The sequence below is a fragment of the Streptomyces sp. CBMA123 genome, assembly GCF_014596465.1.
GTDB lineage: Bacteria > Actinomycetota > Actinomycetes > Streptomycetales > Streptomycetaceae > Kitasatospora.
In genome coordinates, this window is record NZ_MECK01000357.1 from 1 (window position 1) to 48,656 (window position 48,656).

Below are 48,656 nucleotides of genomic sequence, written 5' to 3' on the forward strand. Positions count from 1 at the left end.
CCACGCCGTCGCGGCGGTGGGCCCCGGCCCGGAGCCGGTGGTCGAGCTCGGGCGCCGGCTGCGCGCCTGGGACGCGCTGACCGACGAGCCGGACACACCGCCGACCTTCGAGGACCTGGCCGCGCTCGCCGCCGTGGGGCCCGAGCCCCTCGCCGCCCTGGCCGGCCTCCCGTTCGTGTCGACCACATCGATCAGAACGCTGCTCGCCGAAGCCGCCGACGGCACCGGGAGCCCCGACGGCACCGGGAGCCCCGACGGCGACGCCTCCGGAACGCGGGCGTGGCCGGGCGACAGCGACAAGGAAAGGAGCCTGAACCGTGAGGAACTTCCATAGCGTGCTGGTGCTCTCGCCGCACGCGGACGACGAGGTGCTCGGCTGCGGAGGGCTGCTGTCCTCGGTGTCCGCGGCAGGCGGCGAGGTGCACGTGGTGTACCTGTCGGTGGACGGGATGGCGCACTACGGGCTGGACGAGCCGGTCACCTACCAGGCGCGGCTGGACGAGATCGAACAGGTCAGTGCGCTGCTCGGCTTCGGCTACACCGTCGTCCACGGCGACCGGCAGCTCAACGAGCGGCTCGACACGCTTCCCCGCAGGGAACTGGTCGACCTGTTCCAGGAGCAGATGGACCGGCTGCGCCCGGACCTGCTGCTGCTGCCCAGCGGCCGGGACTACGACCAGGACCATGCGGCCACCTTCGCCGCCGGCTTCGCCGCGGCCCGGCCGATCGGCTCCCAGTTCGGCAAGTGGCTCGTCCCGCATGTGATGAGCTACGAGTCGTCCAAGATCCAGTGGGCGTCCGAACCGCTGCCGCTGTCCACCGCGTACGCCGACATCACCGGCCGTCTGGACACCAAGCTGGCGGCGATCCGGGCCTACCGGTCCCAGCACCGGCCCGCTCCGCACATCCGCAGCGAGGAGTCGATCGCGGCGCTCGCCACCCTGCGGGGTGCCGCGATCGGCGTGCGGCACGCGGAGGCGTTCGAAGTCCACCGGACCGTCCTGTAGCCATCGGACGGGATCGACCTGATCCGCGCCCGGGCCGGTGCCGTGTCCGACATGCACGGCCCGGCCTACGCCGCCGGTGCCGTGTCCGACACGCACGGCCCGGCCCACGCCGCCGACGCCGACCGGCTCCGAGAGGAGCCGACGGCCCCGACCGGAAGGAACCCCAGGCATGGCAGAACCCGAAATCACCGTCGTCATCCCCGCCCACAACCGGACGCGAGCCCTGCAGCACTGCCTGGCCAGCCTGCGGCGCCAGACCCTGGACCCGGGTGCGTTCGAGATCGTCGTGGTGGACGACGGGTCCGACGAGCCGGTCGGTGAGACCGTCGCGCAGTTCGCCGACGGTGACCGGATCAGGCTGCTGCGGCACGAGCGCGCCCGGGGCGCGGGCGTGGCCCGCAACACGGGCGCGGCGGCGGCGCGCGGCGGGCTGCTGGTCCTGCTCGACGCCGACTGCCTGTGCCACCCGGACCTGCTGCGCGCCCACCTCGACGCCCAGGCCGGTGGCCCGGTCGCCGTCTGCGGATACGGCGCCGGGCGCGAACTGACGCCGGAGGCATGGCGACTGAAGCTCGGAGCGGACTGGGACTTCTCCGATCCGGACGCCGTCTTCGCACGGCTGGCCCGGACCCCCTCGCTGCACGATCCCCTCACCGAGCTGCTGGCCCGGCCCCGTCCGGCCGACTGGGCGTTCTTCTGGACGCTCAACGCCGCCGTGCCCAAGTCGTTCTTCGACCTCGTCGGCGGATTCGACACGCGGTTCGAGGTCAAGGGCATCGAGGACATCGAACTCGGCTACCGGCTCGCCCGGGCCGGCCTGCCCACGGTCTTCGCCCCCGCGGCGATCACCCTGCACCAGCCGCACGAGCGCGACCGGAACCGCGAGGTGGTGCGCGACCGGCGCAACGAACACATCCTTGTGCGCGACTACCCGAGCCTGGACGTCGAGGCGGTGTGCAGCTACGACATCGCCCACTCCCGCGACCTGATCCCCGCGCTGGAACGGTTCTCCGACGGCCTGGACGCCGCGACCGCGGACTGCGGCCGCCTGGCCGCCCTGGACCGGCTGACCCGCCGGATCACGGACGCGGACGGCCCCGTCCTGCTGGTCGGCGCCCCGCAGGGCTGGCCGGCGGGCCTGCCCGCCCCGGACACCGTGTGCTACCCGGCCGACCTGCCCGACGGCCCGGGACACCACCTGCCGCTGCTCGGGACCCGGCTCCCGGGTGCCGGGAAGCACTACGCGCTCGGCGTGATCACCGACTACTGGCGTCACTTCCCGGACGGTACCTTCAGCCGCGTGCTGGCCGAGATGGACCGGGTCTGCCGGGAGGTGTTCGTCCTGTCCGGCGTGAGCACCGCGCCGGTGCCCGTGCCGGACCCCGAACTGAGCGAGGCGCTGGCGGCGTACGACCGCCCGTACTGGGAGTTCACCACACCGCTCCGCCGGGAACTGCACCAGTTCGACCTGACCGAGTTCGACCCGACCGAGTTCGACCCGTCCGAGTTGGACCCGTCCGAGTTCGACCCGACCGAGGACGAGGCCGGCACCTCCGGACCGGCGGCGTTCCGCTGCGCACCGATTTCCTGGCCGATGACCGAACTGACCGATGTGGGCCTGCCCGCGGGTGAGGAACGTGTACCGCGATGAGAAGCCTTGTGACCGGAGGAGCCGGATTCATCGGCTCCCATCTGACCGAACACCTGCTGGCGGCCGGGGACGAGGTCGTCGTCCTCGACAACCTGACCACCGGGAGCATGGCCAATCTGGCGTCGGTGCGCAGCCACCCGCGCCTGCGCACCGTCACCGGCTCCGTCTGCGACGAGGCACTGGTGCGACGCGAGGTCGCCACGGTTGACCGGGTGTTCCACCTCGGCGCCCTGGTCGGGGTGTTCAACGTCCTGGAGGACCCGCTCGGCGGACTGCGGACCAACATCCACGGTGCCGAGAACGTCCTCGCCGCCGCGCACGCACACGACGTGCCGATCCTGATGGCGTCGAGCAGCGAGGTGTACGGCAAGAACAGCAAGCCGCGGCTGACCGAGCAGGACGACCAGATCCTGGGCCCGCCCCAGCTGAGCCGCTGGACGTACGCGGAGGCCAAGGCTGTCGCGGAGTCGCTGACCTACGGCTACGTGGCCAAGCACGCGCTGCGGGCGGTCACGGTGCGGCTGTTCAACACGGTGGGGCCGCGGCAGACCGGACGCTACGGCATGGTCGTCCCGCGGTTCGTCGGCCAGGCGCTGGCGGGCGATCCGCTGACGGTCTACGGCGGCGGGGCGCAGCGGCGCTGCTTCTGCCACGTGCTCGACATCGTCCCGGCGCTCGTCGCGCTGCTCGAGGACGAGACCGCCCACGGCGGGACGTTCAACCTGGGCGGCCTCGAACAGGTGGACATCGCCGAGCTGGCCCGGCGGGTCGTCGCCGTCACGCAGTCATCGAGCGAGATCGTGCACGTCGAGTACCAGCAGGCCTACGAGACCTACGGCCCGGGCTTCGAGGAGGTGCCCAGCCGCGCACCCGACTGCGCCAAGGCCTTCGCGCAGATCGGCTACCGGCCGCGCCACGACCTGGCCACGATCATCGCCGACGTGGCGGCGTATCAGCGCGCGGCGTCGGCGCTCGGGTAGGGGACCGGTGCGACGTGCTTCGTCCGCCCGGCGTTCCGGCGCGGCCCGGGGATCCCTATGCGGCCGCGCCTGGCGCCGACTCGGGCCGGCGCCAGGCGCGGGAGGGGTGGTCGCCGCAGCGCGTCAACCGGTCGACGGAGCCGCCAGCCGGTGGACCGGGCGGCGGGCGGGCGCGGCGCGGTGCCGGGCGCGGCCGCCTGTGCAGTCTGCCTGCGCGACCTGTGCCGCGGGCGATTCGACGCGGTGCTCGGCTTCGAGCGCGTAGTCGGCGACGAACCGGTGCATCTCGAAGCAGCCCGGTGTCGGCTCGGAGATCAGGGACTCGGCGACCATGCCGACCAGCAACTGCCGGCAGCGCGCCACCGGCAACCCGGCGAGCGCGGCTGCGGCCTCCACCCGGACACGGCGGTCCGCGCCCTCGCCCAGGCGCCGGAAGAGCCGGGCCGTCGCGTCGTCGAGCACCCGGTACGAGCAGGTCAGGGCGCGGCGCAGGTCGAGGTCGGGATCCGGGGAGAAGAAGGCGTCGAGGCTGTTCGCCGCGGTCCGCAGCTCTCCCGCGATCGACTTCAGCGGCCGGCCCGGGTTCAACGACGCGCGTGCGGCCGCGACCGCCAGGGCGATCGGCACCCCGCGACAGGACTCGACGATCGCCTCGAGGGCCCGCGCCTGGCCGGCCGTCCGGGACGGCCCGATGTGCCGCTCCAGGACGACACGGCCCTCGCCCACGCTGAACGGCGGCACGGACACCGGACGGGCGTTGTGGGTGACCAGCAGCTGTTCGAGCACGTTGCGGCTCGTGACGAGGGCCATGCAGCCGGGCGCCGACGGCAGCAACGGCTGGACCTGCTGCGCGTCCCTGGCGTTGTCGAGCACGATCAGGACCCTGCGGTCGGCCAGAAGGCTGCGGTATGTGCCGGTCAGCCCCGGAAGGGTCGAGGGCAGGTCCCTGGCCGGCAGGCCGAGGCATTCGAGCAGGCAGCGCAGCGCGTCGGCGGGCGCGAGGGCCGCGGCCGAGTCGTCGAAGCCGTGCAGGTTCACGAAGAGCTGCCCGTCGGGGAAGCGCTCGGCCAGCAGGTGGGCCGCGTGCACGGCCAGCGCGGTCTTCCCGATCCCGGCCATACCGTTCATCGTCGCGATGACCGGGCCGGAGGCGTCGGCCGCGAGGGCCAGGATCCGGGCCAGCTCCTCGTCCCGGCCGACGAACACCGGGAGGCCGGGCGGAAGTTGGGCCGGGGCCGGGCATGGGTGCGGGTGCGGGGCCGGGCGTGGGTGCGGGGCCGGGGCCGGGTGTGGGTGCGGGTGCGGGTGCGGGACCGGGGCTGGCTGTGGGTGCGGGGCCGCGGCGGTCGGTGCGGGCGCGGTGTCCTCCGGATCCGCGGTGGCGTCCGTGCGAACGCTCTGCCGCAACACCGCGGTCTGGGCGGCGCGCAGCGCGTCGCCGGGCTCGATGCCCAGCTCCTCCGAGAGCGTGGTCCGGATCCGCCGGTAGATGTCGAGCGCCTCGACCTGGCGGCCGGCCGCGCCGAGTGCGCGGACCAGGGCGGCTTGGAGCTGTTCGTCCAGCGGATAGCGCTCCGCGGTCAGCCGGAGCGGAGGGAGTATCCAGTGCCCGTGGCCGATCCGGTGGTGGATCTGCGCGGCCTCCACCACCGCCTTGGCGTACTCGCTCTCGGCGGCCTGGAACAAGGCGGTGCCGGCGACGTTCTGCGGGCTGCCGGTGCCCACGGAGCCCCGCCGCAGTGTGAGTGCCTCGCGGTACAGACTCGCCGCCTGCTCCCAGTCGGATCGGGCGGCGCGGTCGCGGCCGCGTTCGACGAGCCCGCGGAACACGTGCAGGTCGACGGAGTCCGGATCGACGTCCAGCCGGTAGCCGACGCTGCTGCGCAGCAGCCAGCGTCCGGCGTCGCGCCGGCCCAGATCCGGTTCGAGCATGCGTCGCAGCGCACTGATGTGGTGGTGTACGACGTTCGCCGCGGTGGCCGGCGGGTCGTCCTGCCAGAGCAGGTCGCTGATCTCGTGGAGCGGGACCGACTCTCCGGCCCGGATCAGCAGCAGCGTGAGGACCGCGCACTGCTGCGGGCCGCCCAGGGGGAGCGGGGCGCCGTTCAGGGCGGCGCGGATCGGTCCCATGATGTCGAACGTGAAGGGGCCCTTGGACATGTCCCGTCCCAGTCGTGCGTCGGAGCCGCGGGATTCCGCGGCGATACCCGGTGCTGTCATCCGACACCCGCGCCGGCCTGCGAGCGGGCGTGCAGCGGATCGGTCAGCACGAGCCGGGCCGCACGCCCGCGGGGGCCGCGCGCCGACCCGACCCGCTCTCAGCCAACGGATGCCCCGGCGTGGGCGCCCGCCGGACTGAGCGCCTCGTCGATCCGGGCGCAGACTGTCTCCGCGGCCACCGCGTCCCGCCAGTGCGGCAGTTCGTCCGGTCCGCCCTCGACGAACGCGAGGAAGGCCGCCATCTCGGCGCGGTACGCCGCGGCGAACCGGGACCGGAAGTCGGGGTGCGGACCCGGGGCGGTGTTCGGCCGGGTGTCCAGCAGCGTGCTGGAGCCGATGAGCTCGGCATAGGCCTGGCAGCCGCCCGGACTGGCCCGCTTGCTCACCACGGAGCACACCGTCCCGGAGGCCAGCGTCAACGTGGTCACCAGGAGGTCGGCCGCCGCGCCGGCGTCGCTCTGGGACGCCGAGACCTCGACGACCTCGGACCCGAAGAGCCACAGGACCAGGTCGATGTCGTGGATCTGGAGGTCGAAGGCGAGGCTGCCGCCGGCGACCTGGTACCCCTGGGGCGGCGGGGCCCCGTCCAAGCTGGTGAACACGGCGAACCCGAACTGGTCGGGCTGGGCGCGGTACTCCCGTCGCAGTGCGGCGTACTCCGGGGAGAACCGACGCTGGAAGCCGATCCGCAGGGGCACCCCGGCCTCGTCGGCGAGCGCGCCGAGGCGTGCGCTGGCCTCCGGCTGTGCCGTGCACGGCTTCTCCAGCAACACCGGGATCCCGAGCGGCAGCAGGCCGGCGACCACGGCCGCATGGGTATCGGTCGGCGTGCACACCACGGCCCCGTCCGCATCGGGCAGCCCGGCCGCATGCGGGACGACGCGGCAGCCGAGTGCGGCCGAGAGCGCCGCGGCGCGTGCCGGGTCGGGTTCGACCACCGTGACGTCGGCTCCGAGCTCGACGAGATGGCGGGCGTGGGTGCTACCGATCCTTCCGCCGCCGCCGACGACGGCGATGCGGGGTCGGCCGATCCGGGTGCTCATCGTGAGGACTCCAAGGTTGCTCGGAACGTTCGGGTTCGATCGGGCGGCGCCGGCCGGCGGTGGTCGGCCGGCGGGGCGGGTCGGCGTACTGCCGTAGCGCCGTAGCGGCTTACCGCCGTACCGCCGTACCGCCGTACTGCCGTACTGCCGTACCGCCGTACCGCCGTGTGCGGCGGCTCCGGCCCCGTCGCCAGCGGGGGAACGGGTGTCGTGAAGGTGGCTTTTCCGTAGCCAATCAGTCGCCGATGGATGGACTCTCAACGTCGGATCTACAACGTGCGTACACGTTGTTGATCCGACGTTGATCCGTGGCTGGTGTACTGGCGCCGTCCGGCCGGAGCCACCCCCTGCGACGCGGGCCGGCGGCACAGTTCAGGCAGAAGATCGCCGGTCGCGATATCGACGTCGACGCGATCGGCAGTTCGCCCATGGCCGGCGCATCGTCATCCTCACGCAGACGTCTTGCGCTGCATTCACCACCCAGATGGATAGGACCTGACGCCGATGAACCATGCACCATCTCCGTCGCCCGGGCGGAAGGTTTCCTGCTGGCCGCGCTGGCCCGAAGCGGACGAGGACACCGAGCGGGCGGTGGTCCGGGCACTGCAGAGCGGGCGGCTGGCCGTCAGCGGCAGCAAGAGCACCTGGCCGTCGCAGAACGTCGCCGCCGCGGCCACCGTGGCGCGAATGTCCGGCCGCCGGCACTGTGTCCTGGTCACCAGCGGATCGAGCGCGATCGTGACCGCGCTGCACGCCCTGGGTATCGGGCCCGGTGACACCGTGGCCATGACCGCGACCACCTGGGTCAGCTGCGCCACCTCGGTGTTGCGCGTGGGAGCCACGCCGATGTTCTTCGACGCCACCCCCGAATCGCCGTGCGGCGACGTCGCGACCCTGGCCGAGACGCCGTCGGCGATCCTCGGCATCCATCTGTACGCGCAGCACTTCGACGTGGATGCGGCCCGGGCGCGGTTCCCCGGGGTGCCGGTGGTCGAGGACGCTTCGCACGCCCAGTTCGGGGCGACCGCCGACGGACGCAGGATCGGCTCGCTCGGCGACGTCTCCATCCTGAGCCTCCAGGCCACGAAGATCATCACCAGCGGCGAGGGCGGCGCGGTCCTCACCGACGATCCGGAGACGGCGGCCCGGCTGGAGTCGCTGGTCATGGACTCGCGCCGGCGCACCGATGCGGTGTCGCGCACCTCCGCCAACGAGCTGGAACCCGCACACCTGCTCCACGGGGCCAACCACTCGCCGCCCGAGTTCGCCGCGGCGCTGCTCGTCGACCAGCTGGCCAGGTTCGACCGGCAGGCGCGGCGCCGTGCGGACGGCGTCGCGATCCTGGCCGGGGCCCTCGACGGGAGCCGGTGGTCGATGACCGCCGACCGGAGTGCCGTCGCCGGCGGAGCGTTCTACGGCGTCGCGGTGCGCGTCCCGGCCGGTGTCGGCAGTCCGGCCGAGGTGATCGCGGCCGTGGAGGAGCAGACCGCCCTGATCCTCGACTCGGTGTACCCGCCGGTCGTCGAAGGGCCGCTGTACCTGCCGGAGACCATCAAGCAGTACGCCGCCCTGCGGGCCCCCGCCGTACCGCTGCCCAACTCCCGGACCTGGCACCGCGAGTACGTGGTGGTGCCGCACCACGCCTTCCTCGCCGACGAGTCCCGCCTGGTCCATCTGGCGGCCACGCTCCGGGAACTCGACCGGGAACCGGCCGCTCTCCGGCCCGCACTGCCGCGGGACCGGCCGACCATCGAGGTCGTCATGGTCACCAGGGGAGATCGGGACACCCTGGAAGCAGCCCTGGCCGGCGTGGCGAAGCAGGATGTCGATGCCGAGGTCAGGCTGACGGTGTGGGTGGACGCGGACCGGGTCCCGGCGGCCGTCGCGGACGCGGGCTGTGCCGTGGTCACCCTGGGCGCCGACGGCATGCTGCCGAACGAACCCTTCGCGCGGATCGCGGCCCTCCGGGAGCTGGCCGTCGCCGGGTGTACCGGGGACTTCATCGCCTTCCTCGACGACGACAACGAGTGGGACCCCGACCACCTGTCCAGCCTGCTGGCCGTCGCCGACGCGGGCTATCCGGCGGCGCACTCGTGGCGGACCTTGATCGATGATTCCGGCTCGCCCGCCACCGTGGACCGTTTCCCGTGGCTGCCGCCCTCCGAGGCCGCCGCCGAGCTGTTCGAGCAGCTGTCCGCGGTCCGGGTGCTGGAACCCGGCAGCCCGATCGTCCGGGACCGCGCCGTGATCCCCGGGGCGGGCCTGAACGGCATGGTCGACATGGGGGCGTGGCTGCTGCGCCGCGATCTGTTGCGCCTGCTGACATTCCGCCGCACCCGGAGCGAAGCGGAGATCCAGGCGCGGGTCGGCGAGGACGACATCCTGCTGGAACAGATCCGCCGACTGGACATCCCCGTCGGATGCACCGAGACGCCGACCCTGAGATACCGGCTGGGCGGCATGTCCACGCCGGAGTACCGAAAGCCGGAATCACCTGTACCGGCCGCGACGTCGGCCGCCCCCTCCACGTCGGCCGCATCGGTCGTGACATCAGAGGTGTCGTCGTGACCCAGCACGCGCTCTCCCCCCGCCAGCTCTCCTTCTACCGGCAGTTCGGCTTCCTCAAACTGGAAGGCTTCTTCGACGCCGGAACCGTCGCCTCCCTCGAAGCCGAGGTGACGGCGCAACTCGCCAGTGCCTACGAGCTGCCCACCGAGATCCCCGACGTGGTCACCGGCTCCATGGGGTACTACCTGCCGATGATGGGGGAGGGCAGCACCACGAGCCGGCGTCTCGTCGCCGGACCCCGTCTGGTCGAGCTCGGCGAGGCCCTGCTCGACGGCCCGGTCATACCCAAGCCGGCCAAGGGGATGCTCTACAACGACGCCTCCCCATGGCATCGGGACGCCGCTGATCCCGCGTTGCACGCGGTGAAGATGGTCACCTATTTCCGTCCGTTGACCGCGGACTCCGGCGCGCTCCAGGTGATCGCGGGCTCACACCGCGGCGAGTTCAGCGACCGGCTCACCGACTACCGGGCGGCCTGGCCGACGGACAGCCCCCTGGACGAAGCCGGTGAGGCCGACTGGTGGCCGGGGACGAGCCTGGACTGCGGCCCCGGCGACCTCATCGTGTTCGACGTGCGCCTCTGGCACGCGTCCCTGTTCGGAAGGCTCCGGGCGCAGTGGAGCGTGTCGTACGTCGCGGTCCCGGAGACCGACGCCGAGCGGCGGGTCGCCCACGACTACATCGACCTCTTCCTGCAGGCCGGCCACGAATACGATGCCGAGCGGTTCCCCTACTACGACCCCGACTGGAGCAGGACGGACGGCCCGGCCTTCGCGGAGGCCATGGCCGATCTCGGCCTGATCCGGCTGGACGGCGCCGCGGCGGCCGACTGACGAGCTCGCGATGGGGTGCGGATCGTCGGTCCGGCGGTGGCTCTGCTCCTTCGAGGAGGGGCCGTCCGTATCCGGACCATCGACGTGCGCGGGCAAGAGATGCGATCATCGGTGGCTCAGGGCGTCAGTCTTCGCCGAGGCTTCCGACGAGTGCAAATGGTGATCATGGAAGAGTCCCGCCGCGAACGTCTGACCTGCCTCGCCGTGTGCGCCGGTGCGGGCGGGCTCGCGCTAGGACTGGAGCAGGCCGGGTTCGATCCCGTGTTGCTCCTCGACAACCGTCCCGTGGCCTGTGAGACGTTGCGGCTGAACCGACCGGGCTGGAACGTCCTGGAGACCGACCTTCTCGACTTCGATCCGGAGGAGCACCGGGAGGTCTACGACGTGGACCTCCTGGCGGCCGGTCTGCCCCGGGTGAAGGCGAGCGCGGCGGTGCGACGCGAGGACAGCGACGAGGAGCTCCGACTGATCGAGGCGACCGTGATGCTCATGCACGGCGTGCAGCCGCGAGCCCTGCTCGTCGAGAACCTCGCCGAGTTGGCGGTCAAACCCGCCTACGAGCCGATTCGTTCGGAGATCGAGGCCGAGCTCGCGCACCTCGGATACCGTCATCGCTGGTTCGTCGTCAATGCGATGGAGCACGGTGTGCCCCAGGATCGCAAGCAGGGGGTCCTGGTGGCGTTGAAGGGGGATGCCGTCCACGACTTCGTCCCCCCGGTGCCCGATGTCGGACCGCCGCTGACGGTGGGTGAGGCCTTGGGTCCCTCGATGGCCGCCAAGGGCTGGCCGCACGCTGCCGCCTGGGCCGCACAGGCCGATCGGGTCGCACCGACCCTGGTCGGGGGCTCCTGGAACCGCGGCGGGCCGGATCTGGGGATGTCCGGGTCCAAGCGTTCCTGGGCCCGGATGCGGGTCAACGGTGGCACCGTCGCCAATGACGTTCCCGGGCCGGAGGACTCGTGGGACCCGGCACCGGACGGCACGGACATGGTGAAGCTGACCGTGGAGCAGACGGCGCGACTGCAGGGTTTCCCCGATGACTGGTCCTTCGCCGGCACCAAGACGTTCCGGTACCGCCAGGTGGGCCATGCGACGCCGCCCCCGGTGGGGCGGGCTCTCGGACTCGCGATTCGTGCGGCTCTGGGCCACCCCGCCCCCGCGCTGCCGAGCGGCTGGTGAGCCGAGCGGCGCGTCGTGTGACGCCGGGGCGGAACGGCACACACGCTGCCGTTCCGCCCCGGCGTCATCGTTCGGCGCTCAGCCGGTGAGCAGGGGCGAGAGGAAGCCGATCGACGGGTCCTCGGGGGTACCGACGAGCAGGGCCCGGTCGAGCAGGCCGTTGTTGTGCTCGCAACTGGTCTCCGGGAGCATCACGCAGGCGTGGCAGGCCGCCAGGTTGGTGCCGCCCGTGCCGGAGATCTCCGTCTCGATGCAGAGAGGGTCGGCGGAGCACCACTCGGCACGATGGACGGCCGAGCGCACGGCCCGGGCGAGCCGGTCGATCTCGCCCTGGGCGACCAGGCCGCCGAGACTCCCGGCCGAGTCGCTGGTGGCCGTGTAGATCAGCGCCCCGGCCATCTCGTCGCCCGAGTAGATCCGTTCGCGCAGCGACGCCGCGGGGTAGCCCGAGTCCAGGCTCCACTCGTTGATCATCACGTGTGCGAAGGTGTGCAACAGGGCCATGCGGGGGGTGGCGGGTGAGATCGGGATCCGGGCCGGATCGGAGGCCCGCTCGGTGAGGACCTGCTGGTGGCGGAGGCGCATCCGGGCCACGCGGGCCGCGACGGCGGGCAGTTCGGCCCAGGCATCCACCTTCTCCTCGTCGAGGCGGAGGAACACGCCCTCGCCGTGCACCTCCATCGCGGGAAGCCAGTCGGTGGGAGCGAGGGAGAGCGGCGCCTCGTGGCCCTCGGCGGAGGTCTCGGGTTCGATGACCCGGGTGAAGGCCTTCAGGGCGCGGACCTCACGGAGCTTCTTCACCAGCATCGGGGTGACGAGGCCCAGGGCGTCCAGCGGCTTCCCGTCGCCGATCGGAGGCTCGCAGACGAACTGCTCGGTGTGGTGACCGGACTCCTCGGGATTGCCGGCGCACAGGCGTTGGTACTCCAGGTCGCGCAGGGCCCGGTAGCGCTGCTCCTGGTCACGGTCGGGGACGTCGGCTCCGGAGGGGTCCTCGGCCTCCATCGCGGCGACCAGGTCCAAAGCCTCCTGGGCGCTCACGGGGGAGGGCATCCCGTCGAAGATGTGCTTCAGGTGGATCTCCATCTCGACGAGGCTGGTGCAGCCGCGGAGCTTGTCCCAGTGCTTGTCCAGCGCGTTCACCCGGGTGTCGCTCCAGGGCGGGATGGACAGGGCCGACCGGAGCACCGGCTGCCAGACGGAGGAGGAACCGCGCTGGAGGGTGCGGGGCGTCAGGGAGCAGGGGTCCTTGGGCGCGTCCTTCAGCCATGGCCGCTCCCCCTTGCACCCGATGTTCAGCTCCTTGAGGGCGCCGGCTCGGAAGCAACCCTCCATGGACACCTCGGGCACTCCGCAGGAACAGGAGAGCACCACGGAGCGGAGCGAGGAGGTGCGGCCCGACGACCGGAGGCTCATCCGGCCGTCGCAGGTGACGGTTGTGCCTTCCCCGCGCCGACGTCGGTGCAGCCAGGCCCGGTACGGGAAGTCGGAGATGTGCCCGTCCTCGCAGGCGACCACGAAACGGGACGGTACCAGCGGCTCGGCGCACTCGCCGCACTCGTTGCGCCCGGGAGGAGGATTGAACTTTCCCACGTGGTCCAGGGCGTGGCACTCGGGGCAGTGGTGCCAGAGCGGGAAGCGGCGTACGCGGATGCCGTCCCGGCTGTCGTCGCCGGAGGCCGGGGGGAGTCGGAAGTGTCGCACGCCCAGTACCCGGGCGAGACGGGGCTCGCGGATCACCGGTGCCTCGTCGCGGGGCCACTGCTCCGCGGCGCCGTCGATGCCCGCGACGATGAAGGACTCCTGGTCGACGGCGATCAGTGACCCCACGCCGTAGGTGGTGATGGCCTGGGCTCGGCGGACCGCACCGCGGCGGGGCAGGTTGCGGGCCGGTGTGGCGGAGCCGGCGGCGCCGCGCCGGCGGCGGGACGGGGGCGGGGTCATCGGGATGCCTCCATGAACAGGGCGGACTCGGCGTCGACGTCGCGCAGGGACCACAGGGTCTCCCACGCTTCGACGTCCTCCAGGGCGTCGTTGTAGGGCTTGAGCAGCGAGGGGACGGAACGCCCGCGCTTCGGTTCGTAGTACAGACCGCCGTGCGCCTCGGCCTCGTCGTGCCACCAGTCCACGAACTCGTCGAACGCCGCGGCGACGTGGGCGACCTCCTTGGCCGCGCTCTCCACCGGGGAGACGCTGCCGACCCGTTCGAGGATCAGCGGACGGATCGTCTCCCGCAGTTCGTCCCGGAAGAGGTGAATCCTCCCCGCGTCCTCGTCCCTGCGGGCCGCGGGGATCGCGATGCGGGCCAGGGCGACGATCACCGCGTGCAGGCCGCGGTCGCGGGCGCGGGCCGAGAAGGGCGTCACCGAGGTGGATTCGACCTCGCGGTAGAGCGCGGAGTGGAAGTGCTGGAAGTTCTCGTAGTGCGAACGGTCCCGGGAGCGGCCCGCGTTGAGCATCACCGCGACGAGTCCGGGGTGGGCACGGCCCACTCGGCTGGTGGCCTGGATGTATTCGGCGGTGGTCTGCGGCTGGCCCATGACGGCCATCAGGCCGAGCCGGTCCACGTCCACGCCGACGGCGATCATGTTCGTGGCGAGGAGCACGTCCACCACGTCCGCCGCGTCACCGTCCGTCAACCTGCGTTCGATCTGCTTCAGGCGGGCCGGAATGTCGCTGGCGTCGACCCGACTGGTCAGCTCGGAGTGGTTGCCGACGGAGCGGGGATCGCACCCGTCGCGATCGGCCAGGTGGTCCAGGTGGGCCACGACGTCGTCGTGGACCTGGAGTTCGGCGGCGGACAGCAGACGCAGGCTGTTGAAGTAACCGACCAGCGTCCAGTACGCGTCGCGCACCTCCTTCGTGGTGTCGGCACGCATCGCCTGGTGGAGCAGGGTGGCGTAGGTGCGGATCAGCAGGGTGGACTGACTGGTGCCGGGGGCCAGCAGACCCACGTAGCGGCGGGACGCCTTCTCGCTCGCGGGCGTCTCCACGGCGAACCAGGAATCGCGTGCGTCCAGACCGGCGGGCGGGAACTGCCGTACCTCGCGGGAGAACAGCGCCCTCCCCTGGTCGGCGGCCCGGCGGATGGTCGCGGTGGAGGCGATGACCTTGGGACGGTCGGCAAGCACGTCCACGGCCGTCTCGTACAGGCCGGTCAGGGTGCCCAGCGGACCGGAGATCAGGTGCAGTTCGTCCTGGACGATCAACTCCGGCGGTGGGGTGCCGTCCTGGCGGTCCCGGTTGAAGAGGGCGGCGGTCTGCTCGCGCCACGGCATCGAGGCGAACTTGTCGACGGTGGCGATCACCAGGGTGGGCCGGGCCGCGTACACGGCCTGGTCGACCAGGTGTACGGGCAGCCCGTCGGAGAACTCGCAGTTCGCGCCCGGGCAGCGGACGTCCATCCGCTGGGCCTCTTCGTCCACCGAGTAGTGGTGGGCGTCGAGGGCGGTTCCGCACCACGGGCAGGCGTGCAGTTGGACGGGGTTCTCCGTCTGGAGCACCCGACCGGTGCGGGCGGCGGCGAGTTGCCGGGAGGCCACGTCCAGCTTGTTCGGCGTGGCGGACCGGCCCACCCACATGCCGATGGAGATCTCCTCGTGGCCCAGTTCCTCGCGGTTCTCCAGGCGCATCCGCTCCATGGCACAGATCAGGATCGCGGCACGCTCGAACTGCTGCAGGGTCAGGAGCCGCAGGGTGTAGCGCATCAGGACGGTGACCCCACCGCCGGCCGACCCGCGCCGCTTCCGGCGCAGGAAGATGGTCAGCGCGATCAGACCCAGGTACGCCTCGGTCTTGCCACCACCGGTGGGGAACCAGAGCAGGTCGGACACGCCCCGGTCGGGGTGCTCCGCGTGGTCCACCCCGGCCAGGCACAGCAGAATGAAGGCGATCTGGAACGGACGCCAGCGCGCGGAGGCCGGGTCAGGCTCTCCCACCCGGCCGTCCTTGACCCAGGCGGCCCGGGCCCGCTGAGTCGCCATCGCCCGGTTGGCCAGGCGGAACGCCCACATCACGTCGGGCTTGTCGCGCAGCAGCGCGATACCCTCACGGATCCGCTCCAAGGCCTCGCCGCAGGCGCGGACCTGGTCGGCCGCGGCCTGCTCGTACGAGGTGCCGGTGAGCGCGGCAGCCTCGTCCCGCTTCCGTTCGATCCACCGTTCGTAGCCCGCGGCCAACCCTTCCAGTGCGGCGACCACCCCGGCGTCGTCGGCCTCGGCGAGGCCGAGCATGGTGAGGGCCTCGGCGTCGATCGTCGGGTTGGAGTCGGTGAGCAGCACCTCATGGGTGGGCACGAACTCGGTGCGTACCTCGACCACGCCCGCCCGCACCACGTCGGCGAGGCCGATCGGGGGCGGGGTCCAGTCCCACATCGCCGCGCAGCCGTGGCCGGTGGCGAAGGTGGGGGCGTGCCGGTGCAGCAGCCGGCTGCTCTCCAACTCGGGATCGACGGCGGACAGGGCGGTCGGGCGTTCCACGAAGGCGCTCGAGCCGTTGGCCGCGCGGACCGTCAGCCCGGTCTGGAAGAGGGCGAAGGCGTCCTGGAGTTCCCGCTGCCCGACCTTCTGGATGTTGACCAGGGTGACCGTGACGGTGACCGTGCCGGTCTCAGGCGAGGGGCGACGGACGTGCACCTCCAATCGGGCCGTGCCGTCGATCAGGTCTCGGGAGGCACCGCGGCCCGGGTGTGTGACATCGATCGGGGTGTCCGGCAGCTCCAGTTCCACCCTGCGCCAGTGCTCCCGCTGATCGGCGGTGGTGCGGGCCTCGCTGCGGCGGGCCGAGACCTTGCGCCCCTCGGCGTCCTCCGGCTCGTACGCGGCGGCGCGGGCCGAGACGACGATCTCCCGGCACACGTCGAGGTCGACCGCGAAGGTCAGGCCGACGGAGGACGGGCGGCGGTCGCCGGCGTTGGGGCGCTCGACGGTCGCCCCGGACTCGTCGAGGCCGTCCGACCTGCTCATCGGTTCCTCGTCCAGGCCGTCCTGCTCGGCGGCGTCCTCCAGGAGACGACGGCCGGCCTCCGCGTCCGCCGGGCGGGGGAAGAGCACACCGATCGGATAGCGGGTGATCGGAGCGTCCTGATCGAGGACCTCGGTACGGTCCTCGACGGAGGCGTCGACATCGGGGCCGAGCAACTCCCGGCGGAGTCGGGCCACCAGATCCTCACGGACCTCGTAGTGGCCGGCGTGCCGCCCTGTGTGGATGGTCATTCCTGCTCCTCCTCGGTTCCGGCGGTGTGTCGGAACCGTCCGATTCCACTGATGCGTGGGGCGATCCACACCCCGTACTCACCCAGGCCCGCGTTGATTCCGGCGGCCCGGCTGCCGGCGACCGACTCCAGGCAGTCGATCCGCAGCCCGGTGATCTCCTCGGGCCAGCGGATCTCCCAGGCCGCGCCGACCTTCAGGACGGAATGCAATTGGCTCCTGAAGGTCTCGGAGGCGTCGCCGATCTCCCGCTCCTCGTGCAGCAGGGCGTACCGGGGGCTCTGCTCGGGGCCCGTAGGGAGCGTGTCGCGCAGCCGGAACGTCACCGCTTGCCCCGGCCGCACTCGCTCCAGGAGATACGCCTGGGCCGCGGGGGCGTCGATCGGGGCGTCGGCGGGTTCCATCGTGTCCACGTCGCCGGCCCGCACCTCGACGCCGTCGCGGCGCCATCGGTGGCGCGGGTTCGGGACCCCCCGGTACCAGCGGCCGGTCGGTTTGTGCCGGAGCACCGTCACGGTGTCGGGCGCGGCGATCCGGTACAGGTCCTCCCGCGCCCGGGTCATCGCCACGTAGAGCGCGCGGGCCTCGGCAGGAACGTCGAGTCCGTCGGTGCGGCGCCGCAGCTCGGTCATGGTCGGCGGGTCGAGCAGGACCACCCGATCGAACTCCAGGCCCTTGGAGCGGTGCACCGTGGACACGACCAAGCGGGCCGGTTCCGGATCCGCCAGCTCGTCCGGGAACCGGTGCTCCACCACCAGACGGCGCAGCCGCGCCAGGTCGAGTGTGCCCCGACCGGCACCGCGTGCCGCCACCCTCAGGGACCGCCACACCCGGTCGACGTCGGTCGCCTCGGGCAGCGGGATCGCCGTGAGGACCGTGCGCAGCTGCTGCTCGTCGAGAGTGACGGCCCGCGTGCGACGCAGGAGCTCGGCGACCCAGTACGGTACCGGCCGGTCCTGGAGCGAACGCCGCAGGGCGTGCGGGACCCCGTGGGTGTGCAGCAGTTCCGAGAGCACCAGAGCCTGCCGGTTGTCGCGGCACAGGATCGCGCAGGTACCGGGGAAGGACCGGAGCGAGTCGAGGGTGAACGAGTCGGTGAGCGGCCCCAGGTCGGGCAGGTCGTGCAGCTGTTCGCGCAGCGCCCCGTGGAGCCGTTCGGCCGCCGTGTCCGGTCCCTCGGCGGCGCTGCCGATGCCCTGGACGGCCGGGCCGAACGGGAGCGCGGTGCGAGCCTCGGGGGTGACCGACCGGAAGTTCCGGGTCAGGTGGAGTTCGACCAGGTCGTCGGCGAAGGAAATCCGCACCCAGCGGAGGAAGAGGTCGGCACGGTCGGCGTACTCCTCGGGGTCCTCGATCTGGAAGTCGTAGATTGCCTGGGCGGGGTCGCCGACCAGGGTGAACCCGCAGGAGTCCTGGAGCCGGTCGAGCAGCGACTCCACCATCTCGCGGCGCGCACCCACCAGGTCCTGCACCTCGTCGACGATGACGTGTGTGGGCGGGCCGGCCTCCAGGGAGTCGAGTGCGCCCTTCTCGATCGCCTCGGTGGCGGCCCGGATGCGTTCGCCGAAGGAGAGCGCCGACCACTCGCCGTCCGGGTACGCCTGCAGCAGCAGGGAGTACGCCCAGGCGTCGAAGGTCTGTACCCGTACCCGCCGCGCGTGCTCGCCGTGCCGGGCGATCCGGTCCCGCAATTCCCGGACCGCGGCCCGGGAGAAGCTGAGGACCAGCAGTTCGGAGGCCTCGAGCGCCTCCTCCGGGTCGGTGTGGCCGATGAGCGCGTCCATACGGCGCACCAGGGTGTGGGTCTTGCCCGTGCCGGCGCCGGCGGTGACCAGGAGGCGGGTGTCCCACGGCTGGTCGACGACGGCCTGCTGCTCGGTGGTGAGGACTGGGCCGTCCTCTGGGGAGGGGATCACCGAGTGCTCCACAGGTGCTCGAACCGGGTGAAGGCGAGGGCGGTGTCGAAGTTCCGGATGTTGTCGCGGACGTTGAGGATGAGGCAGGTGTCCTTGCCGCCGTTGCGGGGTCCGCGCAGACCGCGCCCGATCATCTGCTGGTACACGTTCGGGCTGTAGACCGGGCGGGCGACCACCACCGCGCGGGTGGCCGGCGCATCGAATCCCTGGGTGAGGACACCGTAGTTGGTGAGCACCCGCACCCGGCCGTCGCGGAACTCCCGGATCCGCGCCCGACGGTCGTTGTCGGAGGTGGTGGAGTCCACCGAGGACGCGGAGATCCCGTGGTCCATCAGCCTTGCCGCCAGGTACTTGGCGTGTTCCACCGAGGTGGCGAACACCAGCACCGGCCAGTCCTCGTCCATCGCCGCGATCTCCGCGACGATGCGCCTGCTGCGGTCGTGGTCGTCGGCCAGCCGCTGCTCGGCGGCCTTGGACAGGAGACTGAACTGCTCGGCGCTCTCCCGCTCCTGGCGGGACAGTTCGATCGTGCCGCCGGTCAGTTCCTGGTGTTCGACCCGTGCGAGCACGCCGAGTTCCTGGAGGTGGCCGTAAGCGTCGCCGGAGGGGAAAACGCCCTCGTCCAGTCGACGGGCGCCGAACCTGTTGACCAGGCGGCGGGTCTCCTCCTCGTTGTGGCCGCGGAACGGGGTGGCGGTGAGACCGAGCAGGTGCCGTTCGGTGCGGTGCTGGGTCAGGCCGAGCAACTCGAGGATCTCGGTGTAGCTCGGGCTGGTCGCCATGTGCGCCTCGTCCACCACGACCAGCGCGGCGTCACGCAGCCAGGCGTACCGGTCGGTCTCCAGGCACAACCGCAGCTTGGCGTCGGTGGCCACGACGAGTTGTGGCCCATCGGTGACCGGGGCCGCCTCGTTCGAGGTCCACAACCGGTTGATCGTCAGCCGATCCTGCGCACCCGCCCGGCTCCAGACGAACTGCCAGCTCTGCACGGCCTGTTCGCACAGTTCCTCGGTCTGGGCGATCCACAGGATCGGACCCCTGAGTGCACCGGTCTGCTTGACCCAGCGGATCACGGCCTCGGCGGTGACCCGCGTCTTGCCGGCGCCGGTGGGCAGGGACAGCATGGCGCGTTGCGGGGCGAACCGGTCCAGCATCTCGAAGATGTTGAGGGCGAGCCGTTCCTGGTAGTCGTGCAGGCGGGGGAAGTCCCTGGGGCCGTCGACGGTCAGACTCTGTTCGAGCGCGGGGGTCCGGTAGCCGGCGAACGGCGCGGGCAGGCCCAGATCGGCGACGAAGGACACCGCCGCAGACCCTCCGGTGTAGGAGGACGGGGCGTTCGGGATGCGCTCCTGGATGTCGCGGACGTGTGCCTTGAGCACGGTGTCGCCGTGCGCGTTGAACGCCATCTGCGCGATCCGCCGCCCGGTGGGCTCCTGTCCGTCCAGCTCCTGGCGCTCGGCCTCCATCAGGCCGGCGGGGAGCCGGTCTCGCAGTGCTTCCGCGCCGATCAGCAGCTCCAGCTTGGCCGTCACGTCCGAGGCCTCGCGGATCGCCTTGAGCTTGGACCGCAACTGTTCGTCCTGCTCCTGGCGTTCCTGGGCGTCCAGGACCGCCCGGCAGCCCGCGTCTCCCATCCGCAGACCAAGCTCACGGTCCACGGCCCGGAGGGTGCCGAGCCGGTCCAGCGAATCCACGACCTTGATCACGTTGCCCTGACGGGCGCTCTCCAGAGCCTTCGGCTTCGGACCGCTCGGGGTGCGGAGAACCTCCTCCAGGGTGGAGCACCGCAGCAGGGAGTACGTGCCGACCGCGGTGCCCATCTTCTGGCGCAGGGTCGGGAACTCCTCGACCAGCGGAACGGGCTCCACGTTCGACTCGTGTCGGGTCTCCCGGGTGATGACGTCGTCGTGGCGCAGCATGCCCCACCGCTCGACCATGAGGTCGGCGGACTCCCCGTCCGGCATCAACAGCGCCGGCACCCGCTCGGCCTGCAAGGAGCGGTATTCCTCCGGGTCGGCGGCGACGGCGATCTCGCCGTCCTCCCGGGTGCCCCAGGTCTCGCCGACCCGGCAGCGGGTCAGCGATCCCTCGGGAAAGTCGATCTCCAACCGGGTCAGCAGGGCGTAGGTGGAGCCGACGAACGCGTCGTCCTCGCTCTCCTGCAGCTTCTCCAGGAGCTGTTCCCACTGCTGCCGGCGGACCTTCTCGACACTGTCCGCGAGTCCCAGCTTGCGGGCCTTCTCGGTACTGATCGATGCCACGGGAAGCACGTCGCGGTACGCCTCCAGCTGCGGACCCACGGCCTCCTTGAGGGATTTGAGGCCCTGTGAGGTCCCGATCCGACCGTGCCGGGTGAGCATCCAACGGATCGGGGAGAGCACCGGACGACGCGTGGTGGCCTGGGCCCCGATCTGCAGTGTCCAGTTCGCGATCAGCGCCTCCTCGGGCAGCGCTCGGAGGAACTCCGCGCGGGCCTTCTCCGAGAGCCGGGGCAGCAGGTGCAGCGGTCCACCGACGGGAGAACCCTCGACCCTGGTCCTGGCCAGCGCGGGCCGGCTCGCCCGATCGTCGAGGGTGCGGCAGTACGCCGCGTGCACTGCCTCCCGGTACTCGTCGAACCAGGGTTCCGCCTCGGGACGGTGATTGGAGGTCGGCCGGTCCCGCAGGCCCAACTCCCGGAAGAAGCCCGCGTCATCGGAGTGGAAGCGCATGTCCACCGCGATCTCGGGGTCGCTCTCGCCGGTGACGACGGCCCCCGGCAGCATGCAGTCGCGCATGAGACGGAAGCGGCCGTCGTCGGTCCGTACCATCAGGGTTTCCGCCGGCGCCGGGACCCGCTTGGTCACCTCGTGGCCCACCATCGACGCGCCCGCCCGGTGGAACAGCTCCCAGAAGCGGGTCCACTCCTGGGTGCCGTACGCCTCGAAGCCCTGGTCGAGGACGCTCACGAAGCGCCCCCGGACGTCGGCCTCCTGGATGCCGAGGGCGGTGAGGGCGGAGGAGAGCGACGGGTCCTCGGACAGGGCCCGGTCGACGTAGACCAGCGACTCCCGCAGGCCGTCCTCCTCGGTGCGCCGGTACACCACGCTGCCCAGCGGGGCGACCAGGCCGTGCTCCTCGGTGAGCACGATCCGGGCCTTGCGGGCGTTGGCAGCGCAGGAGGCGTTCGAGGCGATCATGTCGGCGACGATCCGGATGGCGGCCGCCGACGCCTCGGCCGAGCCGTCGGAGACCAGTGCCTCCAGCCACGCGACGACCGAGGCCCGCTGCCGTCCGGCGGCGCTCAGGATGTGCTGGACCTTGCCCGCCCGCAGGTCGGTGGCCTCGACCGAGGGGTGCACCCAGTTGCGGGGGCGGCCCGAGTAGGCCTGCCAGAGCCGCAGCCAGCGAGTGACCGCGGTGCCGTCCTTCCCCAGATCCGGATGGATCTCCAACTCGCCGGGGGTGCGCAGAATGCCGTCCTGGTCCGGCAGTGACGGACACACCGAGGTGGCCGCCCAGATCTGCTCGGTGAGCAGGCGGTCCGCCCAACTGATCGTCTCCACGCCCTTGGAACGGCCGGGCAGCAGCGGAAGGTACGCGCCCGGGTCCTCCGCGGGCGCGAGTTCGGGCAGCGACTCGACCACCAGACGGGCTGCCACCTGGATCATCTCGACGTTGAACGGTGAGGAGTCCAAAAGGTTCTGACGGTCCTCGTTGGTCTTCCAGGCCCCGTTCAGGATGCCGCTGAGGGTCATCTCGTACTTGGTCGGGAAGAAGGACCAGAACCGGCCGCGCCCCCGGGCCTCGGCGGAGCCGAGCAGCCCGGTGCGCTCGTCCGTGCGGTAGGCCGGAACCGCCCAGGCCACGTCGATGGACACCCGGTCGTGCAGCTCGCCGGCGTCGCCGCGGGCGGCGTCGGTCGGCTCGTGGGTGCGGGTGAAGACCCGCCAGCGCGAGGCGGTCGGCGGCTTGCCGACCCGTTCCTCCTGGATGGTGTGGAGGCTGCCGTCCCGCTCGGACCGCAGGGCACGGCGCGCGACCGGGCGGGGCCGGCGGTCCTCCAGGACCACCTGGCCCACGTGCGGGGAGAACAGGTGGAAGCCGGCGGGGAACTCCTCGCGAGTGTCGTGACCGGCGACGCCCTGGTGGCCGTGCATGTCCTTGCCGAGCCGGTCGGCGGCGCCGGGCAGCAGCGGCAGGCGGACCACCGTGGTGGCCCACTCCAGCAGTTCGTCCAGCACCTGGTCGTGGAGACGCTCGGTCGCCATGTCCAGCTCGCGGGCCATCCGCAGCACGGGTGCCTCGAAGACCTCGCCGAGCCGCTCGCGCACGCCGGGGACGTTGCGGATCAGCTCGTAGGACCAGGTCCGGTCGAAGCCGAAGCTTCCCTCGCGACTGAAGAACTCGGGTGCGTCCGTCACCACCAGGACGGATTTCACCCCCACGCCGAACCGGCCGATCTGCCCGCCGCGCTTGCGGGACATACTCATGCGCAGGATGGTCTCCGCGCCCTCGGGAGTCACCGGGTCGCCCTGGTTGGCGCAGTACAGGTGGGTGCCGGTGAGGACGACCTGGATCCGGCCGCCGGGCTCGTTGCGCAGCTCGTCGGCTGCGTTCTGGACGAGCTCGAAGAGCTGGCGGTCGCCGTACCCACCCTGGGTGATGCGGCGTTCGCCGTTGGCGTGTTCGGGGATCAGGCCCGCGTCGATGCCGTACGTCTCCAGGACGCGGAGGGACTGTTCGACGACGGTGCGGATCACGGGGGACTGCGAGTCGGCCACGGGTGGTTCCACTTCGGGTGCGGAGGGAGGTCGGGCGGCGCTGGGTGTCAGGCGTATCGTCAACGATCGTGGTGCGCGGTGAAGATGACGGAACAGCAGATGTGACGGACGGTGCGCTGGCACTGGCCCGGGTTCCGGCGGGGGCGACGGGCCCCGGCCTCGGCGTCGCGGATGGCGTTCCGGTAGGAGGTGACCATGTCGTGGTCGATGTCGCTGAGGAGGAGGTAGGTCTCCAGGGCCTGGGGGTCGTCGGCGAGCCGGTCGCAGGCGGAGACGATGGAACGCATGCGGTGGAGCGGAGAGTTCTGCGGGGACACCGAGGTACCTGTTCGCTTTCGTGAGACGTACACGAGGGAATGGTGCGAGGTGGTGCATTGGCGCAGAGGGAACGGGCCGTACGGGAATACACGGAATCCGTGTGAACGGGGATTCCGGAGGGCGGCCGAAAAGAATTCCCCCCAAGGAAGACAGTCGTACCGGGCCCTGGTTCGGGCCGCTTCCTGTGGCGTCCGCCGGGGAAGTGGCCACTACCCTGCCATGGATCACGTCGACGTGCAAGCCTGAATCAAATGGGGTTCTTTCGGAACTTCCGGGGAAATTCCGGCACATTGAAAGGGCTCCGATCCCGCTTTTCTGATGCGTGTTCGACGGTCATTCCGACTGTGCCTGCATCCTGTCAAAGGTTGGTTGACAAGGGGGTATCACTGTCAACAGTGATGCGGTAGCGTGGCTGTCACCTTGTGAAACAAGCCATGCGGAAGCAGGTGGGACGTGAAGGCGGCTGAGGACTTCGGCCCCTGGCTGGCGCGCCAGCTCAAGAACGCGGGGAAGAGCCAGACCGAGCTGGCGGACGACCTGGGCGTGACCCGAGCCGCCGTCTCGGCTTGGATCGTCGGTCGGTCCGTGCCCCGGGACGACACCATCCGTCGGATCGCCGAGGTGCTCAACACCGACCTGGAGACCGTCCACACCCGCAGTGCCGACGCCCAACTCGGGCTGCCCGTCTCCTGGTACCACCGGCCGGCCCATGTCGACGGCGGCCGCGAGTACGGCAACGCCGCCGCGTTCGCCTTCGAGGCGGACGTCGAGGTCCTTGCCCGCGAGGCCACGCAGAACAGCCTCGACGCGCGCCTCGACCCCGCCGAGCCCGTCCGGGTGCGCTACACCCTGCACCACCTCTCCGGTGAGGCCGTCGCCCGGTTCCGTGAGGCCATCGACTGGGAGAACCTCCTCCCGCACTACGACGCGCTGACCGCCGACAACGGCAAGCAGGGCAAGGTCGCGCGCACGATCGCGGGCGGCCTGCGTGACATGTACCAGAGCCATCGTCTGGTGCTGCTCCGGATCGACGACTACAACGCCACCGGTCTGACGGGTGGCGACTACGACGACGGGATCTTCGCTGCCGTCGTCCGGCGCCAACTCGACAGCCAGAAGCGGGACCTCGGGGCGGGTGGCTCCTACGGCCTGGGCAAGGCCACCTTGTGGGCCACCAGTCGGCTCGGCCTCGTACTGATGAACTCCACGCTCTCCGAACCGCATGAGGGCCGCACCGAACGTCGTCTCATCGGCCGACTCGACCTCCCCTGGCGTGAGGTCGACGGCCGGGAGTTCGCGGGACCGGCCTGGTTCGGGCGCCCCGACTCGACCACCAAGTCCGCTGACGTGGCCCGTTCCTGGTGGGCCGACGAGGAAACCGTCGAGAAGCTCTACCTCACCCGCGAGAGCGCGGCGCCCGGCACCTCCTTCCTCATCGTCGGTGCCCACGACGTCGCCAGCCGAGTGCAGGCCAAGGAGACCGACGACGAGGTGGAGACCGAGGAGAACGAGCACGACGCCGTCCTGCGCATGCACGCCCGGCTCGTCGAGGCACTCGGTCGCAACTTCTGGGCCGCGATGACGGGTGGCGGTGACCACAAGCCGCATCTGGAGGCGTCCGTCCGTACCTACATCGACGGCGCCCTCGTTCGCGACGAGCACGTGGATCCGGTCGTCACCCAGCCCTCCCGTACCCGCGCTCTGCGCGCCTTCCTGGAGGGGGCCACCGTCGACCGTCTCACGGGCCCCGGCCAGGTCGCCCGAGCCACCGTCACGCTCAACGTTCCCCTGCACGGGGGACAGGTGCGCGGTGGCGTGCCGCACGAGGCGGTGGTCCTGGTCACCACGGCCGAGGACGCCGACGGCAGTTCCAACCGACTGGTGTCCATGCGAGGCAACCGCATGACCGTCAAGGACAGTGCCGTCACCAACCTCCCCGTCGGCACCAACCCCTTCCAGGCGATCCTTCTCACCGGTCGCGCGGCGGGCCCGGACGCCCCCGGCGCCGAGGCGGCCGAGGAGTTCCTCCGCGCCTCCGAGCCGCCCGAGCACGACAGGTGGGGGCAGACCGAGGAACTGCGCCTGGCCTACTCGCCCGCCGCCTACCGGCGCATTGCCGCCCTGACCACCGCGGCGAACACCGCGGTGCGCGACCTGGTCGCCGTGCCCCGGGCGAAGCGCCGCAACGGGGGAGAGGCCAAGATCGCCGGGCGGCTCAAGGTGGGCGGCGCTGCGAAGAAGCCGCGCCCAGCAATGGCCGCGGTCCTGCCCGAACTGGACAACGTGGACGCGTCGATCGACGAGACGGGCGCTTGGTCGGTCACCGTTGACCTCAGGGTGCCTTCCGGGGTGGCCACGGACCGTCCGGTCACACCGGTCGCCAAGTTCGACGTGCGCTCCGGCCCCCGCCCCGCCGCACCGTGGAAGGACCTCGTCGCCATCAGCGGCTGCGAGGTCGTCGACGGGGCCCTTCAGTTGTCGCCAGGCAGCCGCAAGGCGGTCTTCCGCGGTGTCACCGACGTCTCCCGCCATCCCGTCCGGGCCCAACTGACCGGACTGGTCGTCGAACTCCGCATCGGAAAGGGGGAGCAGGCGTGAAGGTCTACCCCTACCGGCGGCTCACCGGCAACGTGTCCTGGCGTGTCGAGAGTGCCCAGATCAAGGCCGAGGGCGAGTCCTGGGAGGACGTGGAGAGCAAGTACCTCTCCACCGTCGAGCGCGTCGTCGCGCTCGGGCCCGACGAGGACCGCCCCGACTGGACCCAGGCCCGGCTCCGTCTCGCCGTCGGTCTCCCGGCCAAGGCGCTGGACCCGTCCGGGCCCTGGCAGAACGTCAAGGTCGTCGCAGTCCTGACCGAGCGGGCCACCAACTTCCGGACGAGCGTGGAGTTCTCCCCGGTCTCCGAGGACGGCCGGGACCGAACCGCCGAGCTGTACCTCTACCGCTGTGACCTCCTCGACCGGGCCTCGCTCGCCGTGCACGTCGTCGCTACCGTCGACGGCGTACCCGGTCGGGTGATCGCCACCTCCGACGTGGAGTGGTTCGTCGACGTCATCGAGGCCGTGCCGCTGCTCGCGCGTGAACTCGAAGTCAGGATGGTGAACTTCGGTGCCGGGGCGAGTCGGCTCCAGCGCTACAAGGACTCCCCCTGGCTCGTCGACACCACCGGCCGGATCCCGGCCGTGCGCGTCAACACCGACTTCGACGGGCTCGGCGACCTGATCGGCGCCGACGGCGGCACCGGCCCGGAGAAGACCGTCCGGGAACTCCTCCTCGCGCAGATGTGCTCCGAGGTCTGGACGGCGGTCTTCCACTCGGCCGTCGGTGACCTCGAGGTGGAGGAGGACGGCACCCCGGTCTTCCCGCACGGCTGGCAGGGCGAGGTGCTCCGGGAGATGCTCCCCGACATGTACCCCGATCGCGAGCCGGAGCAGGCGCTGCGGGCGGTCCACGCGGCGCGCATCGGATCCTCCGCCGCAGGGTGGGGGGAACTCCAGTCCCGGATCCACTTCGCCGCCTCCCGGCGGGCCGGCGTCCCCCGGACGCTCTCCACCACCATCCGCGACCTGGAACGCCTCACGCAGGGGGACGACGCATGACCGACCGGCCCAGCCACCTCCCGGAGCGCCTCGCCCTGCTGCCCAACGCCGAGGCGGGCGACTTCCTCACCGAGGGCCTGCTCACCGGCCGCGAGGACGTGCCGAGCATCAAGCTGAACCAGGTCACCGAACCGCTCCCGCACGACGACCGGCGCGGCGAGCTGCTGCCCGTCCGTGATCTGGCCGAGGACGCCATGGCCTACTGCCTGCACAACGGGCTCAAGGCCACCCAGGCCGACGCCTGGCTCGCCCCCCGCCTCCACGCCGCGCTACGGCTCACCCGCCGTGAGGCGGCCGATCCCCGCTTCTGGAACTACCTCGCGCTCGGGGTCGCACCGGACTACGTGGTCTGGCGGCACCTGGCGGACCCCAAGGACGGCAAGGCCGCCAAGGTCGCGGCCGAGCGGTTCCGGGGCCAGTACCACAAGCAGGCCTTCGCCCGGCTCTGGTGGGCGGCGGAACTCTTCCGCGACGGCCCGGACTACGGCCCCGTGGTCACGGCCTGCGGCAATCAGGACATCCTCAACACCGTGCTCCGGATGTCCGTCATCGGTCATCGGCCCACTGCCCAGGCGATCGTCCGGTTGGTCACCAAGGGCGAGGTCGCCACCGGCCGCGAGGCCAACGCCCTGGCCGGCGCCGTCAACGCCGCCGCGGCGACGCTGATGTACGACGTGATCGCACCCGACCACCCCGAGCGTGACCCCCGTCCGCTGCTCGACTGGATCGACGAGGCGGAGACCGCCCGCCAGGTGTCCCGGAACACGCTTCCGACCGGCCCCGACGAAGAGCCGGCACCGGAGCTCTCGGTGACCGTGCTGGCGGACTACTTCGCCGACCTCTTCGCCGATGCGCCGGTTCGGGGAAGGGACGAGTCGGGGGAGGACTGACCCTCGGGCTCCGGGCAGTTGGGCCCGCAAGCGTTCGGAGCCTCGCAACCCTCGGTGCGCAGCTCCCGGTACCTCGCCGAATCCGGAGCGAGCCGACCCCAGCTCTCCCGCAGCTTCTCCTCCGGTGGGAGAGGGCGGGAGAGCGCCGCCGCCAGCACGTGCATGCCGAACAGCGGAGGCACGGCATTGCCCACCTGCTGTGACCGGTCGCCACCGTCCCAGGGGTAGTCGGGAGGGAACGTCTGGAGGACGCCGGCCTCCGGGATGGTCAGCCGGTCCGGGTCGAGCGGCTCGCCGTTCGGGTGTCGACGGACGGCGTTGCGGGAGACCTTGCCCGTGACGGTGAACGACGGCTGTCTGTGTGTGCGGATGCCGCGCTTCCTGGGGTCGCCGCCGCTGCCGTAGTTCGACACGATCTCGAAGTGGGGCTCACGGCTCGTGAGGACCTCACCCATCGAGACCCAGGGTTCGAGCGGAGCCGCAGTCCCGTCCACCGGCAGCGCGGTCTGGTGGTCCTCCGGGCCGCCCTGCGCCGGCTTGTGCGGGTTGAAGGTGTGGTGGGTGGGGGCGGGGAGCGGGGGAGCGGGGTACTTGTCGAGCCGCGCGATCAGGATCGTGCGGCGGCGGGTCTGTGGAACTCCGTACGCCTCGGTCTGCAGAGTCTTGACCTCCGCCACCTTGTACCGAACCCTCGTTCCGTCCTCCCGGGGCAGACCCGTCTCCAGGGCCGCCTTGTACACGTTCCACAGTGCCTTGACCGCGGGTACCTGCTCCAGGACGATCACGTCGAACGGTCGTCCGTCCCGGTTCGGGCAGGTGAGGGCCTTGATCGCGTACCGGAGCGGTTCCAGGACCAGAGCGGTCCGGGGATCGCCTCCCATCCGGTCCAGCTGCTCGTCGATCTCCTCCTCACGAGCCCCGGCCACCAGGCGGTGGATGAGCTTCTCGACCTTGTCCAAGGCCTTGCGCCCCGCGCCGTTGCCGGCCACCGAGTAGGTCTGGCAGGGCGGACCACCGGCCAGCACGTTGAGGTCCGGGGGAAGCTTCTCGAACCGCTTCCGCCGGACCTCGCTCACGTCCGCGTGCCACGTCTTGAGCCCGGCGGCGTAACGCGTCTCACAGGCGTCCTTGTCCCACTCGATCCCGAGCGAGCGCCAGCCGAGCACCTCCACGGCCACGTCAAGACCCCCGGGACCGGCGAAGAGGTCCAGAACGTAAGGGCTCTCGAGGATTGGAGCGGTGGTGTCCGAGCTGGTCATGTGGCGAGAGTCTAGCCGGCGCCGGCTGGTGGGACCTACTCGATCGATACTGCCACCGCATCCGTCCCCAGGGCGGGCTCGCTGTCGTTCGACTCCGGACGAGCAGTCGCGGACGGTCGAGCGGACCCCAGACGGCCGCCCGCCCGCCGTTCGTGGACGATGGCGAAGATCCGCGCGGCGGCCTCGGCAGCCCGCTCGTGCTCCCAGACACGGACCGATACCCAGCCCGCCTCGGCGAGACGGGCATCCGTGTCGCGGTCCCGGGCCCGGTTCTTCTCGATCTTCTCCCGCCAGAACGCGGCGTTGTTCTTCGGCCACGTCGCGTGTTCGGGGCAACCGTGCCAGAAGCAACCGTCGACGAAGACTGCGACGCGCGTCGGGCCGAAGAGGATGTCGGCCTCACGGCGCACGCCCTTGAGGGGCCTGCGGTGGACCCGGTAGCGGAGTCCGGCGGCGTGCAGGGTTCGGCGGAGGGCGATCTCGATGTCCGTGTCGTGGCTGCGCTGGTGGCTCATCCGGGCACGGATCTTCGGCGTGGTCTCCAGGGAGGGCATGGTTCCATTCTGGCGCGCGGTGGCCGGCCGGGTGTGCCGACGGTCGGGGCGCCGGTGGGGGAGGTGCGTGGCGGGTGGTCAGGGGCAGAGGGTGCGGAGGGTGGCGGCGATGCGGGTGATGCCCTCGGTGAGGGTGTCGAGGGTGGGGCTGAGGCTGACGCGGAAGCAGCGGGTGTGGTGGGGGGCGGTGGGGGTGCCGGGGGTGGTGGGGAAGAAGTGGCGGCCGGGGACAATGAAGACCTTGTGCTGCTTGAGGTGTTCGTAGAGGACGGTGTCGTCGAAGCGGTCGTCGTCGATCCAGAGCCAGCAGAACATGCCGCCGTCGCCGGAGTGGAGGCGCCAGGGGACGGACTCGGGCAGGGCCTCCTCGAAGAGCTTCTCGGCCAGGCGGCGGCGCTCCTGGTAGAAGGGGGAGAGGGTGTCGGAGACGAGGCGGTCCAGGCGGCCGGAGGTCAGGGCGCGGGCGACCACCGACTGCTGCAACTGGGGTGCGTGCAGGGCGGAGTTGGCGAGGAAGGAGACCATCGGGGTGATCCAGCGTTCCGCGCCGATGGCGAAGGCGATGCGTTCGCCCGGGAGGCCGGCCTTGGACAGGGTGAAGCAGTTGATCACGTGGTCGTCGAAGGGCGGCGGCGTCAGGGTGGGGGCGATCCGGGGGAAGGGTTCGCCGTAGGCGTGGTCGAGCAGCAGGGGGACGTCGCGGCGGCGGGCGTGGTCGACCAGGGCGTCGAGTTCGGCGGCGTCGACGGCCCGGCCGGTCGGGTTGCCGGGGCTGGAGAGCAGCAGCATCCCGGTGTCGGGCTGCGCCTCCAGGGCGGCGAAGTCGAAGGCGTAGCGGAAGCGGTGGGGGCCTTCGGGGACGGGGGTGGCGGGGACGCCGACCACGCCGTCCGGGTGGAGGCAGAGGCCCTGGTAGCCGGTGTAGTCGGGGGACATCGGCAGGACGACCTTGGTTCCGCCGGTGCCCGCGGGGCCGGGGCCCGCGAAGAGGGCGGCGGCGGTGAAGCAGAGCATCTGGCTGCCGGGGCCGACGGCGACGTTGCGGGCGGTGAGGGACCAGCCGTACCGGGTGTTGAAGTACTCGGTGATGGCCTCCACCAGGGCGGCCGAGCCGCGGGACGGGCCGTACAGGCAGCTGGCCGAGGCGAAGTCCTCGGCGAGGGCCTCCTCGGTCAGGCTCCGCCATTCGGCGATCGCCTCCGGGAGCGAGGCCGGGTTGCCGATGCCCAGGTTCAGCCAGTCGGCCGGGCCCGAGGCCGTGCTGGTGGCGATGTCCTCCATGATGCTGCGGAGACCCGAGAGCGTGGCCATCTTGCTGCCGATGAGGGACAGCGCCATGTGGTGGTTCCCTTCTGGGGATGGGGATGGGGATGGGGAGTTGGAGGGATTGGGAGGGGAGTCGGGGCTGAGGTGGCCGGTGCCCCCGGCGTTCGGCCGGGGGCACCGGACGGTCAGGCGGTGCGCCCGCGGGGGCCGACCGTCCGGCCGAACCAGACCCCGACCAGGGCCTGGAGCAGCGGGATCAGCAGGGCGACGGCCACGATGGCGGTGGCGAACGCGGGGAGGCCGGCCAGGGCGGCGGTGGTCCGGGCGACCTCGCCGACCGGCGCCCCGCCCAGGGCCTGGACGCCCAGCGGGATCGCCCAGCCGAGGGCGGCCGCCGCCGGAGCGGTGAGGTAGCCGCGGGGGGTGCGGACGAACCGGCTGGTGAGGCCGGCGGCGAGGCCGACCAGGAAGGGGAGGAACCAGAGCCCGAGCAGGGTGCCGAGGGCCGTCACCGCCGTTCCGCCGGCGAGGGTGACCAGGACGGCGGTGGTGCGGCGCGGTGCGGGGGCGGCGGATGCCGGGGCTTCCGCGGGAGGCTCAAGGGCGGTAGGAGCCTCAGGGGCTTCGGTCGCGGCCGGCGCCTCGGGGGCCTCGGTCGGCTTGGTCATGTCGGTCATCCTTCGCCTCGCAAGCTCCAGCGGATGTCGCCCGCGCCCTGTTCGTCGGCGGTGCGCAGCGGACGGAGGGTGCCGTTCCACCAGTCCGGGGCGAGGTTCTTGTACCAGCGGGAGGCCGGGTTGTCGCTCTGGCCGCCGGGGTAGACGGCGCGGGCGTCGGCGGTGCCGGAGGGGCTCCAGCCGACGACCATCCGCCAGCTCGGTCCGTAGTTCGAACTCAGACCGTTCTCGGCCACGTTGACGGTCCACGGGCTGCCGCCGGCCGGGTACGGGCCGTCGCCCAGGGCGGGGGCGCCGGTCAGTGAGGGCACCACGCGTTCGTGGATGCGGCCCCACTTCCACGTGCCGGGCTGCCCGCCGAGCCGGCCGTCCAGGTAGCCGACCGCTTCGGTGAAGGAGGAGCGCATCACGTCGGCGGCGGTGCGCCGGGGGCCGCCCGGGGCGGTGAACGCGGGGTTCTCCGGGTCGGTGAAGGTCCACTTCTCCAGGTCCTGCATCAGCCCGACCGGGGTGCGCAGCAGGTCGAGACCGGCCGGGTCGGTGTCCACCGGCACCTTGGCCGAGTCCCACCAGGGCTTGAAGACCTGCTCGACGTAGCCGCCGTAGAAGGCGAACCAGATCGCGGCGGCCGGGGAGTCGGCGTCCATCGAGCCGTTCCAGTCGGCGAGCAGCTTGCGGGCCGCCTCCTGCTGGGGCGTCAGCTGCGCGCCGTCCAGGGACTGGAGCAGCTTGGGCACCATGCGCCGGGCGAGGTCGTCGGTGACGTCGTTCTGCAGGGTCGCGAACGAGTCGGCGGTGAGCTTGCCGCCGGCCTTGGACAGTTCGGCAAGGATGCGGTTGGTGCGGTAGCCGGTGTCGAAGTTCGCGGCGGGGCCGATGTAGTAGGGGTAGTCCGGGCCGACCGGCCGCTGGTTGGCGGTGACCAGGAGCCCGGACGGCGGGTTGTGGACCTGCGGCACCGCGTCGAACGGGATGGCGCCGACGACGTCCGACTCGCCGGTGCCCGGCAGCGGTCCGCGGGCGTCGCCCGAGGCGATCTGCGGGTACGAGCCGGGGGCGATGATCCCGATGTCGCCCTTCTTGTCGGCGTAGGCGAAGTTCTGCGCCGGAGCCTGCCAACTGCGCAGCGCGGTGCGGAAGCTGTTCCAGTCGGTGGCGGTGTTGAGGTCGAGCAGGGCGGTGAGGTTCTGCGACGGGCGGTTGCCCATCCACTCGACCGAGGTGGTCTCGCCCTTCTCGGTCAGCAGCGGGCCGTGCACGGTCAGGCCGACCTCGACCGGGACGGGGGCGCCGCCGCGCACCGGGACGGTGTACTTCACCTTCTCGACCGGGTACCAGGCGCCCTTCCAGAAGTAGGAGTCCGGGTGTTGCGGGTCGGTCTTCTCCCGGTAGAAGAAGGTGGACTGGTTCTGGACCGCCGTCAGCGACCAGGAGACGTCGGCGTTGCGGCCGATGAGCACGGCCGGCATGCCGGGCAGGCTGGCGCCGGAGACGTCGTAGCCGGGGGACTTGAGCGAGACCTCGTACCAGTAGGAGGGGAGCGACAGCTTGAGGTGGGGGTCACCGGCGAGGATCGCGCCGCCGCCGGTGGCCGGGCCGTTCGCCAGCCAGGCGTTGCTGTTGGGGTAGAGGTGGCGGGTGGTCTCCGGGAGCTTGGCCATGCCCTGGAGGACGGCGGTGGCGGCTTCGGCGGTGGCCGCGCTGGTGCCGCTGCCGCTGGTGCCGGTGACGCTGGTCGACGCCGCCGTGGCGGTCGCGGTGGCCGTCGCCGTCGGCTGGGCCGGGTCCGGTGTTGCGCCCGCCGTCGGCTGAGCGGCATCCGGAGTGGCGGCCGCTTGACCGGTGGCCGCTTGACCGGCGGCCGGCTGACCGGTGGCCGGCCCCGGGGTGCCGGCGCCCGGGACGCCCGGGTGGCCGGCGACCGAGGCCGCGTTGGCGTTCGGGCTGTGCAGCGGCGCGGTGCCGAGGTTCTGGTACGGGCCCGGGGCGTACGGGTGCTGCTCGTTGGCGGGGACGACCGGGAACCAGTCCGAAGTCCGTTCCGCGCCGAGGGAGTTGCTCAGCAGCGCGTAGGTCAGCGGCCGGGTGTCGAAGCTCAGCGTCTGGGTGAGCACGCCCTGGACGACCAGGCTGTCCACCGGGGTCCAGCGTTCCGGCCGGACGCCGGTCAGCCCGTAGACGGTGGGCCACTGCCCGTTCTTGTCGAGTTCGTCCAGCCGCGCGTTGACGCCGGCCGCGTAGGCGGTGAGCGCCTTGGCGGCCTTGCCGTCGTGCGGGGTGGCCGCCCAGGTGGCCTCCGCGGTGCGGTGGATGCCGAGGGTCAGCTCGAAGACGTCCGAGTCGATGCCGGAGGGGCCGTTCAGCTCGGCGAGCCGGCCCTCGCCCAGGCGCCGCTGGGCGTCCATCTGGAACAGGCGGAACCGGGCGGCGAGGTAGCCCTGGGCGGTGAACAGGTCCTCGTCCGAGGTGGCGTGGACCGAGGCCACGCCGTCCGCGGTGAACGAGACGTCCACCGGGTGGCCGAGGCCGGCTATGCGGATCTGCTCGTCGGTGACCGGGCGGGCGTCCTCGGCCGACGGCCAGACGCCGCCGCCGGGCATCAGCGCCCGGCCGAGCGCCGGTACCGGTCCGAAGCCGACGCCGAACACGAACAACGTCACGCCCGCGGTGAACGTGGCGCCCAGTACTCCCGCCGTGCGGCGGATCCTGGCTTTCATCACTCTCCTGTCGCCCATGATCGGCTGGTCAGCGCCGTGCGCTGTTGCGGACCTTGATCCGCGTGTACTCGAGCAGTCCCCAGTGGCCGTACTCGACGCCCAGGCCGGAGGACCGGACCCCGCCGAACGGCACATCGGGGCGCAGGTCCCCGTGGGTGTTGATCCACACGGTGCCGCTGTCGAGAAGCGGGGCGAGCTCCTCGGCGGCCTCCGGCGGGCCCCAGAGCGAGGCGCCGAGGCCGTAGCGGGTGGCGTTGGCCCGGCGGACGGCGTCGGCCGGGTCGTCGTACGCGATCACCGGGATGACCGGGCCGAACTGCTCCTCCAGTTCGAGCTCGCAGCCCTCCGGCAGGTCGGTCACCACGGTCGGGGGGTAGAAGTGGCCCGGACCGGGCAGCGGGGTGCCGCCGGCCACCACCCGGGCGCCCCGGGCGACGGCGTCCTCGACCAGCGCGTGCACCCGGTCCCGCTGGGCCCGGCTGATCAGCGGGCCGAACCGGGACTGCGGGTCGTCGCCGGGGCCGACCACCGCGGAGCCGGCCAGGGCGGCCAGTGCCGAGGTGAGGGCGGCGGCCTGCTCGCGCGGGACGTAGACCCGCTTGACGGCGGCGCAGAACTGGCCGCTGTTGGCGAGCGCGGCGCCGAACAGCGCGGGTGCCACGGCGGCGGGGTCGGCGCCCGGGAGCACGACCGCCGGGTCGTTGCCGCCGAGTTCGAGGACCACGGGCAGCAGCCGGTCCGCCGCCTGGCGGGCGATCGCCCGGCCGGTCTCCACCGACCCGGTGAAGGAGATCATGTCCACTGCCGGGTGCTCGGTGAGCGTCCGGCCCAGCGAGTGGTCGCCGGAGACGACGTTGAACACGCCCGGCGGCAGGTGGTCGCGGAGCAGTTCGCCCATCCGCAGCGTCGACAGCGGGGTCTCCGGGGAGGGCTTGACGACCACGGTGTTGCCGGCGAGCAGGGCCGGGGCGAACTTGCAGACCGACAGGATGATCGGGAAGTTGGACGGGGCGATGGCCGCGACCACGCCGTGCGGCACCCGCTCCAGGGTGATCCGGGCGCCGTCCTCGGCGGGCAACTCCTCGGTGTCCAGCTTCAGTTCGGCGGTGTGCCCGAACCAGTCGGCGGACAGCCGCAGTTCGGCCCGGGCGGCGGCCAGGGGCTTGCCCTGCTCCCGGCTGAGCAGCCCGGCCACCTCCTCCAGGTGCGCCCCGAGGGCCTCGCCACAGGCGCGCAGGGCGGCCCGGCGCTCGGCGATCGGCACCAGCGCCCAGCCGGCCGTGGCGGCCGCGGCGGCGGTGACGGCGGCGTCGAGCTGTTCGGGGGAGCAGGCGGGCGCCTGGGCGAAGGGCGCCCCGGTGGCCGGGTCCTCCACGGGCAGCTCGGCGGCGCCGGGCACCGCCGCGCCGTCGATGGTCAGGGTCAGGGGCGGGGTCACGCCGAGGCCCCCGCTTCCGGGGCTTCCGCGGTGCCGGAGGCGGCGCTCCCGGTCAGCCCGGTGCGCAGGCTCAGCGGGCGCATGTCCGTCCAGACCTCCTCGACGTGGGCGAGGCAGGCCTCCTTGTCGCCCTGCACGCCGGCGTCCCGCCAGCCGTTCGGCAGCTCCCGGTCGAGCGGCCACACCGAATACTGTTCCTCGTGGTTCACCACGACCCGGAACTTCTCGGCGTCGGCCGGAATGTCATTCGTTCGACTACTCACTTGGATTCCCTCTTTCTTTTCCTGGCGGAATTGCTAGAGTGTCGCCGGAGGTCGCCTCAGCGGCTTCTCCGAATACGTCTCGGAAAGGTAATTCAGGGATGATGCAGAAGGATCGGATCGAGATTCCCACGGTCGACTGGCCCGAGCGGGTGCCGGCCGGGGACTGGCTGCAGGGCTCGTCCGCCGTGGTGGTCCTGGGGATCGACGTGGACGCCGAGTCGCCGGTGCTGGCCCGTGGCGAGCACTACATCGACCATCTGACCACCATGTCCCACCAGGCCTACGGCCCCCGGGTCGGGGTGCCGAGGATCCTCGACCTGCTGGACCGCTACGGCCTTCCGGCCACCTTCTTCGTGCCCGGAGTATCTGCCGAACGCTGGCCGTCGGTGATGGAATCCGTCGCCGAAAAGGGGCATGAAATAGCGCTGCACGGATTCACCCACCGGCACCCGGTGCACCTTTCCGAAAGCGAGCAGCGCGAGGAGATCGAGCGGAGCCTGGAGACGTTCTCCCGATTCGGCGTGCAGCCGACCGGGTACCGCGCGCCGAACTGGGAGATGACCCGGTACACCCTCGACCTGCTCGGTGAGTACGGGCTGCGCTACGACTCCTCGCTGATGGACGACGACCGGCCGTACGCGCTGCGCAGCGGGGAGCGGACGATCGCCGAGCTGCCGGTGCAGTGGCTGCTGGACGACTGGGAGCAGTACGCCTTCCTGCCCGAGCCGAACATCGGCCAGCTGATCGAGGCGCCGTCGAAGGTGGTGGACCTGTGGACCTCGGAGCTGGAGGCGATGCGCGGGTTCGGGTCGCTGTGCATGCTGACCGTGCACCCCTTCCTCACCGGACGCCCCTCGCGGCTGAAGGCCCTGGAGGAGTTCATCCGGTTCGTCCTCTCCCGGGGTGACGTCCGCTTCGCCCGCGCGGACGAGGTGGCCGAGCTGGTGCTCGCCGGACAGCAGTAGCCGTACCGACCGGCAGGAGCCGGTCAACTCCGCCACCCCGCAGTGCTGATGACGGCCTGCGGGGTGTGGCGTTCCCGTGGGGTGCGCAGTTCGGTGACACAGGCCGCGACCAGGGCGGCCAGGCTGGAGATCTCGCGCTCCGCGGGCAGGCCGGCGGCCTGGTAGGCGAGCGGGAGTTCGGTGCAGGCGGTGAGCACCGGGAGGTCGTGCCGCTGCCACAGTCCGCGCACCGCGGTGGACAGGACGGCGGCGCCCTCGGCCGGCCGGTTGGCCTTCACCAGGACGCCGGCCCGGTGGATCTCGGAGCGCAGCGGCTCCTCGGGGACCAGCAGCCGGTAGCCGAGTTCGGCGGCCCGCCGTTGGTAGATGCCGCTGTGCACGGTGCCGGTGGTCGCCGCCAGCCAGCCGCCCGCCGGGCTGGTCCGCATGGCGGCCCGGAGCGTGGCGTCGGCGATGTTGAGGACGGGCACCGGCAGCTCGCCCTGCAGCCGCTCGATGAAGGCGTGCGCGGTGTTGCACGGCACCACGAGCAGATCGGCGCCCCAGGAGGCGAGTTGCTCCAGGGCGGTGCGGATCGGCTGCAGCGGTTCGTCCGTACCGGCGAGGATCGCCCCGGTGCGCTCCGGTATGCCGGGTTCGGACAGCAGGAGGACCCGGGGGTGCTCCTGGTCCGTCCGCGCGGGTACGGCGAGCGAGAGCAGCCGGAGGAACTCCGCAGTGGCCGCCGGCCCCATGCCGCCGAGTACTCCCAGTGTTCGCGCGGGCGCGTTTTCCGGTGCCCCGGTGGCGGTTCGGTCGTCGACTGGTATCACGATTCTGCCCCCCTGCGGATCCCGGTGCGGACGCGGGAATCACGGTGTCCAACGGAATGGATTGCCGGGGCGTCTGCCGGTGTCGGCCCCCGGTCGGGAAGGTGTCGGTGCGGTCCGCGATCGCCGTGCGGTCATTGTTCGTTGCCGCAGTGGGACTCGCCCGAGAAGGTGAAGAAATTGCCCGGCGGGAAAGCCGGGTGGACCCGTCGCTGCGGCGTACGGTACCACAGGGGATCGGGCGGGCAAGCCCGCCGAACGGGGGGTTCCGGTTCATGCATCCCTGCACGCCAGGGGGCCCGAGGGCTGGCGGACTTGGTCTCTTGCGGAGGCAATCATGGACATGCTTGGATGCAGACATCCGCTGGATGGATATGAGCTCGACCCGGCGCCGGCCGGGGTCTGATGACCCCCTTGGTCCGCCGATGAATGAAGCAAGTTGACGCTGGACCTCAATGGCTTCCTATGGGGGGAACCGTAGTGATTCAGGACGACAGCAACACGATTGGCGCCATCGCCGGGCAGGCTCCCGCCTTGCCGGTGGCCACCCTTGCCGTCATCGACATATGGTCGGACGTGCTCGAAGTGGCGCCTGACTCGATCGACCCCGAGAGCTCCGATTTCTTCGAGCTCGGTGGTTACTCTCTGCTTGCACTTCAGGCGATCGGTCGTCTGATGGCCACTCACGGCATCGACCAGGACGCCGCGTTGGAGCTTGAGGGCCTGCTCCTCAACGAGCTCTTCGAGCAGCCGACCGCGGCCGCCCAGGCGGCCTGTTTCGTCACCAACTTCCCCCGGTGACGGGCCTCCCGGCGAGTCCGGGAGCCCGCGTCACCGTGCTTTCTTGCTGATCACCACATGCCGGCCGGTCGTTCACCGGACCGGTCTGCGCCTGCGGTCTCCCGACGCTGCCGCCGGCGTGCTCACGTGTGCGCGTCAGCCCCGCCCTGCCCGGGCCGGGGGGCCGCGTTCTCCGATCTCCGCGCCTCACCGGGGCGACGCCATTCCCTGTCCGGCCGCCGTGCCGCCAGGGCGCTGTGGCGTACCCACAGGAGGCTGACGCAAGGAAGGTTTCCGTTCATGACGACGTCCGACGTGACCCCCGCGTCGCCGAAGGACCTGTTCCGGCGGGCCAAGGTCACCGCCACCGACGAACGCGTCTTCATTGTCAAACTCCTTGTCGCATACGGCATTTGGGTCGCCGGTGCGGTGCTCGTCCTGGTCCCGGAGGCCTGGCCGGCGAGAGTGCTCGGCGTCGTGCTGATCGGCGCCATGTACGCCCACTGGCTGGAGCTCCAGCACCAGTGCCTGCACCACTCGGCGTTCCGCCGGGCCCGCTGGCACCGGCTGGCCGGTGTCCCGCTGGGCATCCCGATGCTGGTGTCGTACAGCCACTACCGGGTGCGCCACCTCCAGCACCACCGCTACCTCGGCACCGACCAGGACTCGGAGTTCTTCGGCTTCGACTCGCGTCAGCCGGTCACCTGGCCGGCCCTGGTCCGCGAGGCGCTGGCGTTCGGCCGGCTCGGCAGTGCCGTGGCCGACATCGTCCGCTGCTGGGCCGGCCGGTGGTCCTACGACATGGGTCAGATCTCCGAGAGCCGTCAGCGCGAAGTGGTGGCCGAATACCGGCTGTTCGCCGTGCCGATCCTCGGCGCGATCGCGCTGGCCCTGCTCGGGTACGGCGAGCCGGTGCTGTGGATCTGGCTGCTGCCGCTGCTGGTCGCCGTCCCGCTGCACTTCCTGGTCGAGCTGCCCGAGCACATCCTGTGCGACAACTCCTCCACCGACGTGCTGCGCAACACCCGCTCCATCACGGGCAGTTGGTTCAGCACCTGGTACACCAACGGCAACAACCTGCACATCGAGCACCACGCCGCCATGGTCGTGCCGATCAACCAGCTGCGCGAGCGCCACGACGTCGCCCTGGCGCACGCGGCCCACACCTCGCCCAGCTACCCGCAGTTCTTCCGGGCCATCGCGCGCGAGGCCCAGGCCAACGCGCGGGCCGCCCGCGAAGGAGGCCGGCCGTGACCGTCGCCCCCACTACCGTCCAACACCCGCTTACGCCAGGCCAGTTGGGGATGTGGTTCCTGGAGCGCATGTCGGGCTCGCCGGTCTACGTGGACCCGATGACCTTCCGGCTGAACGGCCCGCTCGACACCGCCGCGCTGCGGCGCGCGCTGGAGCTGCTGCGGGGCCGGCACGCCGCGCTGCGCACTACGTTCCCGCTGGTCGACGGCAGCCCGGTGCAGCAGGTCTCCGACGAGTGCGGCATCGAGCTGCCCGTACTGGACCTCTCCCACCTGCCCGCGGCCGCGGGCGAGGCCGAACTGGCCGCCGTGCTGGCGGCCGACCAGGCCACTCCCTTCGACCTGGCCCGCGGGCCGGTGCTGCGCGGTCTGGTGGTCGCGCTGGGGCCCGACGAGTACGTGCTGCGGCTCACGCTGCACCACCTGGTCTCCGATGCGTGGTCCTGGTGGAACGTCCTGCTGCCGGAGCTCGCCATCCTCTACGGCGCCGAACTCGACGGCAGCGAGGCGGAGTTGGACGCACCCGGGGCCCAGTTCCCGGACTTCGTGCACTGGCAGCGCGAGTGGAGCGAGGGCGCCGGCCACCAGCGCCAGCTGGCGTACTGGACGGAGCGGCTCGCGGGCCTCGCCCCGGTGCCGCCGGCCCGTACGGCCGACGCGCCGGCCGGAACCGTCGCGCCCGGCGCCCGCGCCGTCGCGACCCAGTGGACCACGGTGCCCGGCGCCGTCCACGACGCGCTCCGCGCGGTCTACCGGAGCGAGCGGGTCACCCCGTTCATGCTGCTGCTGGCCGCCTTCGCGGTCGTGCTGCACCGCCGCAGCGGCGCCACCGACATCGCGGTCGGCACCCGGGCGGCCGTCCGCAGCCGCCCGGAGTTCGAGTCCGCGGTCGGCTTCTTCGTGAACCTGCTGGTCATCCGCACCGAGGTGGACCCGGACGCGAGCTTCCGGGACCTGCTCCGCGACGTCCGCCGGGCGGCCCTGGGTGCCTACGGGCACCGGGAGTTGCCCTTCGAGCGGGTGGTCGAGCGGTTGCGGCCGCGCCGCGGCGGGGGCTTCCGCTCCCCGGTGAACGTGCTGTTCTCGCACCAGAGCACCCCCGAGGTCCCGCCGGCCTTTCCCGGGCTGACCGCCCGGCTGCTCAACCACGACCCCGGCACCCTCTACGACCTCGACCTGGTCTTCTACGAGGAGGACGGCGACCTGCGCGCCCTGCTCAGCCACCGCCGCGCCCACTGCTCCGACCACGACGCGGTGGCGCTGCTCGCCGAGCTGACCGCGGTCCTCGCCGAGGTCGCGCAGGACCCGGGGATCCCGCTGGACACACTCATGGCGACCACAGGGGTGCACCGTGCCGAATAGCTCCACGTCCGCGCAGACCGCTGAGCAGGCCGCTGGGCAGACCGCTGGGCAGGCCGCTGGGCAGGCCGCTGGGCAGAGCGTCGCGCGGACTCCAGCCGCCGCGCTCCCCCCGGAGGGCCTCGCCCCGGTCTCCGTCACCCAGGAGCAGCTCTGGCTGCTCGACCGGCTCGACCCGGGCAACGCCGGCTACAACTCCACCGTGCTCTGGCAGTTGGACGGCCCGCTGGACACCGAGGCGCTGCGCCGGGCGTTGGCCGCCGTCGTCCGCCGCCAGCAGATGCTGCGGGCGTCCGTGGTCGCCGTCGACGGCGTCCCGTACCAGCGGGTGGCCGAGTCCGTCCCGGTGCCGCTCACCGTCACCGACCTGACCGGCCTGCCCGAGGCGGACCGCACGGCGGCCGCCGAGCGGACCGTCGCCGAGGCCGCCCACCGCCCCTTCGACCTGGGCCGTCCGCCGCTGTTCCGGGTGGAGCTGGTCCGCACCGGGGCCGAGCGGCACGTGATGGCGCTGGTCATCCACCACATCGTCTCCGACGGCTGGTCCGTGCAGGTGCTGCTCCAGGAGGTCGCGGACCTGTACGCGGGCGAGGTCACCGGCGCGCCGGTGTCGCTGCCCGAACTCGCCGTCCAGTTCACCGACTACGCCCGGGAGCAGCGCGAGCGGCTCGCCGGACCGCGCGGCCGGGCCCTGGCGGACTACTGGACCCGGCAGCTGGCCGGCGCCCCGGTCACCCTGGACCTGCCCACCGACCGGCCCCGCACCGGCGCCGCCGACTTCGCCGGCGACCGCCACGTCTTCCAGGTGCCCGCCGAGCTCCGCACGGCCCTCACCGGGCTCGCCCGCGCCTCCCGGGCCAGCACCTTCATGGTCACCCTGGCCGCTTTCACCGCCCTGCTGCACCGGCTCACCGGCCAGCAGGACCTGCTGGTGGGCACGCCGGTCGGCAACCGGGACAAGCCCCAGTGGGGGCCGCTGGTCGGCTACTTCGCGGACACCCTGGTGATGCGCGGCGACCTCGGCGGCGACCCGACCTTCCGTGAGCTGCTGGGCCGCACCCGGACCACCGCCCTCCAGGGCTTCGTCCACCGCGACCTGCCGTTCCGGACCCTGGTCGAGGCGGTGCGGCCGGAGCGCGCGGTCAACCGCAATCCGCTGTTCCAGGTGATGTTCATCCTGCAGAACATCCCGCCGCGCCGCCGCCAGGCCGAGCTGCCCGGCGTGGTGATGACCCGGCTGGACGACGTGCGCACCACCTCGATCTTCGACCTGCGCTTCGACCTGTTCGAGTTCGAGGACGAGATGCGCGGCCAACTGGAGTACAGCACCCGGCTGTTCGACCGATCGACGATCGAGCGCACGGCCCGGCAGTACCTGGCGCTGCTCGCCGACGCGTGCGCCGACCCGGACCGCCCGGTCTCCGCGCTCGACCTGGGCGCCGCCGACCCGCAGCAGTCCGGAGCGGACGCCGCCGCGGGCTTCAACGACGACCTCGGGGGGTTCTGAGATGTGCGGAGTCACCGGATACCTGGACCTCGCGGGCACCGGCCTCGCCGAGGGCGACGAGGTGCTCGACCGGATGACCGCGACCCTGCTGCACCGCGGCCCGGACTCCGGCGGCCGGCTGGTGCGCGACGGGGTGGCCCTGGGCTTCCGCCGGCTGAGCATCGTCGGCCTGGACGACGGCGACCAGCCGATCCTCAACGAGGACGGCTCGATCGCCATGGTCTGCAACGGTGAGATCTTCAACCACCGGGAGCTGCGCGCCGAACTGGAGGCCAAGGGCCACCGGTTCCGCACCCGCACCGACGTCGAGGTGATCGTCCACCTCTACGAGGAGTACGGCACCGGGCTGCTGGAGCGGCTGAACGGCCAGTTCGCCTTCGCCGTCCACGACACCCGGCGGCGCCGGCTGTTCCTGGCCCGCGACCAGATGGGCATCCTGCCGCTGTACTACGCGGTGGCCGGCGGCCGGTTCGTCTTCGGTTCGGAGATCAAGGCCGTGCTGGCGCACCCGGCGGTGCCCCGCCGGGCCGATCTGACCGGTCTCGACCAGGTGCTCACCTTCCCCGGCACCGTCGGGCCGCGCACCCTGTTCGAGGGGGTCAGCAGCCTGGAGAACGGCCACTTCCTGCTGGTCGAGGACGGCGCGGTGCGCACCGAGAAGTACTGGGACCTCGACTACCCGGTGGACGCGCCGGGCGAGCCGGCCGAGCACCCCGACCGCTACTACGTGGACACCGTAAGGGAGTTGCTGGAGCAGTCGGTGCGCCGCCGGCTCCAGGCGGACGTCCCGGTCGGCTACTACCTCAGCGGCGGACTCGACTCCTCCCTGATCGGCGCCCTGGTGCACCGCAACAGCGGTGCGACGGTGCCCCGGTCGTTCTCCATCACCTTCCCCGACCGGGGCATCGACGAATCCCGCCACCAGCGGCTGATGGCCCGCCACCTCGGCTCCGAGCACACCGAGACCGAGTTCCGCCCGGGCGACATCGCCGCCCGGCTGCGCGGCATGGTCGGCCACGCCGAGTGCCCGGTGAAGGAGACCTACAACACCTGCTCGATGGCGCTGTCGGCCGCCGTCCGGGACTCCGGCACCCGGGTGGTCCTCACCGGTGAGGGCGCCGACGAGCTGTTCGCCGGCTACCTCGGCTACCGCTTCGACCTGGGCGGCCGGCGCACCGGCGGCGACCCCTTCGAGGAGGAGCTGCGCCGCACCGTCTGGGGCGACCCGCACGTGTTCTACGAGCGCGACTACCACGCCTGGCGGGAGTCCAAGCTCGACCTGTACGCCCCCGCCCTGCGGGACGCCCACGCCGAGTTCGACTGCCTGGCCGGGCCCGTCGTCGACCCGGAGATGCTGCGCGGGCGCCACCCGGTGCACCAGCGTTCCTACCTCGACTTCAAGCTCCGGCTCGCCGACCACCTGCTCTCCGACCACGGGGACCGGATGGCGCTGGCCAATTCGGTGGAGGCCCGGTACCCGTTCCTCGACCCGGACCTGGTGCGCTTCGCCACCACCGTCCCGCCCCGCCTGAAGGTGACCGCGAGCACCGAGAAGTACGTGCTCAAGGAAGCCGCCCGGGGGCTGGTGCCCGAGGAGATCATCAACCGGGAGAAGTTCGGCTTCCGGGCCCAGGGCAGCCCCGCCCTGCTGCGCGAGCGGATCGACTGGGTCGAGGACCTGCTGTCCTACGACCGGATCAAGCGGCAGGGCTACTTCGACCCCGACGTGGTCGAGCACCTCAAGGAGCAGTACCGCCGGCCGGGTTACGAGGTGCACCCGCACCTCGGCGACGACCTGCTGCTGGTCGTCCTGACCTTCGGCGTGCTGCTCGACACCTTTTCCCTTCCTGACGCCTGATCACCGGGGCGGCCCGTGTTGCCGCCCCTCCCTGGAGGAAGCTCGATGGCCTTCCACGCAGTCCACGGTCTCGTACAGCAGGCCGCCCAGCGCTTCGGCGACCACACCGCGGTCGAGTGCCCGCACGGCCGGCTCAGCTACGCCGAACTGGCCTCCCGTTCGGACGAACTCGCCGTCGCCATCCGCGAGTCCGGCGCGGGCGCCGGTTGTGTGGTGCCGATCCTGGCCGAGGACCGGCGCGAGCTGGTCGTCGCGATCCTGGCGGTGCTGAAGGCGGGCGGCGTCTTCGTGCCGGTGGACCTGACCGCCCCGCCGCTGCGGCTGCGCACCATGCTCACCGCCACCGCCCCCGAGTGGGTGATCGTCGGCGCCTCCGCCGCCGACCGGGCGGACGAGATCCTGGAGCCGTCCCTGCCGCTGGCCCGGCGCGTCCCGCTGGACCTCTCCTCCGAGCCCACCGGCGCGGCCCCGGAGCGGATCCACCGGCCCGACCCGGACGACGCGGCGTACATCTTCTTCACCTCCGGCTCGACCGGGCAGCCCAAGGCGATCGTCGGCCGGATGCAGGGCATCGACCACTTCGTCCGCTGGGAGACCGAACTGCTCGACGTGCGGCCGGGCACCAGGGTCAGCCAGCTGGCCTCGCCCGCCTTCGACGCGATCCTGCGCGACCTGTTCGTGCCGCTCACCACCGGCGGCACCGTGTGCGTCCCGCCGGCCGGTCTCGCCCTGGACGGCCCGGCACTGGCCCGCTGGATCGACGAGGAGCGGATCGAGCTGGTCCACACCGTCCCCACGGTCTGGCGCGGCATGCTGCCGTCGCGGGCCGACGGCGGCCCCGAGCTGTCCGCGCTGCGCTGCGTCGCGCTGGCCGGCGAGCCGGTGGCGCCGACCGACGCCGCCCGGTGGTTCGAGCGGTACGGGGAGCGGATCAGCCTGCTCAACCTGTACGGGCCGAGCGAGACCACCATGACCAAGACCTTCCACTTCATCACCCCGGCGGACACCGAGCGCTCCAGCGTCCCGATCGGCAAGGCCATGCCCGGCGCCCGTGTGGTGCTGCTCGACGGCCGCAACCGGCCGTGCGCCGAGGGCGCGGTCGGCGAGATCCACATCCGCACGCCGTACATGTCGCTGGGCTACTTCCACCAGCCGGACGCCACCCGGGCCGCCTTCGTGCCCAACCCGCTGGGCGACGACCCGGAGGACTTCGTCTACCGCACCGGCGACTTCGCCCGCGCCCTGCCGGACGGCACCCTGGAGTACGTCGGCCGGCGGGACCAGCAGATCAAGCTGGGCGGCGTGCGCGTCGAACTCGGCGAGATCGAGCACCTGCTGCGCGCCCACCACTCGGTGAAGGACGCCGCCGTCACCGTCGTCCCGGACGACGAGGGCAACCCCGCCTACCTGTGCGCCTTCGTGGAGCAGATCCAGCCCGTCGAGGCGGCGGACCTGCGCGAGCACCTGGCGCCCCGGGTGCCCGACTCCCACCTGCCCCGGGTGTTCGTCCCGCTGGAGCAGCTGCCGCGCACCATCAGCGGCAAGGTGGACCGCCGGGCGCTGCCCGTGCCGCTGGCACCGCAGCAGCAGGCGGAGCAGGACTACGTCGCGCCGCGCACCGCCACCGAGGAGACCCTCGCGGGGATCTGGGCGAAGCTGCTGCCGGTGGACAAGCCGGGCGTCACGCACGACTTCTTCCGGATCGGCGGCCACTCGCTGCTGGTCATGCGGCTGATCGCCGCGATCACCGCCGAGTTCGGGGTGGACGTCCACCTGCAGAAGTTCCTGGCCGCCCCGACCATCGAGGGCCTGGCGACCGAGATCGAGGAGGCCCTCCTCTCGGCCGGCTCCGACCTGGACGACCTGCTCGCCGACCTCGACGACCTGGACGAGGCCGAGGCCGAGCGGCTGCTGGCCCAGAACGGCGGTAACTGACGTGACCACCACCCCCGACACCACCACCGCTGACACCAGCGCCGCCGGCACCAGCGCCGCCGGCACCGCCGCCGCCGAGCCGGCCGACTCGCTGGACCGCGCGGGCATCCGCGTCCTGGAACGGCAGATCGAGGACGCCCTGCTCGCCGACCCGCGGATCGCCGACTGCGCCGTGGTCTTCCAGGGCGTCTCCGTCGACTCCGTCCCGGCCGAGCACTGCGTGCGCTGCGGCATGGACGCCGCCTACCCCGGCACCCGGCTGGACGGCGACGGCGTCTGCGACCTGTGCCTGATGCAGGCCGAGCACGGGCCCGAGATCCTCTCCTACTTCGGGGAGCTGGACGAGTTCACCCGGATCCTGCGCGAGCGCGCCGAGGCGGCCGGCTCCGAGTACGACGCCCTGCTGCTGTTCAGCGGCGGCAAGGACAGCACCTACGTGCTGCACCAGCTGGTCCGGATGGGCCTGCGGGTGATGACCTTCACCTTCGACAACGGCTTCATCTCCCGCACCGCGCTGGAGAACGTCGAGACCATCACCAAGGCGCTGGGCATCGAGCACGTCACGATGACCCGGGCCGACCAGAACCGGATCTTCCTGCGCAGCCTGGAGCAGCACAAGAGCGTCTGCAACGGCTGCTTCCGCTCACTGCTCGACCTCAGCCACCAGCTGGCCCACGAGCGCGGCATCCCGAGCATCGTCACCGGCCTCTCCCGGGGCCAGATCATCGACGAGCGGCTGCTGTGGTTCTACCGCAACGGCGAGTACGACCCGGCCCGGATCGAGCAGCAGCTGGAGGTCGGCCGCAAGGTCTACCACCAGGTCGGCTCCGCGCTCTCCGACGGGGTGCTGGACCGCGTCGAGGTGGTCGACTACTACCGCTACTCCGACGTCACCAAGGACGACATCCGGGCCTTCCTGGCCTCCGCCGAGACGCTCTGGGCGGCGCCCAAGGACACCGGCTTCTGCAGCTCCAACTGCATGATCAACGACGTCGGCGTGTACGTGCACCGGCTGGAGCGCGGCTACCACAACTACGAGTCGCCGACCCGCTGGGAGGTCCGGCTCGGCCACCTCGCCCGGGCCGAGGCCGACGCCGAACTGCGCACCCCGGTCAACACCGGACGCGTCCGCTCCATGCTCGCCACCATCGGCTACACCGACCCGGGCGACCGCAGCCGGCTCGGCCGCCGGATGGCCGCCTACTACGTGCCCCGCACCGGGCTCACCCCGGACGCGGCCCGCGCCGCCGTCGGCGCCCGGCTGCCGGAGATCCTGCTGCCCGAGCACTGGGTCGAGCTGAGCGCGATCCCGCGCCAGGCCGACGGCGCGGTGGACCGGCGGGCCCTGCCCGACCCGGCCCCGGAGACCGGCAAGCGGCTCGCCCCGGACACCGACGACGCCCGGACGGCCGACGACCTGCCCACCGCCGCCCAGCGGCTGCTGCTGGAGCAGGCCGGCGACGCCCTGGCCGGCCGGGCCCGCGCCCTGCTGCTCGACCTGCCGGCGGGCACCACCGCCGACACCGTCCGCAAGGCCGTGCTCGCCCTGGTCCAGCGGCACGACGCGCTGCGCACCAGGTTCCGCCGCCAGGAGGACGGGTGGCGGCGCAGGGCCGGGGGGGGGGGGGGGGGGGGGGGGGGGGGGGGGGGGGGGGGGGGGGGGGGGGGGGGGGGGGGGGGGGGGGGGGGGGGGGGGGGGGGGGGGGGGGGGGGGGGGCGGTGCGGGGCGGGGTGCGGTGGCTGTCCGGGCGGGTGATCAGGACGTCGCCCTCGGCGGACTCGGCGGCCGGGGCGTAGCCCATGGTGCGCAGGGCGGCGAGCAGGACGTCGGGGGCGGCC

33 protein-coding genes are annotated in these 48,656 nt (G+C 72.0%); 18 read left to right on the plus strand and 15 right to left on the minus strand.

All coding sequences use genetic code 11. The features are described 5' to 3' along the window. From BG452_RS30370 to BG452_RS30385, 4 genes are all read left to right on the plus strand, one after another. On the plus strand, positions 1 to 334 hold a 334-nt coding region (locus BG452_RS30370; RefSeq protein WP_188307559.1), incomplete at its 5' end, for a hypothetical protein. Further along, on the plus strand, positions 318 to 1,007 hold the full coding sequence (locus BG452_RS30375) for a PIG-L deacetylase family protein (RefSeq protein WP_188307560.1): 690 nt from the start codon (positions 318 to 320) through the stop codon (positions 1,005 to 1,007). The genes BG452_RS30370 and BG452_RS30375, both read left to right, overlap by 17 nt. Before the next feature lie 169 nt (positions 1,008 to 1,176). After that, positions 1,177 to 2,658: a glycosyltransferase gene (locus tag BG452_RS30380; protein ID WP_188307561.1), complete on the plus strand. Its 1,482-nt coding sequence runs from the start codon at positions 1,177 to 1,179 to the stop codon at positions 2,656 to 2,658. Further along, positions 2,655 to 3,638: an NAD-dependent epimerase/dehydratase family protein gene (locus BG452_RS30385; RefSeq protein WP_188307562.1), complete on the plus strand. Its 984-nt coding sequence runs from the start codon at positions 2,655 to 2,657 to the stop codon at positions 3,636 to 3,638. The genes BG452_RS30380 and BG452_RS30385 overlap by 4 nt, the downstream gene beginning before the upstream one ends. Before the next feature lie 123 nt (positions 3,639 to 3,761). Here the strand turns inward: BG452_RS30385 and BG452_RS30390 are convergent, their stop codons facing one another. After that, positions 3,762 to 5,798 carry an AfsR/SARP family transcriptional regulator gene (locus tag BG452_RS30390; protein WP_188307563.1) on the minus strand — a complete coding sequence of 679 codons (2,037 nt, stop codon included), beginning with the start codon at positions 5,796 to 5,798 and terminating at the stop codon, positions 3,762 to 3,764. Between the two features lie 158 nt (positions 5,799 to 5,956). Next, positions 5,957 to 6,901 carry a Gfo/Idh/MocA family protein gene (locus BG452_RS30395; protein ID WP_188307564.1) on the minus strand — a complete coding sequence of 315 codons (945 nt, stop codon included), beginning with the start codon at positions 6,899 to 6,901 and terminating at the stop codon, positions 5,957 to 5,959. 504 nt (positions 6,902 to 7,405) lie between these two features. Between BG452_RS30395 and BG452_RS30400 the strand changes: the two genes are divergently transcribed. From BG452_RS30400 to BG452_RS30410, 3 genes are all read left to right on the plus strand, one after another. After that, complete coding sequence (locus BG452_RS30400; protein WP_188307565.1) at positions 7,406 to 9,469, plus strand: DegT/DnrJ/EryC1/StrS family aminotransferase; 2,064 nt, start codon at positions 7,406 to 7,408, stop codon at positions 9,467 to 9,469. Beyond that, entirely contained in the window at positions 9,466 to 10,302 is an 837-nt protein-coding gene (locus BG452_RS30405) for a phytanoyl-CoA dioxygenase family protein (protein WP_188307566.1), read from the plus strand. Before BG452_RS30400 ends, BG452_RS30405 begins: the two co-directional genes overlap by 4 nt. Before the next feature lie 156 nt (positions 10,303 to 10,458). Continuing rightward, positions 10,459 to 11,481 carry a DNA cytosine methyltransferase gene (locus tag BG452_RS30410; RefSeq protein ID WP_188307567.1) on the plus strand — a complete coding sequence of 341 codons (1,023 nt, stop codon included), beginning with the start codon at positions 10,459 to 10,461 and terminating at the stop codon, positions 11,479 to 11,481. Positions 11,482 to 11,559: 78 nt separating this feature from the next. Here the strand turns inward: BG452_RS30410 and drmB are convergent, their stop codons facing one another. From drmB to BG452_RS30435, 5 genes are read right to left on the minus strand one after another with little or no spacing between them, the layout of a single operon-like run. Continuing rightward, on the minus strand, positions 11,560 to 13,425 hold the full coding sequence (drmB, locus tag BG452_RS30415; protein WP_188307568.1) for a DUF1998 domain-containing protein: 1,866 nt from the start codon (positions 13,423 to 13,425) through the stop codon (positions 11,560 to 11,562). Continuing rightward, positions 13,422 to 16,694, minus strand: a complete 3,273-nt coding sequence (locus tag BG452_RS30420) for a helicase-related protein (protein ID WP_188307569.1) — start codon at positions 16,692 to 16,694, stop codon at positions 13,422 to 13,424. Before BG452_RS30420 ends, drmB begins: the two co-directional genes overlap by 4 nt. Further along, positions 16,691 to 18,607, minus strand: coding sequence for a UvrD-helicase domain-containing protein (locus tag BG452_RS30425; protein ID WP_188307570.1), 1,917 nt, complete (start codon positions 18,605 to 18,607; stop codon positions 16,691 to 16,693). Before BG452_RS30425 ends, BG452_RS30420 begins: the two co-directional genes overlap by 4 nt. Beyond that, a complete protein-coding gene (locus BG452_RS30430) occupies positions 18,604 to 23,370 on the minus strand; it encodes a DEAD/DEAH box helicase (protein WP_188307571.1) in 4,767 nt (1,588 codons plus the stop codon). The genes BG452_RS30425 and BG452_RS30430 overlap by 4 nt, the downstream gene beginning before the upstream one ends. Before the next feature lie 59 nt (positions 23,371 to 23,429). After that, positions 23,430 to 23,657 (minus strand): hypothetical protein, encoded by a 228-nt coding sequence (locus BG452_RS30435; RefSeq protein WP_188307572.1) that lies wholly within the window; start codon positions 23,655 to 23,657, stop codon positions 23,430 to 23,432. Positions 23,658 to 24,141: 484 nt separating this feature from the next. Here BG452_RS30435 and BG452_RS30440 point away from each other — a divergent pair, with 484 nt between their 5' ends. The 3 genes from BG452_RS30440 to BG452_RS30450 are packed head-to-tail and all read left to right on the plus strand — an operon-like array spanning position 24,142 to position 28,177. After that, a complete protein-coding gene (locus BG452_RS30440; RefSeq protein ID WP_188307573.1) occupies positions 24,142 to 26,286 on the plus strand; it encodes a helix-turn-helix domain-containing protein in 2,145 nt (714 codons plus the stop codon). Then, complete coding sequence (locus tag BG452_RS30445; RefSeq protein ID WP_188307574.1) at positions 26,283 to 27,287, plus strand: hypothetical protein; 1,005 nt, start codon at positions 26,283 to 26,285, stop codon at positions 27,285 to 27,287. Before BG452_RS30440 ends, BG452_RS30445 begins: the two co-directional genes overlap by 4 nt. Then, positions 27,284 to 28,177: a DUF6339 family protein gene (locus BG452_RS30450; RefSeq protein ID WP_188307575.1), complete on the plus strand. Its 894-nt coding sequence runs from the start codon at positions 27,284 to 27,286 to the stop codon at positions 28,175 to 28,177. The genes BG452_RS30445 and BG452_RS30450 overlap by 4 nt, the downstream gene beginning before the upstream one ends. Here BG452_RS30450 and BG452_RS30455 read toward each other — a convergent pair. From BG452_RS30455 to BG452_RS30485, 7 genes are all read right to left on the minus strand, one after another. After that, entirely contained in the window at positions 28,114 to 29,436 is a 1,323-nt protein-coding gene (locus BG452_RS30455) for a DNA cytosine methyltransferase (protein ID WP_188307576.1), read from the minus strand. The genes BG452_RS30450 and BG452_RS30455 overlap by 64 nt on opposite strands. Positions 29,437 to 29,471: 35 nt before the next feature. After that, the gene (locus BG452_RS30460; protein ID WP_188307577.1) at positions 29,472 to 29,990 is read right to left on the minus strand and encodes a very short patch repair endonuclease; all 519 of its coding nucleotides are present in this window, start codon (positions 29,988 to 29,990) and stop codon (positions 29,472 to 29,474) included. Positions 29,991 to 30,068: 78 nt separating this feature from the next. Beyond that, a complete protein-coding gene (locus BG452_RS30465) occupies positions 30,069 to 31,328 on the minus strand; it encodes a valine--pyruvate transaminase (RefSeq protein ID WP_188307578.1) in 1,260 nt (419 codons plus the stop codon). Between the two features lie 113 nt (positions 31,329 to 31,441). Beyond that, on the minus strand, positions 31,442 to 31,924 hold the full coding sequence (locus BG452_RS30470) for a hypothetical protein (protein WP_188307579.1): 483 nt from the start codon (positions 31,922 to 31,924) through the stop codon (positions 31,442 to 31,444). A 5-nt stretch (positions 31,925 to 31,929) separates the two neighbouring features. Beyond that, on the minus strand, positions 31,930 to 34,650 hold the full coding sequence (locus tag BG452_RS30475) for a penicillin acylase family protein (RefSeq protein ID WP_188307580.1): 2,721 nt from the start codon (positions 34,648 to 34,650) through the stop codon (positions 31,930 to 31,932). A 28-nt stretch (positions 34,651 to 34,678) separates the two neighbouring features. Beyond that, positions 34,679 to 36,088: an aldehyde dehydrogenase family protein gene (locus tag BG452_RS30480; protein WP_317621292.1), complete on the minus strand. Its 1,410-nt coding sequence runs from the start codon at positions 36,086 to 36,088 to the stop codon at positions 34,679 to 34,681. Beyond that, complete coding sequence (locus BG452_RS30485) at positions 36,085 to 36,351, minus strand: MbtH family protein (RefSeq protein ID WP_411293048.1); 267 nt, start codon at positions 36,349 to 36,351, stop codon at positions 36,085 to 36,087. Before BG452_RS30485 ends, BG452_RS30480 begins: the two co-directional genes overlap by 4 nt. Positions 36,352 to 36,449: 98 nt before the next feature. Here BG452_RS30485 and BG452_RS30490 point away from each other — a divergent pair, with 98 nt between their 5' ends. Continuing rightward, positions 36,450 to 37,316 (plus strand): polysaccharide deacetylase family protein, encoded by an 867-nt coding sequence (locus tag BG452_RS30490; RefSeq protein WP_188307581.1) that lies wholly within the window; start codon positions 36,450 to 36,452, stop codon positions 37,314 to 37,316. 23 nt (positions 37,317 to 37,339) lie between these two features. Here the strand turns inward: BG452_RS30490 and BG452_RS30495 are convergent, their stop codons facing one another. Continuing rightward, positions 37,340 to 38,128 carry an aspartate/glutamate racemase family protein gene (locus tag BG452_RS30495; RefSeq protein ID WP_317621293.1) on the minus strand — a complete coding sequence of 263 codons (789 nt, stop codon included), beginning with the start codon at positions 38,126 to 38,128 and terminating at the stop codon, positions 37,340 to 37,342. A 477-nt stretch (positions 38,129 to 38,605) separates the two neighbouring features. On the opposite strand from BG452_RS30495, the gene BG452_RS30500 reads away from it, so the two are divergent. The 7 genes from BG452_RS30500 to BG452_RS30530 all read left to right on the plus strand — a co-directional run bounded on the left by BG452_RS30500 (position 38,606) and on the right by BG452_RS30530 (position 48,573). After that, positions 38,606 to 38,926, plus strand: coding sequence for an acyl carrier protein (locus tag BG452_RS30500; protein WP_188307583.1), 321 nt, complete (start codon positions 38,606 to 38,608; stop codon positions 38,924 to 38,926). 279 nt (positions 38,927 to 39,205) lie between these two features. Next, complete coding sequence (locus tag BG452_RS30505) at positions 39,206 to 40,159, plus strand: fatty acid desaturase family protein (protein ID WP_188307584.1); 954 nt, start codon at positions 39,206 to 39,208, stop codon at positions 40,157 to 40,159. Further along, positions 40,156 to 41,520, plus strand: a complete 1,365-nt coding sequence (locus BG452_RS30510) for a condensation domain-containing protein (protein WP_188307585.1) — start codon at positions 40,156 to 40,158, stop codon at positions 41,518 to 41,520. The genes BG452_RS30505 and BG452_RS30510 overlap by 4 nt, the downstream gene beginning before the upstream one ends. Further along, positions 41,510 to 43,024 carry a condensation domain-containing protein gene (locus BG452_RS30515; protein ID WP_188307586.1) on the plus strand — a complete coding sequence of 505 codons (1,515 nt, stop codon included), beginning with the start codon at positions 41,510 to 41,512 and terminating at the stop codon, positions 43,022 to 43,024. The genes BG452_RS30510 and BG452_RS30515 overlap by 11 nt, the downstream gene beginning before the upstream one ends. A 1-nt stretch (position 43,025) precedes the next feature. Continuing rightward, a complete protein-coding gene (gene asnB / locus BG452_RS30520) occupies positions 43,026 to 44,882 on the plus strand; it encodes an asparagine synthase (glutamine-hydrolyzing) (protein WP_188307587.1) in 1,857 nt (618 codons plus the stop codon). 45 nt (positions 44,883 to 44,927) lie between these two features. Continuing rightward, entirely contained in the window at positions 44,928 to 46,817 is a 1,890-nt protein-coding gene (locus BG452_RS30525) for a non-ribosomal peptide synthetase (protein ID WP_188307588.1), read from the plus strand. A 292-nt stretch (positions 46,818 to 47,109) separates the two neighbouring features. Next, a complete protein-coding gene (locus tag BG452_RS30530) occupies positions 47,110 to 48,573 on the plus strand; it encodes a 7-cyano-7-deazaguanine synthase (protein WP_223242955.1) in 1,464 nt (487 codons plus the stop codon). Positions 48,574 to 48,656 lie beyond the last annotated feature (83 nt).

What these genes read in the sequence shown, in the direction of transcription:
- BG452_RS30395 (WP_188307564.1), bottom strand. Translation starts at nt 6,901, where the DNA reads ATGAGCACCCGGATCGGCCGACCCCGCATCGCCGTCGTCGGCGGCGGC.
- BG452_RS30455 (WP_188307576.1), bottom strand. Translation starts at nt 29,436, where the DNA reads ATGACCAGCTCGGACACCACCGCTCCAATCCTCGAGAGCCCTTACGTT.
- BG452_RS30380 (WP_188307561.1), top strand. Translation starts at nt 1,177, where the DNA reads ATGGCAGAACCCGAAATCACCGTCGTCATCCCCGCCCACAACCGGACG.
- BG452_RS30470 (WP_188307579.1), bottom strand. Translation starts at nt 31,924, where the DNA reads ATGACCAAGCCGACCGAGGCCCCCGAGGCGCCGGCCGCGACCGAAGCC.
- BG452_RS30410 (WP_188307567.1), top strand. Translation starts at nt 10,459, where the DNA reads ATGGTGATCATGGAAGAGTCCCGCCGCGAACGTCTGACCTGCCTCGCC.
- BG452_RS30475 (WP_188307580.1), bottom strand. Translation starts at nt 34,650, where the DNA reads ATGAAAGCCAGGATCCGCCGCACGGCGGGAGTACTGGGCGCCACGTTC.
- asnB (WP_188307587.1), top strand. Translation starts at nt 43,026, where the DNA reads ATGTGCGGAGTCACCGGATACCTGGACCTCGCGGGCACCGGCCTCGCC.
- BG452_RS30450 (WP_188307575.1), top strand. Translation starts at nt 27,284, where the DNA reads ATGACCGACCGGCCCAGCCACCTCCCGGAGCGCCTCGCCCTGCTGCCC.
- BG452_RS30400 (WP_188307565.1), top strand. Translation starts at nt 7,406, where the DNA reads ATGAACCATGCACCATCTCCGTCGCCCGGGCGGAAGGTTTCCTGCTGG.
- BG452_RS30390 (WP_188307563.1), bottom strand. Translation starts at nt 5,798, where the DNA reads ATGTCCAAGGGCCCCTTCACGTTCGACATCATGGGACCGATCCGCGCC.
- drmB (WP_188307568.1), bottom strand. Translation starts at nt 13,425, where the DNA reads ATGACCCCGCCCCCGTCCCGCCGCCGGCGCGGCGCCGCCGGCTCCGCC.
- BG452_RS30465 (WP_188307578.1), bottom strand. Translation starts at nt 31,328, where the DNA reads ATGGCGCTGTCCCTCATCGGCAGCAAGATGGCCACGCTCTCGGGTCTC.
- BG452_RS30505 (WP_188307584.1), top strand. Translation starts at nt 39,206, where the DNA reads ATGACGACGTCCGACGTGACCCCCGCGTCGCCGAAGGACCTGTTCCGG.
- BG452_RS30525 (WP_188307588.1), top strand. Translation starts at nt 44,928, where the DNA reads ATGGCCTTCCACGCAGTCCACGGTCTCGTACAGCAGGCCGCCCAGCGC.
- BG452_RS30490 (WP_188307581.1), top strand. Translation starts at nt 36,450, where the DNA reads ATGATGCAGAAGGATCGGATCGAGATTCCCACGGTCGACTGGCCCGAG.
- BG452_RS30530 (WP_223242955.1), top strand. Translation starts at nt 47,110, where the DNA reads ATGCAGGCCGAGCACGGGCCCGAGATCCTCTCCTACTTCGGGGAGCTG.
- BG452_RS30435 (WP_188307572.1), bottom strand. Translation starts at nt 23,657, where the DNA reads ATGCGTTCCATCGTCTCCGCCTGCGACCGGCTCGCCGACGACCCCCAG.
- BG452_RS30385 (WP_188307562.1), top strand. Translation starts at nt 2,655, where the DNA reads ATGAGAAGCCTTGTGACCGGAGGAGCCGGATTCATCGGCTCCCATCTG.
- BG452_RS30420 (WP_188307569.1), bottom strand. Translation starts at nt 16,694, where the DNA reads ATGACCATCCACACAGGGCGGCACGCCGGCCACTACGAGGTCCGTGAG.
- BG452_RS30460 (WP_188307577.1), bottom strand. Translation starts at nt 29,990, where the DNA reads ATGCCCTCCCTGGAGACCACGCCGAAGATCCGTGCCCGGATGAGCCAC.